We start from the raw sequence: 53,954 nt of genomic DNA, 5'->3' as shown, positions 1-53,954 counted from the left end.
TTTGCCTCTGGCCATAAGTGGTCCACATGCAGGAAGGCTTAATGGACCTTCATGGTAGCCAGCGCAATCCCTAAGCTCAATCCACGTAACAACTTGTTGCGGTGCGCAAAGAAGCGCACCCGATTCCATTGTGCGCCCAGGCGTAGACGGAACCGGTATTCATTCTTTGCAAGGAGTCAACGAGTCATGACGGTTCTGCAGTGGTTGCCCATGTTGCTGGCCCCGCACTACGAACAGGTGATGCGGGCATGAGTACGCCGAGCGCGAGTCCCTGGTTGACCCTGGCGCTGTTGAGCGCCGTCGTGGTGCCGCAGGTGGGGCTGGGCGTGATGGTGCCGGCATCGGCGCGGTTGGCCCAGGACCTCCATGTGGGGGTGGCGAGCGTGCAGAACACGCTTGTGGTGTACATGGTCGGTTACGCCGTATCGGTGATCATGGCTGGGCTGCTTTCCGATCGGTTCGGCCCCAGGGCCGTGCAGTTGGGCGGTCTGGCGCTGGCGCTGGTCGGCGCCTTGCTGGCGGCCAGCGCCGAGGGCTTCACGCTGTTCATCCTCGGCCGTTTGCTGCAATCACTGGGCGGCTGCGTCAGTACCGTGACCACACGCCTGGTCGTCAGGGAGGTATATCCCGAAGCGCAGCGTCTGCCGGTTCTGAGCACCCTGGCCTCGGCCACTGCCGTCACGCCATGCGTGGTGCCATTGCTGGCCGGTGCTGTGCTGCCTGGGCTGGGGTGGCGCGGGGTGCTGCTGTGTGCCGGTGCATTCAACCTGCTGGTGTTGCTGGTGTTCGTCGGCTTTACCCGGCCCACGGCAGGCGGCGGGCAGCCGATCGGATCGGTTGGCGCCATCTGGCGCGTGTACCGGCGCAATATGGGCAACCCTGGCTATCGGCGCAATGCGGCCTGCATCAGCCTGGTGTGGATGAGCTACTTCGCCCTGCTGTCGTCGTCGTCCCATGCCTTCCAGCAGGTGCTGGGTTTCAGTGAGCTGGAGTATGGCGCGCTGATCGGCGCCTGTGCCTGTGGCTATGTGGCGGGCAGCACCATCGCGCGGCGCCTGAGCCAGACCCACGACCTGGACGCGCTGCTGGCGCTCGCCGCGATGATCGGCTTGGGAGGTTGCATAAGCCTGTCCCTGGGGCTGCTGTTGGTGGGCCCGGGTACACTGTTGTTCCTGCTGCCGATGATCGCGCTGCTGGTCTGTACCGGTATGGTCATTCCGATCACGCAGGCAGGGTTGTTGCGTTGCGTCAGCCAGGACGTCGGCATGTCGTCGGGGCAGTTCTTCTTTCTGCAGATGATGGCCGGCGCCCTGTACTCACTGTTCCTCAGTTGCATCCCGCCGCTGTACCTGAACCATCTGGCGATCGCCGTCGCTGCCCCGATAGTACTCATGGCGGGGGTGGTGGGCCGGCTGCGCCTGCGCGGCCGCCTACAGGCCAGCCAGCCCTGAACTCTGGCCTGCGCAGGGCTCAACCCTCGCGCAGCACGGTCAGCGGGCTGCTGTTCAGTGCCCGCCGGGTGCCATAGCCACCGGCGGCGCCGATCAGCAGCGCGCCCAGCAGCGGCAGCAGGAGCAGCGCTGGGTGCGGCGCCCAGGCCAGGTCGAAGGCATGGCGGTATAGGCCGAAGGTGATCAGCTCGCAGCCGAGTGCCGCGAGCAGGCCGCTGGCGGCGCCGAGCAGGCCGAACTCGATGCGTCGTGCCTTTACCAGCAGCGGGCGTGCCGCTCCCAGGGCCCGCAGCAGGGCACCTTGGCGGATGCGTTCGTCGAGGGTCGCCTGCAGGCCGGCAAACAGTACCGCCAGCCCCGCAGCCAGCACGAACAACAGCACGTACTCCACCGCCAGGGTGACTTGGGCGAGGATGCTGCGCAGCTGGGCGAGCAGCGCATCGACCTGCAGCACGGTCACTGCCGGGAACGCCCGGGACAGCGCGACGATTTCCTGGTCGTGGCCCGGCGCCAGGTAGAAGCTGGTGAGGTAGGTGGTGGGCAGGCCTTGCAAGGTGCCCGGCTGGAAGATCATGTAGAAGTTTGGCTGGAAGCTGTCCCAATGCACGCTGCGCAGGCTGCTGACCCGGGCCTGGCGTTGCTGGCCGCCGATGTCGAAGGTCAGCAGGTCGCCCAGTTGCAGGTGCAGGCTCTGCGCCAGCTCCGCCTCCACGGAAACCCCGGGGGCTTCATCGTTGGCGGGTGCCTGCTGCCACCATTGGCCGGCGCTCAGGGCATTGCCCTGGGGCAGCTCGGCGGCCCAGGTCAGGCTGAGGTCGCGCTGGATGGCGCGCTCGCCAGTGGATTCCTTGCTGACCAGCTGGCGCACCGGCTGCTCGTTGATATGGGTCAGGCGGCCGGGAATCACCGGGTACAGCGGCGCGGCGGTGGCGTTGATCTGGGCCAGGCGCTCGGCGAACGGCTGGCGCTCGTCGGGCAGGATGTTCAGGGCGAAATGATTGGGCGCGTCCTTGGGCAACTGCGCCTGCCAGGTGTCGAGCAGTTCCGCCCGCAGCAGGGCGACCAGGCCCATTGCTAGGAGGATCAGGCCGAAGGCCAGGGCCTGGCCGGCGGCGGCCAGCGGGTGACGCAGCAACTGCCCGAGCCCCAACCGCCAGGCCAGCGGCGCGCCGGCCAGCAGCCGGCGCAGGCTGCGCAGGCCGAGCAACAGTAACCCCCCCAGCAGCAAGGCGGCGATCAGCCCGCCGCCGAGCAGGGCGAAGGTCAGCAGCAAGTCCAGGCTCAGGCGCCACATGATCAGGCCCAGGGCGAGCAGTGCGGCGCCGTACACCAACCAGCTGCTCGGTGGCAGTGGCAATAGGTCGCGGCGCAGGACCCGTAGCGGCGGCACGCGACCCAGGGCTGCCAGGGGCGGCAAGGCGAAGCCGGCCAGGGCTACCAATCCGGTGCCGATGCCGGCCAGCGCCGGGGTGAGTCCACCGGGCGGCACCTGGCTGGGCAGCAGGCCTTCGAGCAGGCGGAACAACCCCAGCTGGGCGATCCAGCCGAGCAGTGCGCCGATGACTGCAGCGGCGACACCGAGCATTGCCAGTTGCAGGCTGTAAAGGCCAAGGGCCTGGTGCCGGGACAGGCCCAGGCAGCGCAGCAGAGCACTGGCATCCAGGCGCCGCGCGGCGTAGCGGCTGGCCGACAAGGCCACGGCGACGCCGGCCAGCAGCACCGCCACCAGGCTCGCCATGTTCAGGTAACGCTCGGCCTTGCCCAGTGCGCCCCCGATCTGCCGGTTACCATCGCGGGTGTCGAGCAGGCGCTGGTTGGCGGCCAGGCTTTTTTCCGCCGCCTGCCGGTATGTTTGCAAGGCGTCGATATCACCGCGCCACAGGTCGCGGTAGCTGACCCGGCTGCCCGGCTGGATGACGCCAGTGGCGTCCAGGTCGGCGAGGTTCATCAGCACCCGAGGGGTCAGGCTGTAGAAGTTGCCGGCGCGGTCGGGCTCGTAGGTCAGCACGCGGCTCATGCGCAGGGTCTTCATGCCGACGTCGATGCTGTCGCCGATGGCCAGGCCGAGCGCCGCGAGCAGGCGCGGTTCGACCCAGGCCTCTCCCGGCGCCGGGCCGCCACCGGGCGTCTCTGCGGTATAGGGCGCCGGGGCGCTGCGCAATTGGCCGCGCAGCGGGTAGGCGGAGTCGGCCGCCTTGATGCTGGAAAGCTGGATGCCGCTGTCGCCGCCAACCACGCTGGTGAACTCCACCACCCGCGCATGACGCAGGCCCAGCGCGGTGCCGCTGGCGATCTGCTGCGCGGCGGGTGGGGCACTGCCCTGCAGGACCAGGTCGGCGCCGAGGAACTCGCTGGCGCGCAACTGCATGGCGCCGTTCAGGCGAGCGCCGAAGTAGCCGATGGCGGTGCTGGCCGCCACCGCAACCAGCAGGGCGAAGAACAGCACGCGGACTTCGCTGGCGCGCGCGTCACGCAGCAACTGGCGCAGAGCAAGGGTGCACAGGCGTGGGAACGATAGGCGGGTCATCAGGGCTCCAGGGGCGTCACCAGGCGTCCGGCATCCAGGCGGATCAGGCGGCGGCAGCGCTTGGCCAGGCGTTCGTCGTGGGTTACCAGCACCAGTGTCGTGCCGCGCTCCTGGTTCAGTTCGAACAAGAGGTCGCTGATGCGCTCGCCGGTGTGGCTGTCGAGGTTGCCGGTGGGCTCGTCGGCGAACAGCACGGCCGGTTGCGCGGCGAAGGCGCGGGCGATCGCCACCCGCTGCTGCTCGCCGCCGGAGAGCTGGCGCGGCGTGTGGCTCAGGCGTTTGCCCAGGCCGACCCGCTCGAGCAGATCGCGAGCGTGCTCGCGGGCATCGCGGCGACCGTCGAGCTCCAGCGGCAGCATGACGTTCTCCAGGGCGTTGAGGCTGTCGAGCAGTTGGAACGACTGGAACACGAAGCCGACGTGCTCGGCGCGCACCCGGGCGCGCTGGTCCTCGTCGAGGGGGCCGAGGTCGTGTCCGGCCAGTATCACCTTGCCGGCACTCGGCCGGTCGAGCCCGGCGAGCAGGCCCAACAGCGTGGACTTGCCGGAACCGGAGGCACCGACGATGGCCAGGCTGTCGCCTTGGGCGAGGTCGAGGGAGAGGGCGTGGAGGATGGTCAGGTCGCCTTCCGCGCTGGGGACCACTTTGCTAAGGTTCTGCGCAACGAGAATGCTGGGGCTCATGGAGAATCCGATGCGAATGTGGTGGTTGAGTGCCGGTCTGGCCCTGTGTTGCCTGGCCCAGGGCGCGGCGGCGGGAACATTGCTGGTCGTGGGCGATAGTATCAGCGCCGGTTTTGGCCTGGATACCCGTCAGGGTTGGGTCAACCTGCTGCAACAGCAACTGCGCAAGGAGGGTTTTGACGACCAGGTGGTCAATGCCTCCATCAGCGGCGACACCAGCGCGGGCGGCCAGGCGCGGCTGTCGGCGCTGCTTGCAGCGCACAAGCCGGACCTGGTGGTGCTGGAGTTAGGTGGCAACGATGGCCTGCGCGGGCAGCCACCGCAGCAATTGCAACAGAATCTTGCGGCAATGATCGACCAGTCCCGCGATGCGGGGGCCAAGGTCGTGCTGCTGGGCATGCGCCTGCCCCCCAACTACGGTGTGCGCTACACCACGGCGTTCGCCCAGGTCTACGAGCAACTGGCCAAGGAGAAAAAGGTGCCGCTGGTGCCGTTTTTCCTCGAAGGCGTGGGCGGGGTGCCGGAGCTGATGCAGGCCGATGGCATCCACCCTGCAGCCGCCGCCCAGCAGCGCTTGCTGGAAAATGCCTGGCCGGCGATAAAACCCTTGCTGTGATGCTTTTATCGGGGGCCGCTTTCGGCTAATGTTGCGCCCCCCGTTTCGAGTGCCCCCGATGCCGCGCCCTGCCTGGTCCCTGTACGCCTACCAACTGATCGAGCCCGACGAGCAGCTCGACCTGTTTGCCTGCCAGGAAGTGCGCATCCACCTCGCCGCCCGCCAGCTCGAGCTCGGCGTGCCTGTCGACCGCACCTTGTGCGGTGGCCTGCTGCCCGCGCAGCCGCGCTGGTCGAGTGTCGAGCGGGCCATCTACCGTGACGAGCGCCTGTGTGAGTTGTGCAAGGCAATCCTCGATGCCCAGCGGCGTGGCATGCGCCCGGTGTGGCCGGAACTCTGAGCGCCTTTCATCATCTGAAAGGCTTGCGCCTCCCGCTTGTTTCGGCGCGGGTGTACAATCGATTCCCTTGACTGACCTTTCGAAGGATTTCCCGGATGTTGCCGCGCTTTCCCGCCGTCACCCGTAGCCTGACCCTGGCCGCCTTGCTGGCGACAGGCCCCGCTGTTGCGCTGGAACTGCCGTTGCCACCCCCCGGTGAGGACGTCGTCGGCCAGGTCCACACCATCCAGGCCAAGTACGAAGACACTTTCGCCGATATCGGCACCGCCAACGACCTGGGCTACCTGGAGATGATCGCCGCCAACCCCGGCGTCGACCCATGGCTGCCGGGCGCCGGTACCGAGATCATCCTGCCGACCCGCTACATCCTGCCGCCAGGGCCGCGCGAAGGCATTGTCATCAACCTGGCCGAGTACCGCCTCTACTACTACCCGAAAGGGCAGAACGTGGTGCATACCTTCCCGCTGGGTATTGGTCGCGAGGGTTGGGGGTCGCCGATCGCGAACACCAAGATCACCGCCAAGACGCCTAATCCGACCTGGACCCCGCCGGCCTCGATCCGTGCCGAGCACGCCGCCGATGGCGACATCCTGCCGACCGTGGTGCCGGCCGGGCCGGACAACCCGCTGGGGCCGTTCAAGTTCACCCTTGGGGTGCCGGGCTACCTGATCCATGGCTCGAACAAGAAGTTCGGTATCGGCATGCGCACCAGCCACGGCTGCTTCCGCATGCTCAACAACAATGTGCTGACGCTGTCGAAGATGGTCCCGGTGGGCACGCCGGTACGCATTATCAACGAGCCGTACAAGTTCGGTATCAGTGCTGGCAAAGTCTATCTGGAAGCCCACACGCCGCTGGACGATCACGGCAATCCGTCGGTGGTCGACAAGCACACCGCCGTCATCAACGCGCTGCTCAAGCGTGAAGACCTGGCCAACAACTTGCGCATGAACTGGGACATGGTTCGCGATGTGGTCGCTGCCGAAGATGGCATGCCGGTCGAGATCGCCGTGCCCACCAATGGTGCAAGCGCGCCGATGGTGTCGAGCATTCCACCGGAATTGCAGTAAGCGATTGCCCACGGGTAACTAACTAGCAGTGCACTTTTCGTACAATCCTAGTGGCCGCCTTGCGGCCCATCGCGGGAAAAGCCCGCTCCTACAGGTATGCGTGCGTTGCGCTGTAGGAGTGGGCTTGCCCTAGCGATGGGGCGCAAAGCGGCCCCTGTTGTTTGGCCTTGCAGCAACAGGCTTTCTTCGAGGCAATAAAAAAGCCGACCCACAAGTGGGTCGGCTCCATAACAATCCGTGAGGATTATTACTTGCGGCTGGCTTTGTCCAGCATACGCAGAGCGCGCTCGTTGGCTTCGTCAGCGGTCTGCTGAGCCTTCTGAGCGGCTGCCAGAGCGTCGTCAGCTTTGCGGTAGGCTTCGTCTGCACGAGCCTGGGCGCGAGCTGCTGCGTCTTCGGTAGCAGTCAGGCGAGCTTCGGTTTCTTTGGATACGCTGCTGCAACCGGTAGCCAGAACTGCGGCCAGAGCCAGAGCAGAGAATTTCAGAACGTTGTTCATCGTGTTCCCCTTCAAGGACTTTCTATTAAATAGCCATCTCTCGGAAAAGAGAAACTGGCCGGCGTACATAGTACCCATTACTTGTAGTAAGTAAACTGACTGAGCGCAAGAACTGCAAAAAAAATGCTGCCAAGGCCTCCGGCGACGGGGTTTGTAAACGAACTGTGAAAACCCCGGGCAGCGTTCGCAAGCGATTGTAGTACAGGAACTTTTTTGTTGAACTAAGGGTGACTTTAACTGTCCTTCAGCGTCATAGCCCTACAACATCCGGTTGCTGTTGCCAGGCGGTGCAGACGTTGCTGTCAGCATTTTCATTCAGGGCAGCTTGAGCATTCTTGCTGGCGCCGCCTACTATTTGAGGGTGCCATCGGCGCAGAACGATCCAAACCGTGCTGCTGTCCAAGGGGCACAGGTGGCGTGGAGGTTCCTCCGCCGGATAAACCACATCGGTAAGGTAAGGGTCTGCCGACAAGACCTGCGAGGAGTAGTGATGAGCGAAACGCTGACCATCCACCATGACCAGGCCGGTCATCAGTTCGAGACCACCGTGGACGGTCACCGGGCGTACCTGACGTACATGGACCTGGGCAAGCAGACGCTGGACATCTATCGCACCTTCGTTCCCAACGCCCTGCGCGGGCGTGGGATTGCCGCCGCGCTGACCGAAAAGGCCCTGGAGTACGCCGAGCAGATGGGCTATACGGTCATCCCGTCGTGCTCTTATGTCGAGCGCTACATGGAGCGCCAGCAGCGTCATTCGAGCAAGGCCTGACCTGGCAGCGCGCACACATGAAAACGCCGGGCATTGCCCGGCGTTTTCGTTTGCGCGATTTCTCAGCCGCGCTGACGCTTGGGCAGCACATCCTTGAGCTTGGCGTGCATGCTGCGCAGGGTCTTCTCGGTGGCGGCCCAGTCGATGCAGGCGTCGGTGACCGATACGCCATACTGCAGCTCGTCGAGGTTCTTCGGAATGGCCTGGCAGCCCCAGTTCAGGTGACTCTCGACCATCAGGCCGATGATCGACTGGTTGCCTTCGAGGATCTGGTTGGCCACGTTCTCCATGACCAGTGGCTGCAGGGCCGGATCCTTGTTGGAGTTGGCGTGGCTGCAGTCGACCATGATGTTCGGCTTGATCTTCGCCTTGGCCAGGTCCTGTTCGCACAGGGCGACACTCACCGAGTCATAGTTGGGCTTGCCGTTGCCGCCGCGCAGCACCACGTGGCCGTAGGCGTTGCCCTTGGTGGTGACGATGGACACCCCACCTTCCTGGTTGATACCCAGGAAGCGGTGCGGCTTGGACACCGACTGCAGGGCGTTGATCGCCACGGTCAGGCCGCCATCGGTACCGTTCTTGAAGCCGACCGCCGAGGACAGGCCGGAGGCCATCTCGCGGTGGGTCTGGGATTCGGTGGTGCGGGCGCCGATGGCCGACCAGCTGATCAGGTCCTGCAGGTACTGCGGGGAGATCGGGTCGAGCGCTTCAGTGGCGGTGGGCAGGCCCTTCTCGGCCAGGTCCAGCAGCAACTGGCGGCCGATGTGCAGGCCGTCCTGGATCTTGAACGAGTCATCGAGGTACGGGTCGTTGATCAGGCCTTTCCAGCCGACGGTGGTGCGTGGCTTCTCGAAGTACACGCGCATGACCAGGTACAGGGTGTCGGAAACTTCCTCGGCCAATACCTTCAGGCGCTCGGCGTACTCGTGGGCGGCCTTGATGTCGTGGATCGAGCACGGGCCGACCACCACGAACAGGCGATGGTCCTTGCCGTCGAGGATATTGCGCACCACTTCACGGCCGGCAGTCACGGTCTGCAGGGCCTTGGCGCTGAGGGGGATTTCCTTCTTGAGCTGATCAGGGGTGATCAAGGTCTCGTTGGAGGCAACGTTAAGGTCATCGATCGGTAAATCAGCCATCGTGTTACTCGTCAGGTCACGGGTGCCGGCCGCCAGCAATCCCCGTGCGGCCCAGCAGCAGATTGTTCGCAGCGGGGAGGCCGAACCTTAGCGCGTTAGCGGGGGCGCGACAATGGGCTGGGCCCCGTCGATACGGGGTTTTTGCCCGCCAAGCGGCATTTGGGCGCGAGCTTGCGGCCTGGCGGGACGGTTTCACCGTGGCAGCAACACCTGCGTATAGTGCTGACCCATAACAATGACTCTTGATCAGGAGCACGGCATGGCGTCCCTCGACCCTCAGGTTGGCAATCCCCGTATCGGCATCATTGGCAGCGGCGCAATCGGTGGCTTCTATGGCCTGATGCTCGCCCGCGCCGGCTTCGACGTGCACTTTCTGTTGCGCAGTGAATACCAGGCCGTGCATGAACAGGGGCTGCAGCTCGACAGCGCTGTGCATGGCCAGGTGCGCATGCCCGTGCAGGCCTACGCCTCTGCCGCCGACATGCCGCTTTGCGACTGGCTGCTGGTGGGGGCCAAGGCCACCAGCAATGCCGAGCTGGCGCCCTTGATCGTGCAAGCCGCAGCGCCGCAGGCCAGGGTGGTATTGCTGCAGAATGGCCTTGGGGTCGAGGAGCAACTGCGCCCGGCCTTGCGCCCGGACATGCACCTGCTGGGCGGGCTGTGCTTCATCTGTGTCAACCGCGAGCGCCCCGGTGTGATTCGTCACCAGTCGTTGGGCGCGGTGAACCTGGGCTATCACAGTGGGCCCGCACAAGATGATGCAGCGGTCGTGGTGGAGGAGGGCGCGGCGCTGTTCCGGGCCGCGGGCATCGACTCCCAGGCCATGGCCGACCTCGACCAGGCGCGTTGGCAGAAGTTGGTGTGGAATGTGCCCTACAACGGCCTTTCGGTGCTGCTGCAGGCCAGCACCACACCCCTGATGGGCGATGCCGACAGCCGTGCGCTGATCCAGGCTCTGATGGCGGAAGTGGTGGCCGGCGCCAGGGCCTGTGGCCTTGAGTTGCCGCAAGGCTATGCCGAACACCTGTTCCGGGTTACCGAGAAAATGCCGGACTATTGGCCAAGCATGTACCACGACCATGCCTTGCAGCGGCCGCTGGAGCTGCAGGCGATCTACGCCGAGCCCTTGGCCCGCGCACGCGCGGCGGGGTGCGAGTTGTCGCGCATGGAGGCGTTGTACCAGGCACTGGCGTTTCTTGACCGGCGTAACCGGCAGGCCTGAAAGCCGCAGCGGCTGTGCGCCGGACGGCCAGGCGACGGCCCATGGCGCTGCTAAGCTCAAGCTTGCTCTGCCGAAGCGGCAGTCGAGGAGGTCGAATGATCCGTTCCATGCTGTTCGCTACAGACCTCGGTGTTTACGCGCCCTTCGTCATGCAGCACGCCTTGGCCCTGGCGCGGACCTTCAACGCGGAGCTGTATGTGATCCATGCCGTGGAGCCGATGGGCCAGTTCGCCGAATCCTTGCTGCAGAGCTACCTCGATGAGCAGACCCTCGATGCATTGCACAGTGAAGGCGTGACGACGGTCATGGCCAATATCGAGCAGCGGGTGCTGGAAAACTTTCGCGAGGAACTGGGCGAGGTCGCCGATCTGGCGCTGATCCGTGCGGTACGGGTGCGTCAAGGCGACCCGGCGCAGGTGATCCTCGAGCAGGCCCAGCGCCTGGCGGTCGACCTGCTGATCTTCGGCAGCCACAGCGCGGGGGCCGGGGTGGACGTGCCGATCGGTCGCACGGCGGTGCGGCTGCTGCAATTGTCGCCAGTGCCGGTGTACATGGTGCCGTTGGCCCAGCATCTTGGGCGTAGGAAAGTGTGAGTCTGGTGGTAGGGTTTTTCCTGCGAACGTAACAAAATAGTTCTAGATTTATTTCTCTAGCCACTAATATAGTTATAACTCGTCGCTGCCGGCGCGCCGGTGACCTACCGCCTTTGAGGGATATCTATGAAGCTTCAGCAACTGCGCTACATCTGGGAAGTGGCGCACCATGACCTCAACGTTTCCGCGACGGCGCAGAGCCTGTACACCTCCCAGCCCGGGATCAGCAAGCAGATCCGCCTGCTCGAGGACGAGCTGGGCGTCGAAGTCTTCGCCCGCAGTGGCAAGCACCTGACCCGCGTAACCCCGGCGGGCGAGCGCATCATCAATACTGCCGGTGAGATCCTGCGCAAGGTCGAGAGCATCAAGCAGATCGCCCAGGAATTCTCCAACGAGAAAAAGGGCACCCTGTCGATCGCCACCACCCACACCCAGGCGCGCTATGCGCTGCCGCCGGTGATCAGCAATTTCATCAAGCAATACCCGGAAGTCGCCCTGCACATGCACCAGGGCTCGCCCATGCAGATCGCCGAGATGGCAGCTGACGGCACCGTCGATTTCGCCATCGCCACCGAGGCGCTGGAGCTGTTCGGCGACCTGATCATGATGCCGTGCTACAAGTGGAACCGTTGCGTGGTAGTGCCTCAGGGACACCCGCTGACCAAGCTGCCGAAGCTGACCCTGGAGGCGGTGGCCGAGTACCCGATCGTCACCTATGTATTCGGCTTCACTGGCCGTTCCAAGCTCGACGAGGCGTTCAACCACCGTGGCCTGACGCCGAAGGTGGTGTTCACCGCGGCCGACGCCGACGTGATCAAGACTTATGTACGGCTGGGCCTGGGCGTGGGTATCGTCGCCAAGATGGCGGTGGACCCGAAGCTAGACAGCGACTTGGTGTGCCTGGATGCCAGCGAGTTGTTCGAGGCCAGCATCACCAAGATCGGCTTCCGTCGCGGCACCTTCCTGCGTGGCTTCATGTGCGACTTCATCGAGAAGTTCGCGCCGCACCTGACCCGTGAGGTGATGGCCAAGGCGATCCAGTGCCATAACAAGCAGGAACTCGAAGAGCTGTTCGAGGGTGTCGAGCTGCCGGTGCACTGACCTGAAATAACTGGGGCCGCTTTGCGGCCCCAGTCGTTTATGCCTTGCTGATCAGGTTGCCCGCGTGCAACCCGCATTCCTTCTGGGTCGACTCCTCCCACCACCAACGTCCCTCGCGCTCATGCTGGTTCGGCAGCACCGGCCGGGTGCACGGCTCGCAACCAATGCTGATGAAGCCACGCTCGTGCAGGCTGTTGTAGGGTAGTTCGAGCATGCGGATGTAGCCCCAGACTTCCTCGCTGGTCATCTGCGCCAATGGGTTGAACTTGTACAGGGGGCGTTCGGGAGTTGAGAAGGCGCTGTCGATCTCCAGAGCCGCTACCTGGCTGCGGGTGCCGGGGCTCTGGTCGCGACGCTGGCCGGTGGCCCAGGCGCTGACGGTGGCCAGCTTGCGGCGCAGCGGTTCGATCTTGCGGATGCCGCAGCACTCGCCGTGGCCGTCCTTGTAGAAGCTGAACAGGCCCTTTTCCTTGACGAACGGGTCGAGCTTGGCGCGGTCCGGGCTGAGTATTTCGATCGGCAGGTTGTACTGCTCGCGCACCTGGTCGATGAAACGGTAGGTTTCCGGGTGCAGACGACCGGTATCGAGGCTGAACACCTTGACCTGCTTGTTCAGTTTCCAGGCCATGTCCACCAGCACCACATCCTCGGCGCCACTGAAGGAGATCCACAGGTCGTCGCCGAAGTGTTCGAAGGCGAGCTTGAGGATCTCCTGCGGGGACTTGCTGGCGTAGGTCGCGGCCAGGGCGGCGACGTCGAAGGGTTGGCTCATCAGGCGGTTTCCATCGGGTGAGTGGCGCTGTGCGCTCGTAGTGTTCAGATGGTAACAAAAAATGGCGGGGCAGACGCCTGGCGAACGCGGGGCAGGTTCGCTCCCGCGGAGTTTTACAAGGCTTGCAGCGTTTCCATCAGCACGCGCACCTTGGCGATCGACTCTTCGTATTCGGCCTGCCAATCCGAATCGGCTACCACCGCGCCGCCGCCCCAGCAACTGACCTGGCCGTCCTTGACCAGCAGGCTGCGGATGGCGATCGAGCTGTCCATCTCGCCGCGCACGTCGAGGTACAGCAGAGAGCCGCAGTACAGCGCCCGGCGCGTCGGCTCCAGCTCGTCGATGATCTGCATGGCGCGGATCTTCGGGGCGCCGGTGATCGAGCCGCCGGGGAAGCTGCCGGCGATCAGGTCCAGGGCGTCCTTGCCGGCGGCCAGCTGGCCGACCACGCTGCTGACCAGGTGATGGACGTTGGGGTAGCTCTCCAGGCTGAACAGCTCCGGTACCTTCACCGAGCCGGTCTGGCAGGTACGGCCGATATCGTTGCGCAGCAGGTCGACGATCATCAGGTTTTCCGAGCGGTCCTTGGGGCTGGCCAACAGCTCGGCGGCATTGCGGGCGTCCTCGGCCGGATCGGCGGCGCGTGGGCGGGTGCCCTTGATCGGGCGGGTCTCGACCTCGCCCTGGCTGACACGGATGAAACGCTCGGGCGAGAAGCTCAGCAGCACCGTGCCTTCATCCAGCTGCTGGTAGCCGGAGAAAGGCGTCGGGCAGGCGGCGCGCAGGGCTTGGTAGGCGCGCCATGGGTCGCCCTGGCAGGGGGCGCGGAAGCGCTGGGTGAGGTTGATCTGGTAGCAGTCACCGGCCTGGATGTAGCGCTGCACCTGGTCGAACGCCGCCCGGTACTGCTCGGGGCGAAGGTCGCCGGTCATGGGCGCTAGCAGGTGGAAGTCACCGCTATCGCCCGGGGTGCTGGCCTCGAACAACGCGATGAGCCGTTGCCGTTCGTCCTCGGGCAGGCGCGGGTGGAACACCAGCTGGCTGCTGCACAGCCGATGGTCGGACACCAGTGCCCAGGCATACAGCCCCAGCCGGGCGTCGGACAGGCCGAGGTCGTCGACCGCGTATGTCGGCAATTGCTCCAGGCGCCGGCCAAAGTCGTAGCTCAGGTAGCCGATCAGGCCGCCGGCGAAGGGCAGCTCGATGCCCTCGGGCAGTTGCGCTTCCCCAAGGTCCGCCAGTCCCTGGCGCAGGCGTTGCAGGTAAGCCTGGCCGTCTTCATCGCTGCGTGCCTGCAGCTGTTGCAGGGGCCAGGCGCTGAGCAGATCGTAGCGACCGCGTTCGGCCCCCGGACGGGCGCTGTCGAGCAGGATCGCGCCGGGCGCGCGGCGCAGGCGTTCGAAGTAGAAGGCGGGGTCGGGCTGGTAGGGCAGGGGGTGTAGCGTACAGGTCGGCATCAGAGTGGACGGCGATGAAAAAGCGAGGAGGGCGATTGTAGACCTGTGGGGGGGATGCGCCTAGCGCTGGCAGCGACATTTAGATGTTGCGCAAAGACAGGGGTCGTGGGAGCGGGCTTGCCCCGCGATAGCGCAGGCTGCCTTTATGCCAATCGCGGGGCAAGCCCGCTCCTACGAGGTTTCAGCCTGGATGAACGTGCCCGAACAGGCCTTGCGAGACCTTCACGCGCTGCTCGGCATCCTCGCTGCGACCTTCCTTGGCCAGCATCTCCAGGTGCGCCTCGATGGCGTGGGTGCGTTGCGTGAGCCCGCAGTCGTTGGCGATCTGGATGTTCAGGCCGGGGCGGGCGTTGAGTTCGAGGATCAGCGGGCCCTTGTCCTGGTCCAGCACCATGTCCACGCCTATATAGCCCAGGCCGCACAGCTCGTAGCAGCTGGCCGCAAGCTTCATGAAACCGTCCCAGTTCGGCAGTTGCACGCCGTCCACTGCGTTGGTGGTGTCGGGGTGCTTGCTGATGATCTTGTTCAGCCAGGTGCCGCGCAGTGTCAGGCCGGTGGCCAGGTCCACACCGACGCCGATGGCGCCCTGGTGCAGGTTGGCCTTGCCGCCGGACTGGCGGGTCGGCAGGCGCAGCATGGCCATCACCGGATAGCCCATCAGCACGATGATGCGGATGTCGGGCACCCCCTCGTAGCTGATGCTCTTGAAGATCTGGTCCGGAGTGACCCGGTACTCGATCAGCGCCCGGTCGCGGTGCCCGCCCAGCGAATACAGGCCGGTAAGGATGCTGGAGATCTGGTGCTCGATCTCCTCATGGCTGATGATCTTGCCCGAGACCGTGCGGTAGCGGTCCTCGAAGCGGTCGGCGATCACCAGGATGCCGTCACCGCCGGCGCCCTGGGCCGGCTTGATGACGAAGTCGCTGCGCCCGCCGATGATCTCGTCGAGCTTCTCGATCTGCTTCTCGGTCTCGATGATGCCGTACATCTCCGGGACATGGATCCCGGCCGCCAAGGCGCGCTCCTTGGTGATGATCTTGTCGTCGACGATCGGGTACAGGTGGCGCTTGTTGTACTTCAACACGTAGTCCGCGTTGCGCCGGTTGATACCCATGATGCCCCGGGCCTCCAGGGCTTTCCAGGTCTTGATCAGGCCGAACATCAGGCGTCAGCCTTCTTCAGGAATGCCTTGAAGCGCACGAGCTCGGTCAGGCGGTAGCCGCGGTAGCGACCCATCGCCAGCATGAAGCCCACCAGGATCAGCAGCACCGCCGGGAAGGTGAAGACGAAGTACACGGCTTCCGGCACGGTCATCAGCAGGTGCGCGATGGAGGCGGCGAACAGGGTGCCGACGGCCACTTTCATGGCATGGCCGCCGCCACGCTCTTCCCAGGTGATCGACAGGCGTTCGATGGTCATGGTCAGGATCACCATCGGGAACAGCGCTACCGACAGCCCGCGCTCCAGGCCAAGCTTGTGGCTGAACAGGCTGATGGCGGCGATCAGCACCACGACGAAGGTCAGCACCACCGACAGGCGCGGCAGCATCTGCAGCTTGAGGTGTTCCAGGTACGAGCGCAGCGACAGGCCCAGGGCGGTGATCACCGTGAACAGGATGATGCCGAAGCCCAGTTGCGTCTCGCGGAAGGCCAGGGCGATCAGTACCGGGGTGAAGGTGCCCAGGGTCTGGATGCCGATCAGGTTGCGCAGCACCAGGATCACCAGTACACCGATCGGGATCATCACCATGATCATGAAGGTCTGCTGGGTCTGTAGCGGCAGGCCGTACAGCGAGTACTCGAGGAAGTCGGCGTCGGTGTTTTCGTCGGTCAGCTTGGCCAGGCGGATGGCGTTCATCTCGCTGTTGTTCATGCTGAAGGTGACGGTGGCCTTCTTGCCGCCATCGACGGTGATCAGGTTGTCATCGCCGGTCCACCACAGCAGGCGGTCGCTGGGCAGGCCCTGTTCGCCGGTCTCCGGGTTGAAGTACAGCCAGTCGTTGCCGTTGAAGCTGCGCAGCCATAGTTCAGGGCTCTGCGGGGTGTCGGCCACCAGGCGGATGGTATGGACCTTCTCCAGCGGAACGTGGGCGATGGACAGCAGCAGGTCGATGACCTGGGCTTTCTTCAGCGGCGAGTTGTCGCCGGCCAGCAGCAGCTTGGCGTTGTCGTCGTTGGCGTTGTTGACCCGCTTGATGGTCTCGCTGACGAAGGTCTCGACGTCAGCCGAATGCTGGCGAATCGGTGCCATCAGCGCTTCGGCGGCAATCTTCTCCGGGCCTTCGACGGCCAGGCTGTCGCGGAAGGTCGGGCCCTTGATCTTGGCCTTCTCGGTGCTGTAGCGCTTGGTCAGCACCAGGCGGTAGTAGAGGGTCTGGTTGCCGCTGGCGCGACGGGCCGACCAGGTCACCTTGCGGTTGCCGTCGGCGCGGTTGACGCTGACCCCGTAGTTGTTGGAGATGAAGCTCTCGTTGAGGCTCACGTAGTCACGGTTCAGCGGGGGCACGAACATCTGCACCTTGACCGGGTCCTTGGCGCTGGCAACGAACTCGACCTTGGCGTCGATGTTCCACAGGTCATCGGTCTCGTCCTCGGTCACCGGGATGCCGAGGGCGAAGATCTGGTAGGCCGTGATCGCGATGCCCAGCACCACCAGGACGGTGATCAGGACTTTCAGGTGGAGGGTAAGAGAGCGCATCGGGATTACTCTGCTTTGGTAGCTTCGGTGGCACAGGCAGGTTTGCCGGCCGCGTATTTAAGGCTTGGGTCGACCAGCGCACCGAAGTGCTTGAGGGCCTCGGAGCCGATCAGCAGCGGGAACTGGAAGGCGCTGCGGTCGGTGAGGTTGACCTCGATGGTGCGTCGCGTCTGGCCCATGCAGATGTCGAGTTCGATGACCGGGCGGGCAGTGTAGGCCTTGCCCGAATCGGCGTCATAGTCCCCGGCGCGGCGCTTGATCTTGCTGACGCGGGCCAGAGGGCGTTCGATGGGGTGCTGGTGCGCGGCGTCGATGGCCAGGTAGAAGCGCACCCAGCTCTCGCCGTTGCGCTTGAAGCGCTTGATGTCGCGGGCGCTGAGCGAGGCGGTCTTGGCGCCGGTGTCGAGCTTGGCTGCCACTTCCAGGTCAAGGTCGCCCAGGCGGGCGTATTCATTGAGACCGTACACGGTCTTTTCGGCCGCGGGCGCGAGTGCCGGCAGCAGGGTCAGGCAGAGCAGCAATGAAGCGGGTTTGAGTCTCATAATCCTGGCGCGGTGCTGTGCAAAGTTCAGGGCAAGGCGACTGGCCAAGCGTCCTCATTGATCTGTCATGGGCATGAAAGGATGACAGACACACTATCCATGCTCCCGAAGGAGCGCGGCATTCTATCACGCCGGTGCCTTGACGCCAGCGCGCCCGCGATCTGACCGCGGGTGGGCTTGGTTAGTTCGTTATTAGACGATTGTCGACAATGTTCTTTTTGTCTTTGACTGTAGCTCTCTGTTTAGCTAGTTTTGCCGTCATTGATTTTAAAGGTGTCGACAATCATGCTGGATGCATCCCAGGCCGTGGCACTGCCGCAGGACGAGACCGAGACCCTCTCGGAGCATGTCTTCCGGCGTATCCAGGCCGCCATCGTCAAGGGCGAGATCGCCCCCGGCAGCAAGATTTCCGAGCCTGAGCTTGCGCGTACCTACGGCATCAGCCGTGGCCCGCTGCGCGAAGCCATCCACCGCCTCGAAGGCCAGCGCCTGCTGGTGCGCGTGCCCCATGTCGGCGCACGGGTGGTGTCGCTGAGCCACGCCGAGCTGATCGAGCTGTACGAAATCCGCGAATCGCTCGAAGGCATGGCCTGCCGCCTGGCCGCCGAGCGCATGAGCCAGGCCGCCATCGACGAGCTGCGCCATGTGCTCGATACCCATGAGCGCGATGCCGCGTTCCAGGCCGGGCAGGGCTATTACCAGCAGGAAGGCGACTACGACTTCCACTACCGGATCATCCAGGGCAGCGGCAACCAGACCTTGTACAAGATGCTCTGCGGCGAGCTGTACCAGCTGGTGCGCATGTACCGCATCCAGTTCTCCTCCACGCCCAACCGCCCGCGCCAGGCCTTCGCCGAGCACCACCGTATCCTCGATGCCATCGAAGCCCGCGACGGTGAGCTTGCAGAACTCCTGATGCGCCGCCACATCGGCGCGTCCAAACGCAATATCGAGCGCCACTACCAGGGTGCCGACAACAATAGCCCACGAGGTGAGTCATGACAGTGAAGAGCACGCCCGGCCAGCGTTTCCGTGACGCGGTCGCCGCCGAACATCCGCTGCAGGTGGTCGGGACCATCAACGCCAACCACGCCCTGCTGGCCAAGCGCGCCGGTTTCAAGGCCATCTACCTCTCCGGTGGTGGTGTCGCCGCCGGCTCCCTGGGGCTGCCGGACCTGGGCATCAGTGGCCTGGACGATGTGCTCACCGACGTGCGCCGCATAACCGATGTGTGCGACCTGCCGCTGCTGGTGGATGTCGACACCGGCTTTGGCGCTTCGGCCTTCAACGTCGCCCGCACTGTCAAGTCGATGAGCAAGTTCGGCGCCGCCGCCATCCATATCGAGGACCAGGTCGGCGCCAAGCGCTGCGGTCACCGCCCGAACAAGGAGATCGTCTCGCAGCAGGAGATGGTCGACCGCATCAAGGCGGCCGTGGATGCACGCAGCGACGACAGCTTCGTGATCATGGCCCGTACCGACGCCCTGGCGGTGGAAGGCCTGAACGCCGCGCTGGATCGCGCCGCCGCCTGCATCGAGGCCGGCGCCGACATGATCTTCCCCGAGGCGATCACCGAGTTGCACATGTACAAGACCTTCGCCGACCGGGTGAAGGCGCCGATCCTGGCCAATATCACCGAGTTCGGCGCCACGCCGCTGTACACCACCGAGGAATTGGCGTCGGTCGACGTGTCGCTGGTGCTCTACCCGCTGTCGGCCTTCCGCGCCATGAACAAGGCGGCAGAGAACGTCTACACCGCGCTGCGCCGCGACGGCACGCAGAAGAACGTGATCGACACCATGCAGACCCGCATGGAGCTCTACGATGCCATCGGCTATCACGCCTTCGAGCAGAGCCTCGATGCGTTGTTCGCGCAGAAGAAAGGGTAAGCGAATGCCCGTACCGGCCTGGTGAGAGCGGGCTTGCCCCGCCATCAGGCCGGTACAACCCGCCAGGATTAGCCAGCAAGACTTCGATAACAAATTCAAGAAAGGAGAAACACCATGGCCGAAGCAAAAGTACTCAGTGGCGCGGGCCTGCGTGGCCAGGTGGCCGGCCAGACCGCGCTGTCGACCGTCGGCCAGGCCGGTGCCGGCCTGACCTACCGCGGCTATGACGTGCGCGACCTGGCCGCAGGCGCCGAGTTCGAGGAAGTGGCCTACCTGCTGCTCTACGGCGAGCTGCCGAGCAAGGCCGAGCTGGCCGATTACAAGCACAAGCTCAAGGGCCTGCGCGACCTGCCACAAGCCTTGAAGGAAGTGCTCGAGCGCATTCCGCGCGATGCCCACCCGATGGACGTGATGCGCACCGGCTGCTCGGTGCTCGGCACTCTGGAGCCGGAGCTGACCTTCGACGCCCAGCGCGACAAGACCGACCGCCTGCTGGCGTTGTTCCCGGCGGTGATGTGCTACTGGTACCGCTACACCCACCACGGCGTGCGTATCGACTGCAGCAGCGACGAAGACACCCTCGGCGGCCACTTCCTGCACCTGCTGCACGGCAAGAAGCCAAGCGAGCTGCACGTCAAGGTGATGAACGTCTCGCTGATCCTCTACGCCGAGCACGAATTCAACGCCTCGACCTTCACCGCCCGGGTCTGTGCCTCGACCCTGTCCGACCTGTACTCCTGCGTCACCGCCGCCATCGGCTCGCTGCGCGGCCCGCTGCACGGTGGCGCCAACGAAGCCGCCATGGAGCTGATCGAGCGCTTCCAGAGCCCGCAGGAAGCCACTGCCGAGCTGCTGCGCATGCTCGAGCGCAAGGACAAGATCATGGGCTTCGGCCACGCCATCTACAAAGAGTCCGACCCGCGCAACGAAGTGATCAAGGGCTGGGCGAAGCAGTTGGCCGACGAGGTGGGCGACAAGGTTCTGTACCCGGTCTCCGAAGCCATCGACAAGACCATGTGGGAGCAGAAGCGCCTGTTCCCCAATGCCGACTTCTACCATGCTTCGGCGTACCACTTCATGGGCATCCCGACCAAGCTGTTCACCCCGATCTTCGTCTGCTCGCGCCTGACCGGCTGGGCCGCGCACGTGTTCGAGCAGCGCGCCAACAACCGCATCATCCGCCCGAGTGCCGAGTACACCGGCGTCGAGCAGCGCCAGTTCGTGCCGATCGAGCAGCGCTGAGGCAACGACCGCTGGGGCTGCCATGCAGCCCTTTCGCCGGCGAGCCAGCTCCCAATGTCCATGCGTTGCTGTGGGAGCCGGCTTGCCGGCGATGGGGTGCGCAGCGCCCCAAGGCCTGACCTGCAAACCGAATACCGTGAGCCTGATAACGATATGAACACCGCATTCCGCAAGAACCTGCCAGGCACCGCCCTGGACTACTTCGACGCCCGTGCCGCGGTCGAGGCGATCAAGCCCGGCGCTTACGACGGCTTGCCTTATACCTCCCGCGTACTGGCCGAAAACCTGGTGCGCCGCTGCGATCCGGCCACCCTCGATGCATCGCTCGAGCAACTGATCGAGCGCAAGCGCGACCTCGACTTCCCCTGGTTCCCGGCCCGCGTGGTGTGCCACGACATCCTTGGCCAGACCGCCCTGGTCGACCTCGCCGGGCTGCGTGACGCCATCGCCGACAAAGGCGGCGACCCGGCCGCGGTCAATCCGGTGGTGCCGGTGCAACTGATCGTCGACCATTCGCTTGCCGTGGAATGCGGCGGCTTCGACCCGCAGGCGTTCGACAAGAACCGCGCCATCGAAGACCGCCGCAATGAGGACCGTTTCCACTTCATCAACTGGACCAAGCAGGCGTTCAAGAACGTCGATGTGATCCAGCCGGGCAACGGCATCATGCACCAGATCAACCTGGAGAAGATGTCGCCGGTGATCCACAACGACCGCGGCGTGGCCTACCCGGACACCTGCGTCGGCACCGACAGCCATACCCCGCATGTCGACGCCCTGGGCGTGATCGCCATCGGTGTCGGTGGCCTGGAGGCCGAAAACGTCATGCTCGGCCGCGCCTCGTGGATGCGCCTGCCGGAGATCGTCGGCGTCGAGCTGACCGGGCGTTTGGCGCCGAACATCACCGCTACCGACCTGGTACTGGCCTTGACCGAGTTCCTGCGCAAGCAGAAGGTGGTCGGCGCCTACCTCGAATTCCACGGTGCTGGCGCCAGCGCGCTGACCCTGGGCGACCGTGCCACCATCTCCAACATGGCCCCGGAGTACGGCGCCACCGCGGCGATGTTCGCCATCGACCAGCAGACCATCGACTACCTCAAGCTGACCGGCCGCGATGACCAGCAGGTGCAGTTGGTGGAAACCTACGCCAAGGTCGCCGGCCTGTGGGCCGACAGCCTGGCCAAGGCCGAGTATGAGCGCACCCTGAGCTTCGACCTGTCGAGCGTGGTGCGTAACATGGCAGGCCCGTCCAACCCGCATGCCCGCGTGGCCACCAGCGACCTGGCAGCCAAGGGCATTGCTGGACAATGGCAAGAGGTGCCGGGGCAGATGCCGGATGGCGCGGTGATCATTGCCGCCATCACCAGCTGCACCAACACCAGCAACCCGCGCAACGTGATCGCCGCTGGCCTTATCGCACGCAACGCCAACAAGCTTGGCCTGGTGCGCAAACCGTGGGTCAAGTCGTCGCTCGCGCCGGGCTCCAAGGCGGTGCAGCTGTACCTGAAGGAAGCCGGCCTGGAGCAGGAGCTGGAGCAACTGGGCTTCGGCATCGTCGCCTTCGCCTGCACCACCTGCAACGGCATGTCCGGCGCGCTGGACCCGTTGATCCAGCAGGAGATCATCGATCGCGACCTGTACGCCACCGCCGTGCTGTCGGGCAACCGCAACTTCGACGGGCGTATCCATCCCTACGCCAAGCAGGCGTTCCTCGCGTCGCCGCCGCTGGTGGTGGCCTACGCCATCGCCGGTACCATCCGTTTCGACATCGAGAAGGACGTGCTGGGCGTGGTCGACGGCAAGGAAATCCGCCTCAAGGACATCTGGCCGAGCGACGAGGAAATCGACGCCGTGGTGCGCGCCTCGGTCAAACCCGAGCAGTTCCGCCAGGTGTACATCCCGATGTTCGCCATCGAGGAAGACAAGGGGCCGAAGGTCGCGCCGCTGTACGACTGGCGACCGATGAGCACCTACATCCGCCGCCCGCCGTACTGGGAAGGCGCCCTGGCCGGTGAGCGTACCCTGCGCGGCATGCGCCCGCTGGCGGTGCTGCCGGACAACATCACCACCGACCACCTGTCGCCGTCCAACGCCATCCTGCTGGATAGCGCCGCCGGTGAATACCTGGCGAAGATGGGCCTGCCGGAGGAAGACTTCAACTCCTACGCCACCCACCGTGGCGACCACCTGACCGCGCAGCGCGCCACCTTCGCCAACCCCAAGCTGTACAACGAGATGGTGCGCAACGACGACGGCAGCGTGAAGCAGGGTTCGCTGGCGCGCATCGAGCCGGAAGGCAAGGTGACCCGCATGTGGGAGGCCATCGAGACCTATATGCAGCGCAAGCAGCCGCTGATTATCGTTGCTGGTGCCGACTACGGCCAGGGTTCGTCCCGTGACTGGGCGGCCAAGGGCGTGCGTCTGGCGGGCGTCGAGGCGATTGTCGCCGAGGGCTTCGAGCGCATCCACCGTACCAACCTGGTGGGCATGGGCGTGCTGCCGCTGGAGTTCAAGGCGGGTACCGACCGCAAGACCTTGGGCCTGGACGGCAGCGAAACCTACGACGTGCTGGGCGAGCGCAAGCCGCGCGCGACGCTGACCCTGGTGGTCACGCGGCGCAACGGCGAGCGCGTCGAGGTGCCGGTGACCTGCCGCCTGGATACCGCCGAAGAGGTATCGATCTATGAGGCGGGTGGGGTGTTGCAGCGCTTTGCCCAGGACTTCCTGGAAGGCACGGCATAACGCAGATGAATGCATAGCGGTCCGTGGGAGCGGGCTTGCCCCGCGATGGCCAAGACATCGCCATCGCGGGGCAAGCCCGCTCCCACGGACGGAAAAGGAACAACAACCATGGCACATGCACCACAGGTAAAAATCCCCGCCACCTACATCCGTGGCGGTACCAGCAAAGGCGTGTTCTTCCGGCTGCAAGACTTGCCCGAGCGCGCGCAGGTCCCAGGCCCGGCCCGCGACGCCCTGCTGCTGCGGGTGATCGGCAGCCCCGACCCGTATGGCAAGCAGATCGACGGCATGGGTGGCGCCACCTCCAGCACCAGCAAGACGGTGATCCTGTCGAAAAGCCTCAAGCCCGAACACGACGTCGACTACCTGTTCGGCCAGGTCTCGATCGACAAGGCCTTCGTCGACTGGAGCGGCAACTGCGGCAACCTGTCCGCCGCGGTCGGCTCGTTCGCCGTCAGCGGCGGGCTGGTCGATGCAAGCCGCATTCCACGCAATGGCATCGCTACCGTGCGGATCTGGCAGGCCAACATTGGCAAGACCATCATCGCCCATGTGCCGGTCACCGAAGGCGAGGTGCAGGAAACCGGCGATTTCGAGCTCGACGGCGTGACCTTCCCGGCCGCCGAGGTGCAGCTTGAGTTCCTTGACCCGGCCGCCGACGAGGAGGGCGGGGGCGGGGCGATGTTCCCCACCGGCAACCTGGTCGACGACCTCGAGGTCCCGGGCGTCGGTACCTTCAAGGCGACCTTGATCAATGCCGGTATCCCGACCATCTTCGTCAATGCCGCCGATATCGGTTATACCGGCAGCGAGTTGCAGGACGCCATCAACGGCGATGCCGCCGCGTTGCAGCGTTTCGAGACCATCCGTGCCCATGGCGCCGTGCGCATGGGGCTGATCGAACATATCGATCAGGCCGCCGGGCGCCAGCACACGCCGAAAGTGGCCTTCGTCGCGGCGCCGAGCACCTACACTGCCTCCAGTGGCAAAGCCGTGCCTGCCGAAGAGATCGACTTGCTGGTGCGTGCGCTGTCGATGGGCAAGCTGCACCACGCGATGATGGGCACCGCAGCGGTGGCCATCGGTACCGCCGCGGCGATTCCCGGGACGCTGGTCAACCTGGCTGCCGGTGGCGGAGAACGAAGTGCCGTGCGTTTCGGCCATCCGTCCGGGACACTGCGGGTCGGGGCCGAGGCGCGTCAGGTGGACGGGCAATGGACCGTGACCAAGGCAATCATGAGCCGAAGCGCTCGGGTGCTGATGGAGGGCTGGGTGCGCGTGCCCGGTGATAGTTTCTAAGGCATCAGTAGTGCTCGGCATTCGTTGAGCGGGGCCGCTTTGCGGCCCCTGTTATCAAGGAGCCACGAATGAGCGCAAACGTAGACCTCAACACCCGTCCCGACTACGACCAGGTCCTGCAGACCCTCGCCGACTATGTGCTCGGCTACCGCGTCAAGTCCTCCGAGGCGCTGAACACCGCCCGCCACTGCCTGATGGACACCCTGGGCTGCGGCCTGCTGGCCCTGCGTTTTCCCGAATGTACCAAGCATCTTGGCCCGTTGGTCGAAGGCACGATCGTCCCCCATGGCGCCCGCGTGCCAGGCACCAGCTACCGCCTCGACCCGGTCAAGGCGGCCTGGGACATCGGCTGCATCGTCCGCTGGCTGGACTACAACGACACCTGGCTGGCGGCGGAGTGGGGCCATCCTTCGGACAACCTTGGTGGCATCCTGGCGGTCACCGATCACCTGTCGCAAAAGCGCGTGGCCAATGGCGAGGCGGCCCTGGCCATGCGCGAGGTGCTCGATGCCATGGTCATGGCCCACGAGATCCAGGGCGTGCTGGCGCTGGAAAACTCCTTCAACCGGGTTGGCCTGGACCATGTGCTGTTGGTCAAGGTCGCCTCGACAGCAGTGTGTGCCAAGCTCATGGGCGCCAGCCGCGAACAATTGCTTTCGGCACTCTCTCACGCCTTCGTCGATGGCCAGGCCCTGCGCACCTACCGTCATGCGCCCAACGCCGGCTCGCGCAAGTCGTGGGCGGCGGGGGATGCCTCCAGTCGTGGCGTGCGCCTGGCCGATATCGCGCTGCGCGGCGAGATGGGTGTGCCCGGTGCGCTGACCGCCAGGCAGTGGGGGTTCTACGACGTGTCGTTCAGCCACACCAACAAGGACCTGGCACTCAAGCCCGAGGCGCAGCGGGAACTGCGCCTGCCGCAGCCGCTGGGCAGCTATGTGATGGAAAACGTGCTGTTCAAGATCAGCTTCCCCGCCGAATTTCATGCCCAGACCGCCTGCGAAGCTGCGGTGATCCTGCACCCGCAGGTGCGCAACCGCCTGCACGAGATAGACCGCATCGTCATCACCACCCACGAATCGGCGATTCGCATCATTTCCAAGGAAGGGCCGCTGGCCAATGCCGCGGACCGCGACCACTGCCTGCAATACATGACGGCGGTGCCGTTGATATTCGGTGACCTGGTGGCCGAGCATTACGAAGATGCCTTCCATGCCGCGCACCCGAGCATCGACCGCCTGCGCGAGAAGATGGTGATCGTCGAGGAACCGCGCTTCAGCCGCGAGTACCTGGAGGCCGACAAGCGTTCCATTGCCAATGGCGTGCAGGTGTTCTTCAAGGATGGCAGTCACACGCCGCAGGTGGTGGTGGAGTACCCGATCGGGCATCGACGCCGGCGGGAGGAGGGGATGCCTTTGCTGGAGGCGAAGTTCAGGGAGAACCTGGCGACGCGCTTCGTGCGCCAGCGCTGTGAGGAGATCGTTGCGTTGTGCAAGGACCAGGCGAGGCTGGAGGCCATGCCCGTGCACAGGTTTGTCGATCTGTTCGTGATGTGATGTTCGCTGTGTCGTCCTCATCGCGGCGACCCGACTTGCCCCGCGATGAGGGCGGCGGCACCAACGAAGAAGCCCCGGTATCGCTACCGGGGCTTCTTCTTACAGCTTGTAACTTACCACTTGCAGCTGCTTACGCCTGAACCACCGGGATCTTGGCGTTGGCCGCGGCTTCGCGGAACTCGGCGATCTGGTCGAAGCTCAGGTAGCGGTAGACGTCGGCAGCCATGCTGTCGATGTCCTTGGCGTACTGCATATATTCCTCGACGGTCGGCAGCTTGCCGATGATCGAAGCGACAGCAGCCAGCTCGGCCGAGGCCAGGTACACGTTGGTGGCGTCGCCCAGGCGGTTCGGGAAGTTGCGGGTCGAGGTGGAGACCACGGTCGAACCGGTCTGCACACGTGCCTGGTTACCCATGCACAGCGAGCAGCCTGGCATTTCCATGCGCGCGCCAGCCTTGCCGTAGATGCCGTAGTAGCCTTCTTCGGTCAGCTGGTGAGCGTCCATCTTGGTTGGCGGGGCCAGCCACAGACGGGTCGGGATACCGCCCTTGACCTTGTCCAGCAGCTTGCCGGCGGCGCGGAAGTGACCAATGTTGGTCATGCACGAACCGATGAACACTTCGTCGATCTTCTCGCCCTGTACCGAGGACAGCAGGCGGGCGTCGTCCGGGTCGTTCGGCGCGCAGAGCACAGGCTCCTTGACGTCGGCCAGGTCGATTTCGATGATTTCGGCGTATTCGGCATCGGCGTCGGCCGACAGCAGCTCAGGCTTGGCCAGCCAGGCTTCCATGGCCTGGGCGCGGCGCTCCAGGGTACGGGCATCGCCGTAGCCTTCGCCGATCATCCAGCGCAGCAGGGTGATGTTGGACTGCAGGTACTCGGCGATGGCCTTCTCCGGCAGCTTGATGGTGCAACCGGCGGCGGAGCGTTCGGCCGAGGCGTCGGACAGCTCGAAGGCTTGCTCGACGGTCAGGTCGTTGAGGCCTTCGATCTCCAGGATGCGGCCGGAGAAGGCGTTCTTCTTGCCTTTCTTCTCGACGGTCAGCAGGCCTTTCTGGATGGCGTAGTAAGGGATGGCATGGACCAGGTCACGCAGGGTGATGCCAGGCTGCAGCTTGCCCTTGAAGCGCACCAGGATCGACTCCGGCATGTCCAGCGGCATGACGCCGGTGGCAGCGGCGAAGGCCACCAGGCCCGAGCCTGCCGGGAACGAGATGCCGATCGGGAAGCGGGTGTGCGAGTCGCCACCGGTGCCGACGGTGTCAGGCATCAGCATGCGGTTCAGCCAGCTGTGGATGATGCCGTCGCCCGGGCGCAGCGACACGCCGCCACGGGTGCGGATGAAGTCTGGCAGGGTGTGGTGGGTGTTGACGTCGATCGGCTTCGGATAGGCCGCAGTGTGGCAGAACGACTGCATTACCAGGTCGGCGGAGAAGCCCAGGCACGCCAGGTCTTTCAGCTCGTCGCGGGTCATCGGGCCAGTGGTGTCCTGGGAGCCGACGGTGGTCATCTTCGGCTCGCAGTAGGCACCTGGGCGCACGCCCTGGCCTTCCGGCAGACCGCAGGCGCGGCCGACCATCTTCTGCGCCAGGGTGAAGCCTTTGGTCGAAGCAGCAGGTTGCTCAGGCTTCTTGAACAGGTCCGATGGTGCCAGGCCCAGCTCGGCACGCGCTTTCTCGGTCAGGCCACGGCCGACGATCAGCGGGATACGACCACCAGCGCGGACTTCGTCCAGCAGCACTTCGGTTTTCAGCTCGAAGTTGGTGACCAGTTCGTCGCTGCCGTGACGGCGTACTTCACCTTTGTAAGGGTAAACGTCGATGACGTCGCCCATGCCCAGGTTGGTGCAGTCGAATTCGATCGGCAGGGCGCCGGCGTCTTCCATGGTGTTGTAGAAGATCGGAGCGATCTTGGTGCCGAAGCAGAAGCCACCGGCGCGCTTGTTCGGCACGTACGGGATGTCGTCGCCGAAGAACCACAGCACCGAGTTGGTGGCCGATTTACGCGAGGAACCGGTACCGACCACGTCACCGACGTAGGCGACCGGGAAGCCCTTGGCCTTGACCGCTTCGATCTGCGCCAGCGGGCCGACCGAACCAGGCTGCGAAGGCTCGATGCCGTCGCGGGCCATTTTCAGCATGGCCAGGGCATGCAGCGGGATGTCTGGGCGCGACCAGGCGTCCGGGGCAGGGGACAGGTCGTCGGTGTTGGTTTCGCCAGGCACCTTGAACACGGTCAGGGTGTACTTGTCGGCGATCGCCGGGCGCGAGGTGAACCACTCGCCGGCAGCCCAGGATTCCAGCACGGCCTTGGCGTGGGCATTGCCCGCCTTGGCTTTTTCGGCCACGTCGTGGAAGGCATCGAACATCAGCAGGGTGTGCTTGAGCTGTTCGGCCGCGACGGCGCCCAGTTCGGCGTCGTCCAGCAGCGCGACCAGCGTTTCGATGTTGTAGCCGCCCTGCATGGTACCCAGCAGCTCGGTGGCGTGCTTGCGGTCGATCAGTGGCGACTTGGCTTCACCCTTGGCGACAGCGGAGAGGAAAGCGGCCTTGACGTAGGCGGCTTCGTCGACTCCTGGCGGAACGCGGTTGGTGATCAGGTCTACGAGGAAGGCTTCTTCGCCGGCCGGCGGGTTTTTCAGCAGCTCGACCAGGCCTGCAGTTTGTTCGGCGTTCAGCGGCTGGGGCACGATACCCAGAGCGGCACGCTCTTCGATATGTTTGCGGTAGGCTTCAAGCACAGTTATTACCCTCATCAGTGGTCCCTAAAGGGAGTCCGGGACGCTCATCCAGCATTCTCCTGCACCCATGCGCTTAAGACGGCTTTTTGAGCCGGCAAGCCAGGGTCGCAGAGAATCCTTACAGAAGCTGTTTTCAAAGTTTTACGCCTGTAGAACGGGAGGCTGATGAGGGGTTGGCCGTGGCCATGCGTTCGCATGGACAGGGCCAACGCCGTTCTACCGGATGAACTGTGCTCGTGACGCTTTGAAAACAGCTTCCAACGGACATGGTTGCCTTGAAAAGGCGGAGTGATTCTACGGCAAAAATTAGCCGAAAGTAAGGCGGCGAAGAAGACTTTAACGGGTGACCCTGGTTAGACAAAGGGCTAACATGGGGCCGTGTTCCACCGCCAAGCCGTTGTTTTTACATGTCCAACCAATCCATCAAGACGCCTTGCGTCGGCCTCTGCTCCACCGTGTATGGAGACCTGGTGTGCCGCGGCTGCAAGCGCTTCCACCACGAAGTGATCCACTGGAACGGCTACGACGACGAGCAGAAGCGCGCCGTGTGGCTGCGCCTGGAGCAACTGCTGGTGCAGGTGATGATGGCCAAGCTGGAAGTGTTCGACAAAGCGCGCTTGCGCGAGCAGCTCGAACAGCGTTCGATCCGCTATGTGGCACAGCAGTCGGAATATTGCTGGGCCTACCAGCTGATCGCCCGCGGGGCGCGGATGATTCGCGACCTGGAGGCCTACGGGATGGCCTTGCTGCCGGAGTTCCGCGACTGGGAGCTGCCACAGCTGCGCGACGCCATCGATCGGGAATTCTTTTTGCTTTCCGAGGCGCATTACCAGCGCTATATCGCCCCGAGCTTTCTGCGTGATGCCTTGGAGAGCGGGCAGCTGGGCTGAGGTCTTGCGGCCCTGTCGCGGATTTATCCGCGACAGGGCATTCGATCAGTCGCCGGTGTACTCGCACCCGCTGGTGCAGGTCTCGTGAATGCGCACCTTCGACAGTTCCGGCAGCAGCGGCTTGACCTGATCCCAGATCCACTTGGCGATCACTTCGCTGGTGGGGTTTTCCAGTCCGGGAATATCGTTCAGGTAGTTATGGTCCAGTTGTTCGTAGATCGGCTTGAAGATCGCCTTGATCTCGGAGAAGTCGCGGATCCAGCCGGTGTGCGGATCGAGCGGGCCGGTCAGGTGCAGGGCGACCTTGAACGAATGGCCATGCAGGCGGCCGCACTTGTGCCCGGCCGGGACGTTGGGCAGGCGGTGAGCCGATTCGAAGGTAAATTCCTTAAAGATTTCCACGCTGGCATAACTCTGTGTGAATCAACGATGCGCGCAGTCTACCAGCATGCCCGCTACAAGGCTTGCAACTGATCCTGCAACCGCCCGGTGGCGATCAGCTCCAGCAGTTCGTCGCCCAGGCGCCGGCTTTCGGCGATGGCCTTGTACCAGTAGCGCTTGCGGCTCGGCGCATCGCCCATGAAACGCTTGAAGTCGTTGCGATCCGGCAGCTTGCCGTAGGGCAGGGCGGCGAGGTACTGCGGCGACGGGGTCATCAGCAACACATTCTGCAGGCGTGTGGCGTTGCCCTTGCGCCAGGGCAGGGCCTTGTCGAACCAGCCGGGCACCACCTTGTCGGTGAAGTGCGGGTAGAGCACCAGGTCGTCGCCGCGGTAGGGCAGGTCCAGGTGGTAGTCGAGCAGGCCGCCGTCGCGGTAGGTGCCGGCACCCGCGCCGGGGATGTCGCGCACACCCTCCATGACCATCGGGATCGAGCCCGAGGCGAGCAGGGCGTGGCGCAGGTTGGCCAGGTCCAGCGGCAGGCTGCGCGAAGGGAAGTCGGTGAGCGCCTCCAGCGGTGGCGCGGCACGTTCATCGTGCAGGATCACCCGCTCGAAGTGCCGGGCCAGGCGCGAGCGGCCCAGCAGGTTGCTGGCGATCACCGAGCCCAGACCCACGCCCAGGCGGCCACGGTGGTCGTGGGCGAGCTGGCCGTGGCTCTTCACCACCAGGATGTTCAGGCGATAGTGCGGGTTGGCGAGGATCTGCCCATCGCGGCCCTGCAGCAGGTCGTCGAGCATGCGTTGGCAGCTCTGGCTGATTTCCCTGGGGGTCACGCCCTTGGCGAAATCCTGCTCGGTATACAGCTCGCCCAGGCGGCGGATGCCGGCCACCGGGTCGTCGAGGCAGGCACTGGCGAAACGCCAGGAGCCGATCGAGGCGCCGATCAATGCCCGTTGCCGTGGTGCCGTCGGCAGCCATTCACCGAACAGCGCCAGGTCCAGGCCCTGGATTCCCAAGGGCTTGGGGCCACCGGCGGCGCCCGGCAGCACGCCGACATCGGCGGCCAGCAGGCCGCGCTCGCGAATCTGCCGCAAGGCGCGCTGGCCGGCCTTGAAGGTCAGGGCGGGGTACTTGATGTGGATGGCGCTCATGGCGGGGTCTCGGGCAGGGCAGGTGGGCAGTATAGGGCTTTATCGCGAGGCGGCGATGCCATCACCGCTCCACGTGGCCGCGACAAGGCCGCAAGCTGCGCTATCATGCGGCCAGCTGTTTTCAGGTTGAGTTAAGGACCGGTGGTTAATCTTAACCCCGTAGACAAATTGCACATCTCGCTGGAGAGAACCTCATGAAAACTTTGACTGCCCTGTTCACCGCCGCCGCCCTCGCTTTCGGTGCCAATGCCGCCTTCGCCAAGGATGTGCAGCCCGATGAAGTGGTCAAGCTGGTGAACGCCAAGACCATCAAGTCGCTGGACGATCTGAAGGCCGCCGCCGTGGCCAAGCACCCCGGCGCCACCGTGACCGACTCGGAGCTCGAGGATGAGTACGGCCGCTACATCTACAAGGTCGACCTGCGTGATGCCCAGAACGTCGAATGGGACGTGGCCCTGGACGCCAAGACCGGTGAAGTCCTGAAGGACGAGCGAGACAACTGATGCCTGCACTACCGCGAACGGCACGCTACCTGGCCTTGGCCCTGTTGACCGTCTGTTCGCTGGCCGCCGCGCGCGACCTGGACCAGGATGAAGCCCTGGAGCTTCGGCAAAAGGGCATCATCCTGCCGCTGGAGCAATTGCTCGAAGCCGCCCTGGGGCGTTACCCCGGGGCACGGCTGCTGGAGGCGGAGCTGGAAGAGAAGCACGAGCGCTACGAGTACGAGGTCGAACTGCTGACCCCGGCAGGCGTGGTGCGCGAGATCAAGCTCGACGCCCGCACCGGCGCGCTGCTCAAAGACGAGGAAGACGACTGAATGCGCCTGCTGCTTGTCGAGGACAATGTCCCCCTGGCCGATGAACTGACCGCCACCCTGCAGCGCCAGGGTTATGCCGTGGACTGGCTGGCCGATGGCCGCGATGCGGTGTACCAGGGCCAGAGCGAACCCTACGACCTGATCATCCTCGACCTGGGCCTGCCCGGGCTGCCGGGGCTCGAAGTGCTGGGGCAATGGCGCGCGAGCGGCCTGGCCACCCCGGTGCTGATCCTCACCGCCCGTGGCTCCTGGGCCGAGCGTATCGAAGGCCTCAAGGCCGGGGCCGACGACTACCTGAGCAAGCCCTTCCACCCCGAGGAGCTGCAACTGCGCATCCAGGCCCTGTTGCGCCGGGCCAAGGGGCTGGCCAACCAGCCGAAACTGGAAGCGGCCGGCCTGCATCTGGACGAGTCGCGCCAGTGCGTGAGCCGTGAGGGTGTCGATGTCCAGCTCACCGCCGCCGAGTTCCGTCTGTTGCGCTATTTCATGCTGCATCCGGGGCAGGTGCTGTCCAAGAGCCACCTGGCCGAGCACCTCTATGACGGCGAAACCGAACGCGACTCCAACGTGCTGGAAGTGCACGTCAACCACCTGCGGCGCAAACTGGGGCGCAGCGTGATCGAGACCCGCCGCGGCCAGGGCTACGTGTATGCCGGGAGCGCCGCGTGAAGTCGATCCAGGCGCGCCTGAGCCTGGGCCTGGTGGCGGTACTGGTAGTGGTTGGGCTGGCCCTGGCGCAGTTGACCTTGTGGCTGTTCGAGGCGGGCCTGCAGCGTTACCTGGAAGCGGGCCTGCGCAAGGAAAGCGAAAACCTGCTGGTGGCGCTGGTGCGTGGCCCGTCCGGCCTGCAGCTGGACGAGCGACGACTGTCGGCAGCCTACCAGCAGCCGTTCTCGGGCTACTACTTCCGCATTGATTTCGACCAGGGTACCTGGCGCTCCCGATCGTTATGGGACATGGACATGCCCAAGCCTGGCAAACCCGGCCTGGACGATGGCCACGAACTGGGCCCCGAGGGCCAGCAACTGCTGGCCTATCGTGGGGACTACCGGCGGCTCGGCCAGGACATCTCGATCAGCGTGGCCCAGGACTACTCACCAGTGCGCGAGGGCTTTCGGCGCATGCAACAGATCGGCCTGGGCCTGGGGCTGGTGGCGTTGATATTGGTCCTGGTGCTGCAGCGCCTCACCGTGACCCGCTCGTTGCGCCCGCTGGAGCGGGCGCGCCAGCAGATCGCCCAGTTGCAGCAGGGCCAGCGCTCGCAACTGGACGCCGAAGTGCCCAGCGAACTGCAACCGCTGGTGGACCAGATCAACCACCTGTTGACCCATACCGAAGACAGCCTGCGCCGTTCGCGCAATGCCTTGGGCAACCTCGGTCATGCCTTGAAAACGCCGCTGGCGGTGCTGATCAGCCTGGCTGCCAGCGAACGCCTGCAGGCGCTGCCCGAGGTGCGCGCGCAGATGCGCGAGCAACTGGAGCAGATCCAGCAACGCCTCGCCCGCGAACTCAACCGCGCGCGCCTGGCCGGCGATGCCTTGCCTGGCGCGCAGTTCGATTGTGACGCTGAACTGCCCGGGCTGCTGGCGACGCTGGGGATGATCCATGGCGAAGGCTTGTTGCTGGAGCGCGATGTACCTCCGGGCTTGTTGCTGCCCTGGGACCGCGAGGATTTGCTGGAACTGCTCGGCAACCTGCTGGACAACGCCTGCAAATGGGCCGATAGCGAGGTGCGCCTGGGCATCGCGCCAACCACCGAAGGTTACCAGCTGTGGGTCGATGACGATGGCCCGGGCATCCCTGAGGCGCAACGCCTGCAAGTGCTCGAGCGCGGCTCGCGGCTGGACGAGCAGGTCGATGGCCATGGCCTGGGGCTGGGCATCGTGCGCGATATCGTCGAGGCATGGGGGGGGCGCATCGCACTGCTGGAAAGCCCGCTGGGCGGGCTACGGGTCAGTATCGAACTGCCGCGCAAGGGGCGTTGATCGGCGCCGGCCCAATCGCGGGGCGGATCAACCGTGCAAAAAAATTGCAGTACAGCCGCAGTTTTTTGAATTGGCCCAGCGCCACCTGCGCCCGGCACAATGCCGGCCACGAAACCTTGCGGTTTCCATCTCTCCAAGGACGGAGCCCCCTTGCGCCACTGCATTGCGCAACACAGGGCCCAGGCCGGTCGCGCTGGGCTTTCTTTTTACAATCAGAAGAACACGATCAAGTCACCTCGATGTCTGCCTCGCGTCCCGAATCCCGCCTGCAGCGCCTGCTGCCGGCGCCCCTGAACATCCCTCCCCGAGAATGGTTGCGAGCAGGCCTAGGCGCGCTGCTTGGACTGTTTCTTGCGGGTTACCTGTGCAGCCTGGCCTATGGGCCATCGATCGCCCTGCATTTGCTGGGGCCGCTGGCAGCCTCCGCGGTGCTGGTGTTCGCCGTGCACTCGGGCCCGTTGGCCCAGCCCTGGCCCGTACTGGGCAGTTATGCGTTGGCGGCTGCCGTGGGCCTGGCCATGCGTCACGCATTCGGCGATGGGTTGTGGGTCGCGGCCGCGGCGTTGGGCATCGCCATCCTGGCGATGTGCCTGCTGCGCTGCCTGCACCCGCCCGGTGGCGGCGTGGCGGCCAGCGCCGTGCTGGCCGACCCAGGGTTGGTGGCCATGGGTGACCACCTGCTCGAGCCGGTACTGCTCAATGCGCTGATCCTGGTCGGCGTGGCTGTGCTCTACAACCGCCTGACCGGCGTGCGCTACCCCAAGGGCGCGACCCCGCGCCGCGACCTGCATCACACCCACGACGCGCTGCCGGGCGAGCGGGTCGGCATCTGCGCCGCAGACCTGGACCAGGCCCTGGAGGAGATCGGCGAGTTCGTCGATGTCACCCGTGACGAGCTGGAGCGGATCATCCTGGCCACCGAGCAACACGCCCTGCACCGTAGCCTGGGCGGCATCACCGCCAGCTCGGTGATGTCCCGCGACGTGCAGTGGGCAACGCCGCGCACCACCCTCGAACAGGCCTGGAAGCTGCTATCTGGCCATCACCTCAAGACCCTGCCGGTACTGGAAGAGGGGCGCTTGGTGGGGGTCGTCAGTCTCAGCGACCTGGTCGGCCCGGCCATGGCGCGTGGGCGTTTCAGCTGGCGTGGCCTGTTCCGGCGCAAGGTGGTGCGCTTGGAACAGGTGATGAGCCGTCGGGTGGTCAGCGTCGGCAGCCAGCATCCGCTGGAGCGCCTGTTGCCGTTGCTCAGTGAACAGGGGCTGCACTGCCTGCCGGTGCTCGACGACGAAAAGCTGGTGGGGGTGATCACCCAGACCGACCTGATCGCCGGCCTCAAGCGGCACCTGCTCACTGCCGCGGCGCAGGGCTCAGATCACCGGGTCCCAGCGCTGTGACCAGTCGCTTTCGCCAGCGGCCACCAGCCGGCGCAACACGCTGAAGGCCTGCTGCAACGCCTCGCTGTCGCGCTCGCGGGCATGCACCAGGAAGGTCGGGTAGGTGAACTCCGGCGCCTGGGGCACGCGCTCGAATACCCCGCTTTGCAGGTAGGCCTGGACCACCCGGGTGCGGAAATAGCCGCTGCCGCCGTGCTCGAGAATGAACTGCAGGGCCAGGGGCCCGAGGTTGAAGCTCAGGGCCGGGCGCGACAGCTCGGGCAGGGCGGCGTCGTGCTGGCGGCGGAAAGCTTCGCCCCAGTCGATGTAGATGTACGGATCGGGCGCATCGACCCGGCGCACACGGATCAGCTTCTCTTCCATCAATTGCTCGACTTGCAGGCCAGGACCATAGGTCGGCTGGTAGACCAGCGCGGCGTCGAGCAAGCCCATCTCCACCTTGCGCAGCAGTGCTTCGCCATCGCTGACCTCGCTGCGGATGGCATGGCTGGGCAGGCCCTGGTGCAAGGCGCTGACCCAGTCGAGCAGCATCGGATTGCCCAGGCTCACTTCGGCGCCCACATGCAGCACCAGCTGGCAGCCCTGGGGCAGCGGCAGGTCACGGCGCGCCGCCTCCCAGGTCTGCACCAGCTGGTTGGCATAGCTGACGAAAGCCTCGCCATCGGCGGTCAGGCTGGCGCCGTTGCGGCTGCGCACGAACAGCTGGCAGCCCAGTTGCTGCTCCAGGCGCTGCACACGGGCGCTGATTGCCGTCTGCGAGACGAACAGCCGTTCAGCCGCGGCGACCAGGCTGCCGCAGCGGACGATTTCCAGGAAGGTGCGGGCCTGATCGATGTCCATGGTGCTGCTTCTGTGGCTGGAGAGGCGGCCTATTCTAGAGCGATTGCACCAGTTTGGGGCGATGGTTCAGCCACGTGCCAGTTCAGCCAAGTGTGCCGTGACCTCTTCGCTCTTGAGTACCAGCACATCGCCTTCCAGCGCATCCAGGACCACTTCTGCGGTGTTGCCGATCAGCGCCCCGGAGATGCCGGTGCGGGCCACGGTACCAACGATGGTCACTACCGCGTCGAGTTTCTTCTCGGTATAGGGAATCAGTACGTCGGCCGGTCCTTCGGCGATATGCAGCCTGTCATCGGTAATATCGAATTCCGCCTGGAACGCCGTACACGCCTCGCGATAGCGTTTCTCGATGGTCTCCGTGAGCTGATAGACCGGGTCGGAAGCCGACAGCATCGGCGATGGATGGGCGCTGATCACGTGCAGTTGGCCTTTGGCCAGGCTGGCGATGTCATAGCCGTGGTCGATGATGCTGGTGTGCAACCGGCGATGGGCCTCGTCCTGGTTGCCCACATCCACCGCCGCCAGGATCACGCCGCCGGTCCAGGGGCGCTCGCTCTTGACCATCAGCACTGCGCAGGGGCACGCGCGCAGCAGCTTCCAGTCACTGGGGGTCAGCAATGCCTTGCGCAAGGGGTTTTCCGGGCGGTGCTCCTTGATCACCAGTTCACAGCCTTCCGCTTGCTGCACATGGATGATCGACTGGTGCAGGCTGTCCTTCCACTTCTGTTCATGGGTGACATTGTCGTAGCCATCATCATGCAACTGGCTGCTTAGCAGGCTCAACAGCGCGCTGTGGTCCTGCTTCTTGTCGCACATCAGCAGGTGCAGGCGCGCACCGGTCACCCCGGCAATCAGTTTGGCCCGGGTCAGGGCCCGGCTATGGGCGTGCTCGGGGTCGAGGACGACGAGGATGCTGCGCACGGCTTGCATGGGCGTGAACTCCTTTCTCGGATGGCGACCAATGCCTGACTATAGACGGCGCGGCGACTGCCGCCGGTTGACCTGCATCAAGCATAGTCACTGGCGCTTGCCAGCGCCGCCGGTATAATCGCCGGTCCCGCCGATGTCCCGTGTGATTGTGAGTACCATGTCCCTGATTCCTGAAATCGATGCCTTCCTGGGTTGCCGCACCCCCGACGCCTGGATCGAGGCGGCACTGGCCGACCAGAAAACCCTGCTGATCGATCACAAGAATTGCGAGTTCAAGGCCGCCAGCACGGCGCTGAGCCTGATCGCCAAGTACAACACCCATCTCGACCTGATCAACATGATGTCGCGCCTGGCCCGCGAGGAACTGGTGCACCACGAGCAAGTGCTGCGTCTGATGAAGCGCCGCGGCGTGCCGCTACGGCCGGTGTCGGCAGGGCGCTATGCCTCTGGGCTGCGGCGGCTGGTGCGGGCGCACGAGCCGGTGAAGCTGGTGGACACCCTGGTAGTGGGGGCTTTCATCGAGGCGCGCAGCTGCGAACGCTTCGCCGCCCTGGTGCCGCACCTGGACGAGGAGCTGGGCACCTTCTATCACGGCCTGCTCAAGAGCGAGGCGCGACACTATCAAGGTTATCTGAAGCTGGCTCACCAGTATGGCGACGAAGCGGACATTGCCAGGGTTGTGGAGCAGGTGCGCGAAGCGGAGGTCGGGCTGATCACCTCGCCCGACCAGGAACTGCGTTTCCACAGCGGTATTCCCCAGGCGCAAGCCGCCTGAGTTATTGTCGGCGACCGAGCAGCAACCCGACCACCAGGCCGAGGCCTGCGGAAATCGCCACGGTCTGCCAGGGGTGGCCACCGATATACTCCTGGGTCGCCTCGACCACCGGCTGCGCCTTCTGGCCCAGGCGGCTGGTGGCATCGCGCGCCTGGCGCAACTTGAGCCCCAGTTGCGCGCGCATGCCTTCGGCTTCCTCGCCGACCAGCGCCGCACTGTCGCTGAGCAGCTTCTCGGATTCCTCGATCAATGCCTGCAGCTCGCTGAACACCTGATCCTTGATCTGGTCGTTGTTGCCTTGCGCAGCGGTTTTCCTGGCCATGTACACATCCTCGTGAAGGGTTGGGCGTTGAACAATGGATGCCACGCTGCCGCGAAAGTTGCAGTGGCGTACCGGTGGCGCGTCGACGCAGTGTAAGATAGGCACATTTTCCAGCGGCAGGTAATACCCGATGAGTTTCAATCTGGCCAACATGAGCTTCCAGGAAAGGGCGCAGATCGAGGCAGAAAAGGCCCGCTTGTTCGACTACTGGCAGAACAACCTGGGCAAGGCCAAGGGCGAGGCGGCGCGGCTGATCGCAGAAAAGCCGCGGCGCAAGGGCAAGTGGGCGGAATGGGTACGTGCCGAACTCGACGGCATGTCGCCGCCGGAGTTCAACCAGCTGGTGCGCAGCGAAGTGAACAAGATGATGGCCGCCGCCAGCGCCAACCGCTGAGCCAGGCGAACACCCCGAACGCCTGCGCTGGAGAATCCAACAGACCTTCCAGACTGGAGTTCCCTCGATGCCCAAGTCCATCGTCGCCGCCCTGCAGATCGGTTCGCTGCCTGGCGGGAAGGCCGCCACCCTGGCGCAGATCCTCGACTACGAGCAGGCCATCCATGATGCCGGCGCCAGCCTGGTGGTGATGCCCGAGGCCTTGCTCGGTGGCTACCCGAAAGGCGAAGGGTTCGGCACCCAGCTCGGCTATCGCCTGCCCGAGGGGCGTGAAGCCTTCGCCCGCTATTTCGCCAATGCCATTGATGTACCGGGGCCCGAGACCGACACCTTGGCCGGCTTGTCGGCGCGTACCGGAGCGAGCCTGGTGATCGGCGTGATCGAGCGCAGCGGCAATACCCTGTATTGCACGGTGCTGTTCTTCGAGCCGCACACCGGCCTGGTGGCCAAGCACCGCAAGCTGATGCCCACCGGTACCGAGCGGCTGATCTGGGGCAAGGGCGACGGCTCCACACTGCCGGTAATCGAAAGCCGTGCCGGGCGCATCGGCGCGGCAGTGTGCTGGGAGAACTACATGCCGCTGCTGCGCACTGCGATGTACGCCAAGGGTGTGCAACTGTGGTGCGCACCGACAGTGGACGAGCGCGAGCTTTGGCAGGTGAGCATGCGCCATATCGCCGCCGAGGGGCGCTGCTTTGTCATCAGCGCCTGCCAGGTGCAGGACTCGCCCGCCGCACTGGGCCTGGAGGTGGCCAACTGGCCGGCCGAACGGCCATTGATCAACGGCGGCAGCGTGATCGTCGGCCCGCTTGGGGAGGTGCTGGCCGGACCGCTGGTGGGTGAGCGTGGCCTGCTTTGCGCCGAGGTCGATACCGATGAACTGGTGCGTGCGCGCTACGACTTCGACGTGGTCGGCCACTATGCGCGGCCGGATGTGTTCGAGCTCAGCGTGGACGAGCGTCCGCGGCCCGGAGTACGTTTCGTCGGTTCATCCGGCGCAGGTGAGTGATCTGCCAGCCTGCCGGTAAAGCGGGTTACCAGGCAGGGCCTGCGGCCGTTGGCAGGTCGAGCTTGCCTTTGTCGGTAAAGCGCACGGTACCCAGCGGCCCTCCTGCCAGCTTGCCGCGCAACACATAGGGCAGGCCCTGCAGCGAGTCCGCCCGGCGCAGGCCGTAGGCCTGGCGCAGGAAGGCGAAGGCGGTGACGCTCACCGGCACCACCAGCACCGCTTCGTCGTAGCGGCCGATGTGCCCGCGCTGGTCGCTCACCCCGGCTGCCAGGGGCTGGTTGTTGACTTCCAGGTTGAGGGCGATGCCGTTGAAGTCCACCGGGGTTTCGTTGGGGTTCTGCACGCGGATCTTCACGGCCATGCGCAGCTCCAGGTCCTGGCCGGGCAGGGGGTCGATGCCGATCACGCTGATGTTCAGCGGGTCGCGACCCTGGAACAGGGCGCAGGCATTCAGGCCAAGGGTCAGCAGCAGGATCAGGCAGATGCGGGCATACATGGGGATCTGGCCTTGTGGCACGGGCGAGTCGGCAGTGTCGCAAATGCGTGGCGACGATGAAAGCGGGGCCTGCCGATGTTCCGGGCCTAACGCGAGCCGAATGTCATGCGCAGGTCTTCCATGAAGGCTTGCTGCGCCTCACCGGGTGTTTGCCCGCGATGCCTGGCCAGGGTGAACGGCACCACGAAATCCAGCGCGGTATCCAACGCCCGCAACAGACCTTGGGCTTCCCAGGGCGCGGCGCAGTGGCACGGCAGAAAGCCGATGTGTCGCCCTGACAGGATGAACGTCAAGGCGCTGTCGATCTGCTCTGCCACCGCCATGCTGTGGCGGCTCTGGAAGGGCTCGCCCTGTTTGAGAAAACGATAGGGGTGGCTCACTTGGTCGGCCTCGAGCAACTGCTCGCGGGTTACCTGGGCCTGGGTGAACAAGACGTGCCCCTTGCCGCAGTAAAGCCTCTGGCGCTCCTCGAACAGCGGCAGGTAGTCGAACGCCGCCTGGTTGCCGGAGAAGTAGCTGATGGCGCAGTCCAGGCGTTGCTCCAGCAGCAAGCGTTCGAGTTCGGCCGGTGGCGCGCTGGTCAGTTCCAGGCGCACGCTCTCGTCACGCTGGCGAAACCGCGCGATGGCCTGGGCCAGGCGCAGGCTGACGTCACGGTCCTGGTTCTCGGCCAGGCCGATGCGCACGCTGCCCAGCAAGCGCCCGGCCACGCCATTGGCCTGCTGGCGGAACTGCTCGATCTGCAGCAGCAGGCCGCGGGTGGCCTGCAACAGCAACTCGCCTTTCTCGGTCAGCCGGAAGCCGCCCTTGCCCCGGCTGCACAGGCGATATCCCAGGCGGGTCTCCAGTTTCGCCATCTGCTGGCTGATGCTGGGCTGGCTGAGCCCCAGCACCCCCTGGGCGGCGCTGAAGCCGCCGGCCTCGACTACAGTGACGAACAGCCGCAGCAGGTGCAGGTCCGGGTCGTGCAATTGTCCGAGCATCACATTGCTCCTGGTGAATGTCAGCTTCGCAAAGTTGCCATTTTTGCAATGTAACCCGGCAGGCATGCTGGCGGCATCCACCCCTATGCCGAGGTGTCCGCCATGCGTTCGACGTTGTGCCTGCTTTCATTGCTGATCGCCCTGCCCCTGCAGGCCGAAGAGAAGGTCGTCAACCTGTACAGCTGGGCCGACTATGTCGCCCCGCAGACCCTGGAGCGTTTCGAGAAGGAGACCGGCTACAAGGTCCGCTACGACACCTTCGACACCACCGAGGTGCTGGAGACCAAGCTGCTCACCGGTGGCAGTGGCTACGACGTGGTGGTGCCGTCGGCCACGGTGCTGGCTCGAGCCCTCAAGGCCGGTGCTCTGCAGGCGCTCGAGGCGCAGGCGATGCCCGGCTACGCCAACCTAGACCGGGACCTGCTGGCCAAGCTGGCCGAGGCCGACCCCGGCAACCGCCATGCCGTGCCTTACACCTGGGGCACGCTGGGGCTGGGGGTGAACGTCGAGGCCGTACGCCAGCGCCTGGGCGATGTGCCCCTGGACAGCCTCGACCTGCTGTTCAAGCCTGAGTACGCCAGCCGCCTGAAGGACTGCGGCATCGCCATGCCGGACTCGCCCCAGGAGGTGATCGGCGTGACCCTCAACTACCTGGGCAAGGACCCGTACAGCCAGGACAAGGCCGACCTGGACGCGGCGCAGGCGCTGTTGCAGCAACTGCAACCGTCGATCAGCTACGTGGCCAATGGCCGCCAGATCAACGACCTGGCCAACGGCAGCGTATGCCTGGCGCTCACCTACAACGGCGATGCCGCCATGGCCGCCGACCAGGCGCGCCGCGCCGGCAAGCCCTTCGAGCTGATCTACCGCATCCCCCGCGAGGGCACGCTGGTGTGGCAGGACAACCTGGTGATCCCCAAGGACGCACCGCATCCCGAGGCGGCCCGCGCCTTCATCGCTTTCATGCTGCGCCCCGACTCGGTGGCGGCACTGACCAACACGCTGTTCTTCGCCAACGCCAACCAGGCCGCCACCCCGCTGGTGGACGCGGCGATCCGCAACGATCCGGACATCTATCCGTCGGCCGAGGTGCGCCAGCGCCTGTTCGCCGACCGCAGCATGGCGCTGGCCGACCTGCGCCAGCGCAACCGCCTGTGGACCGCCTTCCGCAGCCGCCAGTGAACGACAACGACAGGAGAAACACCGTGGATCTCGCCCAGGACAACGACCAGGCAATTACCCGTGGCAGCCTCTATGGCACCGCCGCCGAGAGCACTTATGCCGGTATCACCAGCTTTTCCCGGCGCCGCTACAGCCGTGACTTGCGGGGTGTCGACGTGGTGGTCAGTGGCGTGCCGTTCGACACCGCCACCAGCAATCGACCCGGCGCGCGCTTCGGTCCGCGGGCGATTCGCGCCGCTTCGGTGCAACAGGCCTGGGCCCGGCACTGGCCCTGGGCGTTCGATCCGTTCGACCACCTGGCGGTGATCGACTACGGCGATTGTGCTTTCGATAGCGGTACGCCGCAGTCGGTGCCGCAGAGCATCGAGGCGCATGCCGAGCACATTCTCGAGGCTGGCTGCGCCATGCTCACCTTGGGCGGGGACCATTTCATCAGCTATCCGCTGCTCAAGGCCCATGCCCGTCGCCATGGCCCGCTGGCGCTGGTGCACTTCGACGCGCACAGCGACACCTGGCCGGACGAGGAGGGCCAGCGCATCGACCATGGCACGATGTTCTGGCACGCGGCGCGGGAAGGGCTGGTGGACCCGGCGCGCTCGGTGCAGATCGGCCTGCGCACCACCAACGACGACAGCCAGGGCTTCGCCATTCTCGACGCCCGCCAGGTGCATCGCCAGGGCACCGAGGCGATCGTCGCTGCCATCCGCCAGCGGGTGGGCGACCGGCCGGTGTACCTGACCTTCGATATCGATTGCCTGGACCCGGCCTTCGCACCCGGCACCGGCACGCCGGTATGCGGCGGCCTGAGCACGGTGCAGGCGCTGGAGATACTCGGCGGGTTGCGCGGGATCAACCTGGTGGGCATGGACCTGGTAGAGGTGGCGCCCGCCTATGACCATGCCGATATCACTGCGCTGGCAGGCGCGACCCTGGCGATGGAGATGTTGTGCCTGTATGCAGCGCGGCACAAGGTGGGATAACGCCAGGCAACTGAGGGGTGCATACTGAAACATCAGGACCCAAATTCATCCTTTTGCGTCGAACCCTGCGCGCCTTAGGCTATCCAACCTTCGAGCGCGCCTTTTCGTACCGGAGGTGAAGCATGAATCCCACACTGCCAATCCTGGGCCTCGGCCTGGTGCTGGCGTTGCCACTGCAGGCCGCGCCCTTGGCGCCGCCACTGATTGCCGCCAACGACAGCAACAACCCCTACAACAGCCCGATCATGCGCGCCAACCCCAACAGCCGGCAGGGCAGCGTACCGGCAATGCCGCCCGTGCGCGGCCCGTCCACGCAACCCAACCCGCGTCCGCCCACCCTCGACAACCGCGGTATCGGCAACGGTGAAAACCTGCGCCGCGAGCAGCAGACCCCGAACCTGGAACCCACCCGGCCACCACGCGACTCCCTACGTGTGCCGTGAGCCCTTGCAAAGGAAGCGAGCATGACCCCACGCACCTGGTTGACCACCCTGGCCGCTGCCAGCCTGTTGCCCCTGCTGGCGCAGGCCGCCGCCGAGCAGCAGTACCCCAGCGAGGAGGGGCGGCTGACCGTCAGCACTGTTGCCGACGGCCTGCGCAATCCCTGGGCGCTGGCCTTCCTGCCCGGCGGCAAGGACATGCTGGTCACCGAACGCCCCGGCAACCTGCGTATCGTCAACGCCGAGGGCAAGGTCGGGCCGCCGCTGTCCGGTGTACCCAAGGTCTGGGCCGAGGGGCAGGGCGGCCTGCTCGACGTGGTGCTCTCGCCTGAGTTCGCCAAGGATCGAACCGTATATCTGTCCTATGCCGAGGAGGGCAGCGATGGCAAGGCCGGTACTGCGGTCGGTCGTGGCCAGCTGACCCAGGACCAGTCACGCCTGGAGAACTTCACGGTGATCTTCCGCCAGCAGCCCAAGCTGTCCGAAGGCAACCACTTCGGCTCGCGGCTGGTGTTCGACCGTGACGGTTACCTGTTCATCGCCCTGGGCGAGAACAACCAGCGCGCCACGTCGCAGGACCTGGACAAGCTGCAGGGCAAGATCGTGCGCATCCTGCCCGACGGCGAGATACCCAAGGACAATCCCTTCGTCGGGCGCGACAACGTGCGTCCGGAAATCTGGTCGTTCGGCCACCGCAACCAGCAGGGCGCGGCGCTGAACCCCTGGACCGGCAAGCTGTGGACCCACGAGCATGGCCCGCGTGGCGGCGACGAGATCAACATCCCCAAGGCGGGCAAGAACTATGGCTGGCCGATCGCCACCCACGGCATCAACTACTCGCTGCTGCCGATCCCAGAGGCCAAGGGCAAGCACGTCGATGGCATGGTCGATCCGCACCACGTGTGGGAAAAGTCGCCGGGCATCAGCGGCATGGCGTTCTACGACAGCCCCACGTTCAAGGCCTGGGACCACAACCTGTTCATCGGTGCGCTGGCGACACAGGAGTTGATCCGACTGCAGCTCGATGGCGACAAGGTCGTGCATGAAGAACGGCTGTTGGCTGACCTGAAAGCCAGGATTCGTGACGTGCGGGTAGGGCCGGATGGCTATCTGTACGTGCTGACCGATGCCAAGGATGGCGCCTTGCTGAAGGTGGGGCTGACAGAGGGATGATCGTCCCGGCGGAGGCCCTGGAGCAAGCTACTACAGTTGCCCTGGGGCAATGTTGTGGAAGCGGGCTTGCCCAGCGATGGCGTACCATGCGCGGCATGACCCCTGAATCCCTTTATCACAAGGCGCTGGCCGAGCGTGGCTACGTCGCCGATCCCGCCCAGGCAGCGGCTGTGGCTGCGTTGCAGGACTGCTTCGACGCCCTGCGTCAGGGCCTGCCGACGCAAGGCCTGTACCTCTGGGGCCCGGTCGGCCGTGGCAAGACCTGGTTGATGGACCTGTTCCATCGCAGCCTGCAATTGCCGGCCCGGCGCCAGCATTTCCACCATTTCATGGCATGGGTTCATCAGCGCCTGTTCCAGCTCAATGGCACCGCCGACCCGCTCGCGGCCCTGGCCCGGGCGCTGGCCGAGGAGATACGGGTGTTGTGTTTCGACGAGCTGTTCGTCAGCGATATCGGCGATGCGATCATCCTCGGCCGTCTGTTCCAGGTGTTGTTCGATCACGGTGTGGTGATCGTCGCCACCTCGAACCAGCCGCCCTGCCAGTTGTACCGCGATGGCTTCAACCGCGAGCGGTTCCTGCCGGCCATCGCCGCCATCGAGCGGCACATGCGCGTGCTGGCGGTGGCGGGGGAGCAGGATCACCGCTTGCACCCCGGCCTGCAACAGCAGCGCTACTGGGTCGGCCAGCCGGGGCGGTCGAGCGCGCTCGAGGCGGTGTTCGGCCAGTTGAGCCCGGACGACCCAGGCAACGACCAACCGCTGCAGCTTGGCTCCCGGCAGATCGGCGTGCTGCGCCGCAGTACGCAGGCCATTTGGTGCCATTTTAGTGCCCTGTGCGAGCAGCCGCTGGCCGCCATGGACTTCATGGCCTTGTGCGACCGCTTTCCGGCGATCCTGGTCAGCGGCATTCCGGCCCTGGGTGGCCTCCAGCAGGCCGGCCGCATTGCCCGCGGTACCGAGGACGGGGCCGCCCGCGTCGAGGCCGGGGACCGCCAGTTACCGACACTGGCGCCGAAGGATGACAGCGTTCGGCGCTTCATCGCCCTGGTGGACGAATGCTACGACCGTCGGGTGTTGTTGTACCTGGAAGCCGAGGTGCCGCTGGAAGCGCTCTACACTCAAGGGTATCTGGCGTTCCCGTACCAACGGACCCTGAGCCGGCTACGGGAGATGCAACTGCAACGCTTCGCCTGAAGGAGCTGCCCATGGAGCCGCTGTCGCATCATCTGCTGACCCAGGCCTACAACAATGGCTGGGCCAACCACCGCCTGTACAAGGCTTGCCTGCAACTGACCCAGGACGAGTTCGTCGCCCCGCGCTGCAGTTTCTTCCCGTCGATCAAGGCCACCCTCAACCACCTGTTGACGGTGGACTGGTTCTATCTGGATGCACTGGAGTGCGAGCAACGCGGCCAAACGCCGGATCCGGACGGCGAGCGCTTCTTCCAACCCGAGCAGCCCTTCGCCACCTGCACCGACCTGCAGGCCCAGCAGGCCCAGGCCGACCAGCGCCTGATCGCCTATTGCCGGCAATTGCGCGACGACCAGTTGCGGCGCTATGTGAGCATCGTGCGACCGGACCGGGTGCAACAGGAGCAACGTTTGCGCTTGCTGTCACACCTGTTCGAGCACCAGATCCACCATCGCGGCCAGGTGCACGCGATGCTCAGCGATACGGCGATCAGGCCACCGCAGTTGGACGAATTCTTCTGCGAAGAGGAGGCCTCACTGCGATCCGAGGATTTTGCCGCGCTGGGTTGGAGCGAGGCGCAGGTCTGGGGGCAGCCCTGAGCGGCGTTCAGGCTGTTTCATCACCTGCCAGATCGTGGGCGGCCTGCACCAGTTGCTCGAGCTGGTGATGCACCATGGCGCGGTCCAGCTGCGCCAGGGGCTGGCGATTCCACAGTATTTGTATGTTGGTGAGCGGGTCGAGACCGATCACAGGCTTGCAGGTGTCCTGGCAGAACAGGTTCTGTTCACCCCAGCGTATGTCGTCGATTACGGGGAGTTCGATGAACATCAGCAAGTGGTCCGCCGGGTGCTCGGTAACGTTGCACACAAAAGACCCCACGCGCAGGCTGATCACCGGCTCGAAGGTCAAGGGGGGCTCCAGCTTCAGGGCAGCGTACAGCTGGGTCAATGCGTAGTCATAGTTCGTGCCTGACATGGCGAGCTCTCGATCAAAGGGCTTGCCACGGTAGTCAGTGCATAGCCTGCAAGATAGCGGGTGTGGTCGCCATTTTTTAGCTGCTGGGCTTGCTGCTATTCGGCACAGGCGTGCTTCGCATTGCCTTACAGAGCTGATGAATTTCCTACAAGTGATGGCGAATAGCCTCCCTCTCGGCGAGGACAATCCCTGCGTTCATTCGTGGGAAGGCGCCGTAGTCTGTGGCCTTGTCTGCATCGCGGAGGCAAGGGCTGCAAGGTCATCTCAATCTTGCACGATCTGCTGTCCGACGATGCGTATAGGGTCCTACGGGAAGTAGGGCCTCGCGTGATAGGGATTTCTCCAGTTGAGGGCTGGTGTGTGCAAGGTCGGCAGTTGGATGTTGTCGGGGCGGGGTTCGCGTCCCAGGGGCAGGAAGGCTTCTACGCGGTGATGGTGGGGCAGCTGACGCTTCGCGGAAAGGACGACATCATTCACCTACAGGCAGGCGAGCTGCTGTTCGTCAAGCGCGGCACCTATCTGGTGGCGAGCCAATGGCAGGCATGCGAAGTGCTCTGGCTGCCGCTGGATGTGAATTTCGTGCAGGCGTTCGTGAAACGTCATGGCAATGACCTTGCCCACCTCGAACGCTGTGACGAGCCAGGTGTGAGTACCCTCCGGCTGCGACCCTGCACGATGGCGCAGGAATGTGTGACTCGCCTGGCGGCGCTCGGGGGCGAAGGCACGTCGTCGATGCTGGCGATGCTGCGCCTGGAGGAGCTGTTGCTGCTGCTCATTTTCGGCGCGCAGGGGCGGACCTTGCTGGCGGCACTGCGGCAACAGGGCAATCGCCATGTCGATCGCCTGCACGCATTCATGGAACAGCACTATCTGCGTGATTGGCGCCTGGACCAGTACGCCCAGGCCTTCGGCTTGGGCCTGACGGCGTTCAAGAGTTTGTTCAACACCTTCTACAACTGCTCGCCACGGGCCTGGATCACCGAGCGCAGGATCGTCCATGCGCACCATCTGCTGCTTAACACGCGTATGAGCATTGTCGACATCGCCATGGAAAGCGGCTTTTCCAGCCAGTCGTATTTCAGCCAGAGCTATCGCCGACGGTTCGGCCGCACCCCCAGCGATGCTCGCCGTGGCTGACAAACTCTTCTGTTCCCTCCGTTGCACGGACGATGCCCGTATGAACACACTTTTGCAGCAAATGGCCCGACGGTTGGGCATGCCTCCCTGGTTGGCAAATGAGCGCGGTGGCTACCAATTGTGGATCGAGGGGCGTGCCCTTTCGCTCGAGCCGCAAGGCACGCAACTGGTTGTTCGCAGCTCGCTGTCGTCACTGGTGGGCCAAGGCGCCAGCCTCGACCCGCAAGCCTTGCGCCGCTTGATGAGCATGCTGACGGTGTGGGCGCAGCACTGTCCGCAGCGACTGGCGCTGACACCTGCGGGAGAGCCGCTGCTTGAAGCGCAGGTAGACCTGGCCCAGGGCGATCTCGACATCGTGGATCACGTGCTGGGTGCTCAGGTCGACCTGCTCGCTCTCCTGTGCGAGCAACATGCTGATCCAGTGCCCGCGACTCACCGGGGAGCTCGCGTATGGCTGCCTTGAGGTCGCTTGCCGCCGGTTTGACGGCGCTGTTGGCCAGCCTTGCGGCCCAGGGCGAGTCACTGGATTGGCCCCAGGAGCCTTTCCACTACGTTGCCCAGGGCGAGAGCCTGCGTGACCTGCTGGGCAACTTCGCCGCCAACTACCAGGGGGCGGTGGTGGTCAGCGACAAGGTCAGGGACCAGGTGAACGCCACGTTCGAGCAGCCGGACCCGGAGGCGTTTCTCGAGCAGGTCGCCGTACTGTTCAACCTGGCCTGGTACTACGACGGCGCGGTGCTATATGTCGGCAAGTCCAGCGAACTACAGACCCGCCTTGTTCACCTGGACAAAGTGCGCGAGCCGCAATTGCGTGCCGCCCTGCAGGAGGGTGGCGGTTGGACGTCGCGCTTCGCCTGGCGCGCCGCGGCGGGTGGGCAGCTGGTGTATGTTTCGGGCCCGCCGCGTTACCTTGATCGCGTCGAGCAGACCGCCAACGCCCTGGAGCAGCAGGCTGTGTTGCAGGACGAACGCGGTGGCAACCTGAGCGTCGAGGTGATCGCGCTCAGGCATGCGGTGGCCGAAGACCGTGAAATCGATTATCGCGACCAGAAGGTGGCGGTACCCGGGGTAGCCACGCTCCTCTCTCGGGTACTGACGAACGCCGATGTACGCGTGGTCGAAGGTCAGGCTGTGGCACAGGGTGCGCCTATAGGCTCCAGTCAAGCCGTTGTCCAGGCCGAAGCGTCGCTCAATGCCATCATCGTGCGTGATCACCCAGAGCGCATGCCCATGTACCGGCGTTTGGTGGCGGCGCTGGACCGTCCGGCGGCGCGCATCGAGGTGGGGCTGACGATCCTCGACATCAACGCCGAGCACCTGGCGGAGCTGGGTGTGGAGTGGCAGGTTGGCATAGGTACCGGCAAGCACCAGTTGATCGACATTCGCACCAGCGCAGGCCAGGCGCAGGGCACGCTTGCCGGCAGCCTGGTCGACAGCCGGGGCGTGGACCGGCTGCTGGCCAAGGTCACGTTGATGCAGGGCGAGGGGCGCGCCCAGGTGGTGTCGCGACCGACCTTGCTGACCCAGGAAAACACCCTGGCGGTGATAGACCACAGCGAAACCTATTATGTGCGGGTGCTGGGCGAACGCGTCGCCGAGCTCAAGGCGATCACCTACGGCACCTTGTTGAAGATGACCCCACGTCTGATCCGCAGTGCGGACCGGCCCGAAATCAGCCTGAGCCTGCATATCGAGGACGGTAGCCAGAAGCCCAACAGTACTGGGCCCGATGGTATACCCACCATCAGTCGCACGGTCATCGACACGCTGGCCCGGGTCGACCTGGGGCAGAGCCTGATGATTGGTGGCATCCACCGCGACGAGTCGAGCGAAAGCCTGCGCAAGGTCCCGCTGTTGGGGGACATTCCGTTCCTGGGCGCCTTGTTTCGTTATCAGTCCAGCAGCACGCGCCGATCGGTTCGGTTGTTCCTGATCGAGCCGAAGCTGATTGACTCGGGGCTCGCAAGTGTCGGCAATGGCTTGAAGTCAGGTCCTGCCCGTGACGAGCGCTCTTGAAATGACTTGGAAACTGCGGGTCTACAGTGGCCTGAATGCGGGGGCCGAGGTGTCCCTGGCACCTGGCCGGGTAGTCATCGGCGCCGACCCGGCGCAAGCCGATCTGGTGCTGGTGGACGCAGGGATCGCCGCTATCCACCTGGTGCTGATGGTCGGGCCTGGCGGGGTACGCCTGCTGGAGTGGGGCACCACCGAACCACCGACACAGGCCGGGGTGACGTTAGCGGCAGATGTCGAGTTGCAGGCTCTGGCCATCCAGCGTTGTGGCCCGTTGTGCTGGGCATTCTGTACGGAGGGCGAAGTGTTTGCCGAGCGCCTTCCCGAGTCGATCCCCCGGCCCGGATTGCGGGCCGGCTGGTTCATGATCCCGGGCGCCGGTTTGCTGCTGTTGCTGGCGCTGCTCACACGCCTGCTGATCCCGGAGGCCGAAGCACAGGGTAAGGCGAACGCAGCCGATCCCCAGGTCGTGTCACACAGCCTGCCCGTTCCACAGGCCCGGACGCGCCTGGCCCAGCTGCTGCGCGAATGGGGACTGGAGGAGGCCCTGACCCTGGAGGACCGCGGTGACACCCTGGTGCTGCGCGGGGCACTGCATGACCGCCAGTATCAGGACGTCCTGAGCCTGCAGCGCCAGTTTCGGCAGACATTCGGCGAGTATCCGCTGTTGAAGCTGGTCGATGAGGGCAGGGCACTTGTGCCCGGGAAACTCGATTTCCCGCTGCGAGCGGTGTCATTGGGGCGGGTGCCCTACGTGACGCTGACCGACAACCATCGCTATCCGGTGGGCGCGCTGATGCCTTCCGGTATCCGCATCCTGGCGATCGATGATCAGACGATCACATTGCGCAAAGGTGGGCGGGACTACTCGATCAATCTGAAGGAGCACCCCATCAATGATGGATGAGCTGTTGCAGGAAACACGTGACCCACCAATACGCGCGCGGATGTACAGGGTGCTGGAGCATGCGCGGCAGGCCCGCGCCGAGCAGATGTCACGCCCCTTGCCGCCCACGGCATTCCAAGCGTTGCACGACGAACGAACGGCCCTTGAAGCGGCCTTGAATATCCTGGAGAAACTGAATGAAAACTGAGGCGCTATTGACGAACCTACCTACCGGATTCCACGACGGCGGCCCCCAAGCCACCTTGGAGAAGATCCACAACGGGATGATCTCGCAGGGGCGAAAGGCCCACAAGGCCGTCCTCGAGTCGATCGATAAACTCCACGTGAATGGCGACGACCCCGCGGCGCTGGCCGACTTGCGCCATCGCACGACCATGTGGTCCAACGCGCTTCAGGTCGATGCGACCATGGGCCAGACCCTCAAGAACACCATCAGCAGCATCCTGCAGAAGTTCTGAGCATGGAGTACTCGGTGAACAATCTGATGGCGCGCCTGGGCTTGCTGGGTGTCGAGCACCATCACCATGACGAAGCGATGGCGATTGCGCGTTGGCTGGCCCGGCAGCAGGAAACCAGGGAAGCTGCCTGTGTGATACGTATCGCCGGCCTGATGGGGGCGGGACGCTGCGAAGAGGCCCTGGCAGAAGGCAATCAGGCCTCCTGGCCATCCCTCGGCCCGTGGCTGGCGCTGTGCGAGCGCCAGCTGGGCTACATGGCGGCGCTGGAAAGGCGCCTTGAGCGCATGGCGCAGAGCGAGGATTGCGAACTGATCCGGTTTGCCGAGGGTATGCGCGCCCAGGTGGTGGCATGAACGGGTTGACCATGTCCCTGTTGACGAGTGCGCAAGTAGCTTCGATCCCGCAGCCCGTTCCTGCGGATCGGGACGCTGCTGCGTTTCAGGCATGCCTGGTCGAGCAGGCGCCAGGCGCCCCGGAGCAGAGGCGGGGCTCGGCATTGGCAGAGCAACAGCGTCTGCAGGTGCTCGCCATGGCGATGGACCTGCTCAACGATTCCTTCACAGTGGAGAGCGACACATGAGTGGCATTGCCGAGGTGACCCGTGTGGTCACCGATCTGCAGTCCCTGGTGGCACCGGACGTCGACTCCCGCCAGGTGGCCGAGTTCGAGCAGGCGCTATCCAGCAGTGCCGGCAGCCCTGAGGAGGGGGTGTTGCACAAAGTCGCACAGCTCGGCCAGCAGCATGCCGAAGCCAGGCAGGGCGCGCATGCTAGCCTGGTCTCGGGCGTAGGTGATCCGATGGCATTGATGGATGCCCATTGGGCATTGATACGTACCAACCTGCAGGTCGAGCTGATTGCCAAGGGCGTGGGACGCACCACGCAGAATATCGAAACCCTCATGAAAGCCCAGTAGGTACCCCGTGAAGAACCCATGGCAGTGCTTGCTGCTTGTGACAGTACTGGTGCTGGGCGGGTGCAAGGTCGAGCTGTACCTGGGCCTCGGCCAGCGCGAAGCCAACGAAATGCTCGCGGTGCTGGATGCCGAGGGCATCGATGCGGTGAAGGCGCAGGACAAGGACGGCAAGGTGAAGATCCTGATCGGCGAGGCTGACATCGGCCATGCGGTGGCCGCGCTCAAGCGTCAGGGCTATCCACGGGAGATCTTCTCCACAGTCAGTGATGTGTTCCCCCGGGACAGCCTGATCTCGTCGCCACTGGAGGAGCACGCGCGGCTGACCTATGTGAAGTCCCAGGAACTGTCGCGCACCCTGTCGGAAATCGATGGCGTGCTGGTGGCGCGGGTGCATGTGGTGTTGCCTGAGCCCCGCGATAGCCTGCGGGCATCGGCACGCGCGGCTTCGGCGTCGATCTTCATCAAGCATGCGGCGGACGCGGCGCTGGACCTGTACATCGGGCAGATGAAGCAGCTGTTGAGCAACAGCATCGAAGGCCTCGACTACGACCGCATCAGTGTGGTGCTGGTGCCTTCCACGCAGGCTCGCCAGCTGTGGCCGGGCGAGCGTCATGCGACGCTATTGTCGATTCACGTACTGGAGGGGTCGCGCCTGCGTCTTCTGGCGCTGGTCGGGGCGTTGCTGGGGATGCTGGTGCTGAGCAATCTCGCGCAGTACCTGTGGTGGCGCCAGCGGGCATGAGCATGACCTCATTTCAGCTTCGCTACTGCCCGGCGCGTTACCTGCATCAGGCTCATTGCCCGGAACCTTTGCGGCAGGTGGCCCAGGCCTTGCCAGACTGGCGCCGGGACAGCTCGATCAATGGTTGGTTGCTGTCGGCGCTGGACCTGAGCGAACCCTTTGAAATACCGGAGCGGCTGGGTGGGCTGGCCCTCTATCCGCAGCCAGCGTTCGAACGCGTTCTGGCCTCTGTTGGTGGCTTGTTGCATGGCCAGGCCATTGTGCGACTGCTCGACCGAGCCGGCCAGATGCGCTTGCGGCACGCGCTCGGCGATCAAGGCCTGCGCTACTGCCTGGAGAAATGGCGGCTGATCATCGGCCCATGGCCGCCAGGCTGGCAGCAGGCGCTGCCAAGCGGCGTGCTGGAGGTGGAGCTGCCCGTGCAGGGCCTGGCGTTCTGGCTACAGGCCTGCGGTTGTACCGATCCCGGTTTTGCCCGGCGCCTGGCCCTGCGACTGCCTGGCACCGAGGCATTGCCGAC

At 64.9% G+C, this 53,954-nt stretch carries 59 protein-coding genes (2 of these 59 only partly in view); 40 read left to right on the top strand and 19 right to left on the bottom strand.

The features are described 5' to 3' along the window. A protein-coding gene (pdxR, locus tag KHO27_RS13155) for a MocR-like pyridoxine biosynthesis transcription factor PdxR (RefSeq protein ID WP_214500344.1) crosses the window boundary here: on the bottom strand, window positions 1–15 show its 5' end (the start). 1,446 nt of this gene lie to the left of the window's left edge; 15 of the gene's 1,461 nt are visible here — the first part of the coding sequence; the start codon lies at window positions 13–15; its stop codon lies beyond the left edge, outside the window. Window positions 16–248: 233 nt separating this feature from the next. Here pdxR and KHO27_RS13150 point away from each other — a divergent pair, with 233 nt between their 5' ends. After that, window positions 249–1,451 carry an MFS transporter gene (locus KHO27_RS13150; RefSeq protein ID WP_110700935.1) on the top strand — a complete coding sequence of 401 codons (1,203 nt, stop codon included), beginning with the start codon at window positions 249–251 and terminating at the stop codon, window positions 1,449–1,451. Between the two features lie 19 nt (window positions 1,452–1,470). Here KHO27_RS13150 and KHO27_RS13145 read toward each other — a convergent pair whose 3' ends face one another. Together KHO27_RS13145 and KHO27_RS13140 are read right to left on the bottom strand one after the other, a co-directional pair. After that, window positions 1,471–3,978, bottom strand: coding sequence for an ABC transporter permease (locus tag KHO27_RS13145; RefSeq protein WP_214500343.1), 2,508 nt, complete (start codon window positions 3,976–3,978; stop codon window positions 1,471–1,473). Next, entirely contained in the window at window positions 3,978–4,661 is a 684-nt protein-coding gene (locus KHO27_RS13140; RefSeq protein WP_110700931.1) for an ABC transporter ATP-binding protein, read from the bottom strand. Before KHO27_RS13140 ends, KHO27_RS13145 begins: the two co-directional genes overlap by 1 nt. Before the next feature lie 10 nt (window positions 4,662–4,671). Between KHO27_RS13140 and KHO27_RS13135 the strand changes: the two genes are divergently transcribed. The 3 genes from KHO27_RS13135 to KHO27_RS13125 all read left to right on the top strand — a co-directional run bounded on the left by KHO27_RS13135 (window position 4,672) and on the right by KHO27_RS13125 (window position 6,687). Then, window positions 4,672–5,277 (top strand): arylesterase, encoded by a 606-nt coding sequence (locus KHO27_RS13135; RefSeq protein WP_178082047.1) that lies wholly within the window; start codon window positions 4,672–4,674, stop codon window positions 5,275–5,277. 58 nt (window positions 5,278–5,335) lie between these two features. Next, complete coding sequence (locus KHO27_RS13130) at window positions 5,336–5,617, top strand: hypothetical protein (RefSeq protein ID WP_102683256.1); 282 nt, start codon at window positions 5,336–5,338, stop codon at window positions 5,615–5,617. 95 nt (window positions 5,618–5,712) lie between these two features. Next, complete coding sequence (locus KHO27_RS13125; protein WP_046854905.1) at window positions 5,713–6,687, top strand: L,D-transpeptidase family protein; 975 nt, start codon at window positions 5,713–5,715, stop codon at window positions 6,685–6,687. A gap of 247 nt (window positions 6,688–6,934) precedes the next feature. On the opposite strand, the gene oprI is transcribed toward KHO27_RS13125, so the two are convergent. Beyond that, complete coding sequence (gene oprI, locus KHO27_RS13120) at window positions 6,935–7,186, bottom strand: outer membrane lipoprotei OprI (RefSeq protein WP_003259780.1); 252 nt, start codon at window positions 7,184–7,186, stop codon at window positions 6,935–6,937. 490 nt (window positions 7,187–7,676) lie between these two features. Here oprI and KHO27_RS13115 point away from each other — a divergent pair, with 490 nt between their 5' ends. Next, on the top strand, window positions 7,677–7,958 hold the full coding sequence (locus KHO27_RS13115; RefSeq protein ID WP_031315036.1) for a GNAT family N-acetyltransferase: 282 nt from the start codon (window positions 7,677–7,679) through the stop codon (window positions 7,956–7,958). A gap of 62 nt (window positions 7,959–8,020) precedes the next feature. Here KHO27_RS13115 and KHO27_RS13110 read toward each other — a convergent pair whose 3' ends face one another. Further along, window positions 8,021–9,097, bottom strand: coding sequence for a 3-deoxy-7-phosphoheptulonate synthase (locus KHO27_RS13110; protein WP_011533136.1), 1,077 nt, complete (start codon window positions 9,095–9,097; stop codon window positions 8,021–8,023). 259 nt (window positions 9,098–9,356) lie between these two features. On the opposite strand from KHO27_RS13110, the gene KHO27_RS13105 reads away from it, so the two are divergent. The 3 genes from KHO27_RS13105 to cysB all read left to right on the top strand — a co-directional run bounded on the left by KHO27_RS13105 (window position 9,357) and on the right by cysB (window position 12,013). After that, window positions 9,357–10,319 carry a putative 2-dehydropantoate 2-reductase gene (locus KHO27_RS13105; RefSeq protein ID WP_214501946.1) on the top strand — a complete coding sequence of 321 codons (963 nt, stop codon included), beginning with the start codon at window positions 9,357–9,359 and terminating at the stop codon, window positions 10,317–10,319. 95 nt (window positions 10,320–10,414) lie between these two features. Then, window positions 10,415–10,912, top strand: coding sequence for a universal stress protein (locus tag KHO27_RS13100; RefSeq protein ID WP_046854907.1), 498 nt, complete (start codon window positions 10,415–10,417; stop codon window positions 10,910–10,912). Between the two features lie 126 nt (window positions 10,913–11,038). Next, on the top strand, window positions 11,039–12,013 hold the full coding sequence (cysB, locus tag KHO27_RS13095; protein WP_011533140.1) for an HTH-type transcriptional regulator CysB: 975 nt from the start codon (window positions 11,039–11,041) through the stop codon (window positions 12,011–12,013). A gap of 37 nt (window positions 12,014–12,050) precedes the next feature. On the opposite strand, the gene KHO27_RS13090 is transcribed toward cysB, so the two are convergent. The 5 genes from KHO27_RS13090 to rloA all read right to left on the bottom strand — a co-directional run bounded on the left by KHO27_RS13090 (window position 12,051) and on the right by rloA (window position 17,481). Continuing rightward, the gene (locus KHO27_RS13090; protein ID WP_110700924.1) at window positions 12,051–12,785 is read right to left on the bottom strand and encodes a phosphoadenylyl-sulfate reductase; all 735 of its coding nucleotides are present in this window, start codon (window positions 12,783–12,785) and stop codon (window positions 12,051–12,053) included. Between the two features lie 113 nt (window positions 12,786–12,898). Next, window positions 12,899–14,242 (bottom strand): aminodeoxychorismate synthase component I, encoded by a 1,344-nt coding sequence (gene pabB / locus KHO27_RS13085; RefSeq protein ID WP_214501945.1) that lies wholly within the window; start codon window positions 14,240–14,242, stop codon window positions 12,899–12,901. Between the two features lie 181 nt (window positions 14,243–14,423). Beyond that, entirely contained in the window at window positions 14,424–15,404 is a 981-nt protein-coding gene (locus KHO27_RS13080; protein WP_102683261.1) for an alpha-L-glutamate ligase-like protein, read from the bottom strand. Beyond that, window positions 15,404–16,939: an osmotic stress tolerance membrane protein RloB gene (rloB, locus tag KHO27_RS13075; RefSeq protein WP_046854910.1), complete on the bottom strand. Its 1,536-nt coding sequence runs from the start codon at window positions 16,937–16,939 to the stop codon at window positions 15,404–15,406. The genes KHO27_RS13080 and rloB overlap by 1 nt, the downstream gene beginning before the upstream one ends. Window positions 16,940–16,944: 5 nt before the next feature. Further along, the gene (gene rloA, locus KHO27_RS13070; protein WP_110700920.1) at window positions 16,945–17,481 is read right to left on the bottom strand and encodes a retropepsin-like aspartic peptidase RloA; all 537 of its coding nucleotides are present in this window, start codon (window positions 17,479–17,481) and stop codon (window positions 16,945–16,947) included. A gap of 285 nt (window positions 17,482–17,766) precedes the next feature. On the opposite strand from rloA, the gene KHO27_RS13065 reads away from it, so the two are divergent. The 6 genes from KHO27_RS13065 (at window position 17,767) to prpD (ending at window position 26,206) form a co-directional block, all read left to right on the top strand. Then, window positions 17,767–18,483: a GntR family transcriptional regulator gene (locus KHO27_RS13065; RefSeq protein WP_102683264.1), complete on the top strand. Its 717-nt coding sequence runs from the start codon at window positions 17,767–17,769 to the stop codon at window positions 18,481–18,483. Next, the gene (prpB, locus tag KHO27_RS13060) at window positions 18,480–19,370 is read left to right on the top strand and encodes a methylisocitrate lyase (RefSeq protein ID WP_038706441.1); all 891 of its coding nucleotides are present in this window, start codon (window positions 18,480–18,482) and stop codon (window positions 19,368–19,370) included. Before KHO27_RS13065 ends, prpB begins: the two co-directional genes overlap by 4 nt. Before the next feature lie 114 nt (window positions 19,371–19,484). Then, window positions 19,485–20,612: a bifunctional 2-methylcitrate synthase/citrate synthase gene (gene prpC / locus KHO27_RS13055; RefSeq protein ID WP_110700918.1), complete on the top strand. Its 1,128-nt coding sequence runs from the start codon at window positions 19,485–19,487 to the stop codon at window positions 20,610–20,612. A 153-nt stretch (window positions 20,613–20,765) separates the two neighbouring features. Next, complete coding sequence (gene acnD, locus KHO27_RS13050) at window positions 20,766–23,354, top strand: Fe/S-dependent 2-methylisocitrate dehydratase AcnD (protein ID WP_110700916.1); 2,589 nt, start codon at window positions 20,766–20,768, stop codon at window positions 23,352–23,354. 108 nt (window positions 23,355–23,462) lie between these two features. Next, window positions 23,463–24,653 carry a 2-methylaconitate cis-trans isomerase PrpF gene (gene prpF / locus KHO27_RS13045; protein ID WP_111533030.1) on the top strand — a complete coding sequence of 397 codons (1,191 nt, stop codon included), beginning with the start codon at window positions 23,463–23,465 and terminating at the stop codon, window positions 24,651–24,653. Window positions 24,654–24,721: 68 nt separating this feature from the next. After that, window positions 24,722–26,206 (top strand): 2-methylcitrate dehydratase, encoded by a 1,485-nt coding sequence (gene prpD, locus KHO27_RS13040; RefSeq protein WP_111533031.1) that lies wholly within the window; start codon window positions 24,722–24,724, stop codon window positions 26,204–26,206. A 130-nt stretch (window positions 26,207–26,336) separates the two neighbouring features. Here prpD and acnB read toward each other — a convergent pair whose 3' ends face one another. After that, complete coding sequence (gene acnB / locus KHO27_RS13035; protein WP_214501988.1) at window positions 26,337–28,946, bottom strand: bifunctional aconitate hydratase 2/2-methylisocitrate dehydratase; 2,610 nt, start codon at window positions 28,944–28,946, stop codon at window positions 26,337–26,339. A 407-nt stretch (window positions 28,947–29,353) separates the two neighbouring features. Between acnB and KHO27_RS13030 the strand changes: the two genes are divergently transcribed. Continuing rightward, entirely contained in the window at window positions 29,354–29,836 is a 483-nt protein-coding gene (locus KHO27_RS13030) for a DUF1289 domain-containing protein (protein ID WP_214501944.1), read from the top strand. Window positions 29,837–29,881: 45 nt separating this feature from the next. Here the strand turns inward: KHO27_RS13030 and queD are convergent, their stop codons facing one another. Both queD and KHO27_RS13020 read right to left on the bottom strand, forming a co-directional pair. Further along, window positions 29,882–30,238, bottom strand: coding sequence for a 6-carboxytetrahydropterin synthase QueD (gene queD / locus KHO27_RS13025; RefSeq protein ID WP_023630589.1), 357 nt, complete (start codon window positions 30,236–30,238; stop codon window positions 29,882–29,884). 53 nt (window positions 30,239–30,291) lie between these two features. Next, window positions 30,292–31,371, bottom strand: coding sequence for a patatin-like phospholipase domain-containing protein (locus tag KHO27_RS13020; protein WP_110700906.1), 1,080 nt, complete (start codon window positions 31,369–31,371; stop codon window positions 30,292–30,294). 194 nt (window positions 31,372–31,565) lie between these two features. Between KHO27_RS13020 and KHO27_RS13015 the strand changes: the two genes are divergently transcribed. The 5 genes from KHO27_RS13015 to KHO27_RS12995 all read left to right on the top strand — a co-directional run bounded on the left by KHO27_RS13015 (window position 31,566) and on the right by KHO27_RS12995 (window position 35,570). Beyond that, complete coding sequence (locus KHO27_RS13015) at window positions 31,566–31,874, top strand: PepSY domain-containing protein (RefSeq protein ID WP_139669941.1); 309 nt, start codon at window positions 31,566–31,568, stop codon at window positions 31,872–31,874. Beyond that, window positions 31,874–32,188 (top strand): PepSY domain-containing protein, encoded by a 315-nt coding sequence (locus KHO27_RS13010; protein WP_023632694.1) that lies wholly within the window; start codon window positions 31,874–31,876, stop codon window positions 32,186–32,188. The genes KHO27_RS13015 and KHO27_RS13010 overlap by 1 nt, the downstream gene beginning before the upstream one ends. Next, on the top strand, window positions 32,189–32,857 hold the full coding sequence (locus KHO27_RS13005) for a response regulator transcription factor (RefSeq protein WP_102683274.1): 669 nt from the start codon (window positions 32,189–32,191) through the stop codon (window positions 32,855–32,857). Further along, the gene (locus KHO27_RS13000) at window positions 32,854–34,173 is read left to right on the top strand and encodes a sensor histidine kinase (protein WP_214501943.1); all 1,320 of its coding nucleotides are present in this window, start codon (window positions 32,854–32,856) and stop codon (window positions 34,171–34,173) included. Before KHO27_RS13005 ends, KHO27_RS13000 begins: the two co-directional genes overlap by 4 nt. Window positions 34,174–34,412: 239 nt before the next feature. After that, window positions 34,413–35,570: an HPP family protein gene (locus tag KHO27_RS12995; RefSeq protein WP_214501942.1), complete on the top strand. Its 1,158-nt coding sequence runs from the start codon at window positions 34,413–34,415 to the stop codon at window positions 35,568–35,570. Here KHO27_RS12995 and KHO27_RS12990 read toward each other — a convergent pair. Both KHO27_RS12990 and KHO27_RS12985 read right to left on the bottom strand, forming a co-directional pair. Beyond that, window positions 35,544–36,410 carry a LysR family transcriptional regulator gene (locus KHO27_RS12990; RefSeq protein WP_102683276.1) on the bottom strand — a complete coding sequence of 289 codons (867 nt, stop codon included), beginning with the start codon at window positions 36,408–36,410 and terminating at the stop codon, window positions 35,544–35,546. The two genes, KHO27_RS12995 and KHO27_RS12990, sit on opposite strands and share 27 nt — an antisense overlap. Window positions 36,411–36,476: 66 nt before the next feature. Then, window positions 36,477–37,340, bottom strand: a complete 864-nt coding sequence (locus KHO27_RS12985) for a universal stress protein (protein ID WP_214501941.1) — start codon at window positions 37,338–37,340, stop codon at window positions 36,477–36,479. A 157-nt stretch (window positions 37,341–37,497) separates the two neighbouring features. Here KHO27_RS12985 and KHO27_RS12980 point away from each other — a divergent pair, with 157 nt between their 5' ends. Beyond that, window positions 37,498–38,115 carry a MiaE family protein gene (locus KHO27_RS12980; RefSeq protein WP_214501940.1) on the top strand — a complete coding sequence of 206 codons (618 nt, stop codon included), beginning with the start codon at window positions 37,498–37,500 and terminating at the stop codon, window positions 38,113–38,115. Between the two features lies 1 nt (window position 38,116). Here KHO27_RS12980 and KHO27_RS12975 read toward each other — a convergent pair whose 3' ends face one another. After that, the gene (locus KHO27_RS12975) at window positions 38,117–38,437 is read right to left on the bottom strand and encodes an ElaB/YgaM/YqjD family protein (RefSeq protein ID WP_110700898.1); all 321 of its coding nucleotides are present in this window, start codon (window positions 38,435–38,437) and stop codon (window positions 38,117–38,119) included. Window positions 38,438–38,567: 130 nt separating this feature from the next. Here KHO27_RS12975 and KHO27_RS12970 point away from each other — a divergent pair, with 130 nt between their 5' ends. Further along, window positions 38,568–38,831 (top strand): hypothetical protein, encoded by a 264-nt coding sequence (locus tag KHO27_RS12970; RefSeq protein WP_023630897.1) that lies wholly within the window; start codon window positions 38,568–38,570, stop codon window positions 38,829–38,831. Window positions 38,832–38,898: 67 nt separating this feature from the next. After that, entirely contained in the window at window positions 38,899–39,840 is a 942-nt protein-coding gene (locus tag KHO27_RS12965; RefSeq protein ID WP_110700896.1) for a carbon-nitrogen hydrolase family protein, read from the top strand. A gap of 25 nt (window positions 39,841–39,865) precedes the next feature. On the opposite strand, the gene KHO27_RS12960 is transcribed toward KHO27_RS12965, so the two are convergent. Both KHO27_RS12960 and KHO27_RS12955 read right to left on the bottom strand, forming a co-directional pair. Then, window positions 39,866–40,336, bottom strand: coding sequence for an LEA/WHy family protein (locus KHO27_RS12960; RefSeq protein ID WP_111533036.1), 471 nt, complete (start codon window positions 40,334–40,336; stop codon window positions 39,866–39,868). Between the two features lie 86 nt (window positions 40,337–40,422). After that, window positions 40,423–41,319 carry a LysR family transcriptional regulator gene (locus KHO27_RS12955; protein WP_111533037.1) on the bottom strand — a complete coding sequence of 299 codons (897 nt, stop codon included), beginning with the start codon at window positions 41,317–41,319 and terminating at the stop codon, window positions 40,423–40,425. A 102-nt stretch (window positions 41,320–41,421) separates the two neighbouring features. Here KHO27_RS12955 and KHO27_RS12950 point away from each other — a divergent pair, with 102 nt between their 5' ends. From KHO27_RS12950 to KHO27_RS12925, 6 genes are all read left to right on the top strand, one after another. Then, entirely contained in the window at window positions 41,422–42,501 is a 1,080-nt protein-coding gene (locus KHO27_RS12950) for an extracellular solute-binding protein (RefSeq protein ID WP_110700890.1), read from the top strand. A gap of 23 nt (window positions 42,502–42,524) precedes the next feature. Next, entirely contained in the window at window positions 42,525–43,481 is a 957-nt protein-coding gene (gene speB, locus KHO27_RS12945; RefSeq protein WP_110700888.1) for an agmatinase, read from the top strand. Between the two features lie 122 nt (window positions 43,482–43,603). After that, complete coding sequence (locus KHO27_RS12940) at window positions 43,604–43,924, top strand: hypothetical protein (RefSeq protein ID WP_110700886.1); 321 nt, start codon at window positions 43,604–43,606, stop codon at window positions 43,922–43,924. A 21-nt stretch (window positions 43,925–43,945) separates the two neighbouring features. After that, entirely contained in the window at window positions 43,946–45,094 is a 1,149-nt protein-coding gene (locus KHO27_RS12935; protein ID WP_110700884.1) for a PQQ-dependent sugar dehydrogenase, read from the top strand. Window positions 45,095–45,189: 95 nt separating this feature from the next. Then, on the top strand, window positions 45,190–46,290 hold the full coding sequence (gene zapE / locus KHO27_RS12930) for a cell division protein ZapE (RefSeq protein WP_110701006.1): 1,101 nt from the start codon (window positions 45,190–45,192) through the stop codon (window positions 46,288–46,290). Between the two features lie 11 nt (window positions 46,291–46,301). Further along, window positions 46,302–46,886 (top strand): DinB family protein, encoded by a 585-nt coding sequence (locus tag KHO27_RS12925; protein WP_110700881.1) that lies wholly within the window; start codon window positions 46,302–46,304, stop codon window positions 46,884–46,886. Between the two features lie 7 nt (window positions 46,887–46,893). Here KHO27_RS12925 and KHO27_RS12920 read toward each other — a convergent pair whose 3' ends face one another. Further along, window positions 46,894–47,262, bottom strand: coding sequence for a CesT family type III secretion system chaperone (locus KHO27_RS12920; RefSeq protein ID WP_111533039.1), 369 nt, complete (start codon window positions 47,260–47,262; stop codon window positions 46,894–46,896). A 270-nt stretch (window positions 47,263–47,532) separates the two neighbouring features. On the opposite strand from KHO27_RS12920, the gene KHO27_RS12915 reads away from it, so the two are divergent. The 11 genes in view from KHO27_RS12915 to KHO27_RS12865 are tightly spaced (at most 14 nt apart) and all read left to right on the top strand, a layout consistent with a single transcriptional unit that may run on beyond the window. Next, complete coding sequence (locus KHO27_RS12915; RefSeq protein ID WP_146230425.1) at window positions 47,533–48,399, top strand: helix-turn-helix transcriptional regulator; 867 nt, start codon at window positions 47,533–47,535, stop codon at window positions 48,397–48,399. Next, window positions 48,383–48,862, top strand: a complete 480-nt coding sequence (locus tag KHO27_RS26395) for a CesT family type III secretion system chaperone (protein WP_110700875.1) — start codon at window positions 48,383–48,385, stop codon at window positions 48,860–48,862. Before KHO27_RS12915 ends, KHO27_RS26395 begins: the two co-directional genes overlap by 17 nt. Beyond that, window positions 48,850–50,415 (top strand): type III secretion system outer membrane ring subunit SctC, encoded by a 1,566-nt coding sequence (gene sctC, locus KHO27_RS12905; protein ID WP_110700873.1) that lies wholly within the window; start codon window positions 48,850–48,852, stop codon window positions 50,413–50,415. Before KHO27_RS26395 ends, sctC begins: the two co-directional genes overlap by 13 nt. 1 nt (window position 50,416) lies before the next feature. Then, window positions 50,417–51,319 carry an FHA domain-containing protein gene (locus tag KHO27_RS12900; RefSeq protein WP_110700871.1) on the top strand — a complete coding sequence of 301 codons (903 nt, stop codon included), beginning with the start codon at window positions 50,417–50,419 and terminating at the stop codon, window positions 51,317–51,319. Then, the gene (locus KHO27_RS12895; protein WP_110700868.1) at window positions 51,309–51,506 is read left to right on the top strand and encodes an EscE/YscE/SsaE family type III secretion system needle protein co-chaperone; all 198 of its coding nucleotides are present in this window, start codon (window positions 51,309–51,311) and stop codon (window positions 51,504–51,506) included. The genes KHO27_RS12900 and KHO27_RS12895 overlap by 11 nt, the downstream gene beginning before the upstream one ends. Further along, window positions 51,496–51,777, top strand: coding sequence for an EscF/YscF/HrpA family type III secretion system needle major subunit (locus tag KHO27_RS12890; RefSeq protein WP_110700866.1), 282 nt, complete (start codon window positions 51,496–51,498; stop codon window positions 51,775–51,777). The genes KHO27_RS12895 and KHO27_RS12890 overlap by 11 nt, the downstream gene beginning before the upstream one ends. Before the next feature lie 14 nt (window positions 51,778–51,791). Then, entirely contained in the window at window positions 51,792–52,130 is a 339-nt protein-coding gene (locus KHO27_RS12885) for a YscG family type III secretion system chaperone (RefSeq protein ID WP_250888447.1), read from the top strand. Further along, window positions 52,127–52,357 carry a hypothetical protein gene (locus KHO27_RS12880; RefSeq protein ID WP_214501938.1) on the top strand — a complete coding sequence of 77 codons (231 nt, stop codon included), beginning with the start codon at window positions 52,127–52,129 and terminating at the stop codon, window positions 52,355–52,357. Before KHO27_RS12885 ends, KHO27_RS12880 begins: the two co-directional genes overlap by 4 nt. Further along, window positions 52,354–52,692: a type III secretion system inner rod subunit SctI gene (sctI, locus tag KHO27_RS12875; RefSeq protein ID WP_110700860.1), complete on the top strand. Its 339-nt coding sequence runs from the start codon at window positions 52,354–52,356 to the stop codon at window positions 52,690–52,692. Before KHO27_RS12880 ends, sctI begins: the two co-directional genes overlap by 4 nt. Before the next feature lie 7 nt (window positions 52,693–52,699). Further along, window positions 52,700–53,434 (top strand): type III secretion system inner membrane ring lipoprotein SctJ, encoded by a 735-nt coding sequence (sctJ, locus tag KHO27_RS12870; protein WP_214501937.1) that lies wholly within the window; start codon window positions 52,700–52,702, stop codon window positions 53,432–53,434. A gap of 2 nt (window positions 53,435–53,436) precedes the next feature. After that, on the top strand, window positions 53,437–53,954 hold the 5' portion of the coding sequence (locus KHO27_RS12865; RefSeq protein WP_250888446.1) for a SctK family type III secretion system sorting platform protein. 97 nt of this gene lie beyond the right edge of the window; only the first 518 of its 615 coding nucleotides appear in the window; its start codon is at window positions 53,437–53,439; its stop codon lies beyond the right edge, outside the window.

Source organism: Pseudomonas sp. RC3H12, from assembly GCF_018596375.1.
GTDB lineage: Bacteria > Pseudomonadota > Gammaproteobacteria > Pseudomonadales > Pseudomonadaceae > Aquipseudomonas.
This window is presented reverse-complemented; position numbering and strand designations above follow the sequence as displayed.

Bases quoted from the DNA above. Each gene is read 5' to 3' on its own strand.
- KHO27_RS13150 (WP_110700935.1), top strand. From the start codon at position 249: ATGAGTACGCCGAGCGCGAGTCCCTGGTTGACCCTGGCGCTGTTGAGC.
- KHO27_RS13145 (WP_214500343.1), bottom strand. From the start codon at position 3,978: ATGACCCGCCTATCGTTCCCACGCCTGTGCACCCTTGCTCTGCGCCAG.
- KHO27_RS13140 (WP_110700931.1), bottom strand. From the start codon at position 4,661: ATGAGCCCCAGCATTCTCGTTGCGCAGAACCTTAGCAAAGTGGTCCCC.
- KHO27_RS13135 (WP_178082047.1), top strand. From the start codon at position 4,672: ATGCGAATGTGGTGGTTGAGTGCCGGTCTGGCCCTGTGTTGCCTGGCC.
- KHO27_RS13130 (WP_102683256.1), top strand. From the start codon at position 5,336: ATGCCGCGCCCTGCCTGGTCCCTGTACGCCTACCAACTGATCGAGCCC.
- KHO27_RS13125 (WP_046854905.1), top strand. From the start codon at position 5,713: ATGTTGCCGCGCTTTCCCGCCGTCACCCGTAGCCTGACCCTGGCCGCC.
- oprI (WP_003259780.1), bottom strand. From the start codon at position 7,186: ATGAACAACGTTCTGAAATTCTCTGCTCTGGCTCTGGCCGCAGTTCTG.
- KHO27_RS13115 (WP_031315036.1), top strand. From the start codon at position 7,677: ATGAGCGAAACGCTGACCATCCACCATGACCAGGCCGGTCATCAGTTC.
- KHO27_RS13110 (WP_011533136.1), bottom strand. From the start codon at position 9,097: ATGGCTGATTTACCGATCGATGACCTTAACGTTGCCTCCAACGAGACC.
- KHO27_RS13105 (WP_214501946.1), top strand. From the start codon at position 9,357: ATGGCGTCCCTCGACCCTCAGGTTGGCAATCCCCGTATCGGCATCATT.
- KHO27_RS13100 (WP_046854907.1), top strand. From the start codon at position 10,415: ATGATCCGTTCCATGCTGTTCGCTACAGACCTCGGTGTTTACGCGCCC.
- cysB (WP_011533140.1), top strand. From the start codon at position 11,039: ATGAAGCTTCAGCAACTGCGCTACATCTGGGAAGTGGCGCACCATGAC.
- KHO27_RS13090 (WP_110700924.1), bottom strand. From the start codon at position 12,785: ATGAGCCAACCCTTCGACGTCGCCGCCCTGGCCGCGACCTACGCCAGC.
- pabB (WP_214501945.1), bottom strand. From the start codon at position 14,242: ATGCCGACCTGTACGCTACACCCCCTGCCCTACCAGCCCGACCCCGCC.
- KHO27_RS13080 (WP_102683261.1), bottom strand. From the start codon at position 15,404: ATGTTCGGCCTGATCAAGACCTGGAAAGCCCTGGAGGCCCGGGGCATC.
- rloB (WP_046854910.1), bottom strand. From the start codon at position 16,939: ATGCGCTCTCTTACCCTCCACCTGAAAGTCCTGATCACCGTCCTGGTG.
- rloA (WP_110700920.1), bottom strand. From the start codon at position 17,481: ATGAGACTCAAACCCGCTTCATTGCTGCTCTGCCTGACCCTGCTGCCG.
- KHO27_RS13065 (WP_102683264.1), top strand. From the start codon at position 17,767: ATGCTGGATGCATCCCAGGCCGTGGCACTGCCGCAGGACGAGACCGAG.
- prpB (WP_038706441.1), top strand. From the start codon at position 18,480: ATGACAGTGAAGAGCACGCCCGGCCAGCGTTTCCGTGACGCGGTCGCC.
- prpC (WP_110700918.1), top strand. From the start codon at position 19,485: ATGGCCGAAGCAAAAGTACTCAGTGGCGCGGGCCTGCGTGGCCAGGTG.
- acnD (WP_110700916.1), top strand. From the start codon at position 20,766: ATGAACACCGCATTCCGCAAGAACCTGCCAGGCACCGCCCTGGACTAC.
- prpF (WP_111533030.1), top strand. From the start codon at position 23,463: ATGGCACATGCACCACAGGTAAAAATCCCCGCCACCTACATCCGTGGC.
- prpD (WP_111533031.1), top strand. From the start codon at position 24,722: ATGAGCGCAAACGTAGACCTCAACACCCGTCCCGACTACGACCAGGTC.
- KHO27_RS13030 (WP_214501944.1), top strand. From the start codon at position 29,354: ATGTCCAACCAATCCATCAAGACGCCTTGCGTCGGCCTCTGCTCCACC.
- KHO27_RS13020 (WP_110700906.1), bottom strand. From the start codon at position 31,371: ATGAGCGCCATCCACATCAAGTACCCCGCCCTGACCTTCAAGGCCGGC.
- KHO27_RS13015 (WP_139669941.1), top strand. From the start codon at position 31,566: ATGAAAACTTTGACTGCCCTGTTCACCGCCGCCGCCCTCGCTTTCGGT.
- KHO27_RS13010 (WP_023632694.1), top strand. From the start codon at position 31,874: ATGCCTGCACTACCGCGAACGGCACGCTACCTGGCCTTGGCCCTGTTG.
- KHO27_RS13005 (WP_102683274.1), top strand. From the start codon at position 32,189: ATGCGCCTGCTGCTTGTCGAGGACAATGTCCCCCTGGCCGATGAACTG.
- KHO27_RS12995 (WP_214501942.1), top strand. From the start codon at position 34,413: ATGTCTGCCTCGCGTCCCGAATCCCGCCTGCAGCGCCTGCTGCCGGCG.
- KHO27_RS12990 (WP_102683276.1), bottom strand. From the start codon at position 36,410: ATGGACATCGATCAGGCCCGCACCTTCCTGGAAATCGTCCGCTGCGGC.
- KHO27_RS12985 (WP_214501941.1), bottom strand. From the start codon at position 37,340: ATGCAAGCCGTGCGCAGCATCCTCGTCGTCCTCGACCCCGAGCACGCC.
- KHO27_RS12980 (WP_214501940.1), top strand. From the start codon at position 37,498: ATGTCCCTGATTCCTGAAATCGATGCCTTCCTGGGTTGCCGCACCCCC.
- KHO27_RS12975 (WP_110700898.1), bottom strand. From the start codon at position 38,437: ATGGCCAGGAAAACCGCTGCGCAAGGCAACAACGACCAGATCAAGGAT.
- KHO27_RS12970 (WP_023630897.1), top strand. From the start codon at position 38,568: ATGAGTTTCAATCTGGCCAACATGAGCTTCCAGGAAAGGGCGCAGATC.
- KHO27_RS12965 (WP_110700896.1), top strand. From the start codon at position 38,899: ATGCCCAAGTCCATCGTCGCCGCCCTGCAGATCGGTTCGCTGCCTGGC.
- KHO27_RS12960 (WP_111533036.1), bottom strand. From the start codon at position 40,336: ATGTATGCCCGCATCTGCCTGATCCTGCTGCTGACCCTTGGCCTGAAT.
- KHO27_RS12955 (WP_111533037.1), bottom strand. From the start codon at position 41,319: ATGCTCGGACAATTGCACGACCCGGACCTGCACCTGCTGCGGCTGTTC.
- KHO27_RS12950 (WP_110700890.1), top strand. From the start codon at position 41,422: ATGCGTTCGACGTTGTGCCTGCTTTCATTGCTGATCGCCCTGCCCCTG.
- KHO27_RS12940 (WP_110700886.1), top strand. From the start codon at position 43,604: ATGAATCCCACACTGCCAATCCTGGGCCTCGGCCTGGTGCTGGCGTTG.
- KHO27_RS12935 (WP_110700884.1), top strand. From the start codon at position 43,946: ATGACCCCACGCACCTGGTTGACCACCCTGGCCGCTGCCAGCCTGTTG.
- zapE (WP_110701006.1), top strand. From the start codon at position 45,190: ATGACCCCTGAATCCCTTTATCACAAGGCGCTGGCCGAGCGTGGCTAC.
- KHO27_RS12925 (WP_110700881.1), top strand. From the start codon at position 46,302: ATGGAGCCGCTGTCGCATCATCTGCTGACCCAGGCCTACAACAATGGC.
- KHO27_RS12920 (WP_111533039.1), bottom strand. From the start codon at position 47,262: ATGTCAGGCACGAACTATGACTACGCATTGACCCAGCTGTACGCTGCC.
- KHO27_RS26395 (WP_110700875.1), top strand. From the start codon at position 48,383: ATGCTCGCCGTGGCTGACAAACTCTTCTGTTCCCTCCGTTGCACGGAC.
- sctC (WP_110700873.1), top strand. From the start codon at position 48,850: ATGGCTGCCTTGAGGTCGCTTGCCGCCGGTTTGACGGCGCTGTTGGCC.
- KHO27_RS12900 (WP_110700871.1), top strand. From the start codon at position 50,417: ATGACTTGGAAACTGCGGGTCTACAGTGGCCTGAATGCGGGGGCCGAG.
- KHO27_RS12895 (WP_110700868.1), top strand. From the start codon at position 51,309: ATGATGGATGAGCTGTTGCAGGAAACACGTGACCCACCAATACGCGCG.
- KHO27_RS12890 (WP_110700866.1), top strand. From the start codon at position 51,496: ATGAAAACTGAGGCGCTATTGACGAACCTACCTACCGGATTCCACGAC.
- KHO27_RS12880 (WP_214501938.1), top strand. From the start codon at position 52,127: ATGAACGGGTTGACCATGTCCCTGTTGACGAGTGCGCAAGTAGCTTCG.
- sctI (WP_110700860.1), top strand. From the start codon at position 52,354: ATGAGTGGCATTGCCGAGGTGACCCGTGTGGTCACCGATCTGCAGTCC.